At 61.1% G+C, this 57,671-nt stretch carries 48 protein-coding genes (1 of these 48 running past the window's edge); 21 read left to right on the forward strand and 27 right to left on the reverse strand.

What is annotated here, in order from left to right:
- The first annotated feature begins 227 nt into the window (after positions 1 to 227).
- The 4 genes from ACX0GZ_RS13485 to ACX0GZ_RS13500 all read left to right on the forward strand — a co-directional run bounded on the left by ACX0GZ_RS13485 (position 228) and on the right by ACX0GZ_RS13500 (position 4,096).
- Positions 228 to 1,496: a tyrosine-type recombinase/integrase gene (locus ACX0GZ_RS13485; protein ID WP_458817222.1), complete on the forward strand. Its 1,269-nt coding sequence runs from the start codon at positions 228 to 230 to the stop codon at positions 1,494 to 1,496.
- A 61-nt stretch (positions 1,497 to 1,557) separates the two neighbouring features.
- Positions 1,558 to 1,896 (forward strand): type II toxin-antitoxin system RelE/ParE family toxin, encoded by a 339-nt coding sequence (locus ACX0GZ_RS13490; protein WP_458817224.1) that lies wholly within the window; start codon positions 1,558 to 1,560, stop codon positions 1,894 to 1,896.
- Positions 1,897 to 1,901: 5 nt separating this feature from the next.
- Positions 1,902 to 2,225 carry a helix-turn-helix domain-containing transcriptional regulator gene (locus ACX0GZ_RS13495; protein ID WP_458817225.1) on the forward strand — a complete coding sequence of 108 codons (324 nt, stop codon included), beginning with the start codon at positions 1,902 to 1,904 and terminating at the stop codon, positions 2,223 to 2,225.
- Between the two features lie 104 nt (positions 2,226 to 2,329).
- The gene (locus ACX0GZ_RS13500; protein ID WP_458817226.1) at positions 2,330 to 4,096 is read left to right on the forward strand and encodes a competence protein CoiA family protein; all 1,767 of its coding nucleotides are present in this window, start codon (positions 2,330 to 2,332) and stop codon (positions 4,094 to 4,096) included.
- Between the two features lie 514 nt (positions 4,097 to 4,610).
- Here the strand turns inward: ACX0GZ_RS13500 and ACX0GZ_RS13505 are convergent.
- The gene (locus ACX0GZ_RS13505; RefSeq protein ID WP_458817227.1) at positions 4,611 to 5,231 is read right to left on the reverse strand and encodes a hypothetical protein; all 621 of its coding nucleotides are present in this window, start codon (positions 5,229 to 5,231) and stop codon (positions 4,611 to 4,613) included.
- Between the two features lie 198 nt (positions 5,232 to 5,429).
- On the opposite strand from ACX0GZ_RS13505, the gene ACX0GZ_RS13510 reads away from it, so the two are divergent.
- Genes ACX0GZ_RS13510 through ACX0GZ_RS13520 form a run of 3 tightly spaced genes read left to right on the forward strand, consistent with a single transcriptional unit; the run spans position 5,430 to position 8,774 of the window.
- The gene (locus ACX0GZ_RS13510) at positions 5,430 to 6,923 is read left to right on the forward strand and encodes a recombinase family protein (RefSeq protein WP_458817301.1); all 1,494 of its coding nucleotides are present in this window, start codon (positions 5,430 to 5,432) and stop codon (positions 6,921 to 6,923) included.
- Positions 6,923 to 7,822 carry a plasmid partitioning protein RepB C-terminal domain-containing protein gene (locus ACX0GZ_RS13515; RefSeq protein WP_017183374.1) on the forward strand — a complete coding sequence of 300 codons (900 nt, stop codon included), beginning with the start codon at positions 6,923 to 6,925 and terminating at the stop codon, positions 7,820 to 7,822. The genes ACX0GZ_RS13510 and ACX0GZ_RS13515 overlap by 1 nt, the downstream gene beginning before the upstream one ends.
- Positions 7,815 to 8,774 (forward strand): plasmid partitioning protein RepB C-terminal domain-containing protein, encoded by a 960-nt coding sequence (locus tag ACX0GZ_RS13520; RefSeq protein WP_458817228.1) that lies wholly within the window; start codon positions 7,815 to 7,817, stop codon positions 8,772 to 8,774. Before ACX0GZ_RS13515 ends, ACX0GZ_RS13520 begins: the two co-directional genes overlap by 8 nt.
- 227 nt (positions 8,775 to 9,001) lie before the next feature.
- On the opposite strand, the gene ACX0GZ_RS13525 is transcribed toward ACX0GZ_RS13520, so the two are convergent.
- Entirely contained in the window at positions 9,002 to 9,322 is a 321-nt protein-coding gene (locus tag ACX0GZ_RS13525) for a DUF736 domain-containing protein (protein WP_458817229.1), read from the reverse strand.
- A 417-nt stretch (positions 9,323 to 9,739) separates the two neighbouring features.
- On the opposite strand from ACX0GZ_RS13525, the gene ACX0GZ_RS13530 reads away from it, so the two are divergent.
- From ACX0GZ_RS13530 to ACX0GZ_RS13555, 6 genes are all read left to right on the forward strand, one after another.
- A complete protein-coding gene (locus ACX0GZ_RS13530; protein ID WP_060976983.1) occupies positions 9,740 to 10,123 on the forward strand; it encodes an antitoxin Xre-like helix-turn-helix domain-containing protein in 384 nt (127 codons plus the stop codon).
- A 3-nt stretch (positions 10,124 to 10,126) separates the two neighbouring features.
- Entirely contained in the window at positions 10,127 to 10,810 is a 684-nt protein-coding gene (locus ACX0GZ_RS13535; protein ID WP_458817230.1) for an RES family NAD+ phosphorylase, read from the forward strand.
- A 411-nt stretch (positions 10,811 to 11,221) separates the two neighbouring features.
- On the forward strand, positions 11,222 to 13,066 hold the full coding sequence (locus tag ACX0GZ_RS13540) for an ATP-dependent nuclease (RefSeq protein ID WP_458817231.1): 1,845 nt from the start codon (positions 11,222 to 11,224) through the stop codon (positions 13,064 to 13,066).
- A gap of 23 nt (positions 13,067 to 13,089) precedes the next feature.
- Positions 13,090 to 14,772 (forward strand): UvrD-helicase domain-containing protein, encoded by a 1,683-nt coding sequence (locus ACX0GZ_RS13545; protein WP_458817232.1) that lies wholly within the window; start codon positions 13,090 to 13,092, stop codon positions 14,770 to 14,772.
- Between the two features lie 89 nt (positions 14,773 to 14,861).
- Complete coding sequence (locus tag ACX0GZ_RS13550) at positions 14,862 to 15,590, forward strand: peptide arginase family protein (RefSeq protein ID WP_458817233.1); 729 nt, start codon at positions 14,862 to 14,864, stop codon at positions 15,588 to 15,590.
- A gap of 22 nt (positions 15,591 to 15,612) precedes the next feature.
- Entirely contained in the window at positions 15,613 to 16,398 is a 786-nt protein-coding gene (locus ACX0GZ_RS13555) for a DUF2971 domain-containing protein (protein ID WP_458817234.1), read from the forward strand.
- A gap of 258 nt (positions 16,399 to 16,656) precedes the next feature.
- On the opposite strand, the gene ACX0GZ_RS13560 is transcribed toward ACX0GZ_RS13555, so the two are convergent.
- The 12 genes from ACX0GZ_RS13560 to ACX0GZ_RS13615 all read right to left on the reverse strand — a co-directional run bounded on the left by ACX0GZ_RS13560 (position 16,657) and on the right by ACX0GZ_RS13615 (position 31,309).
- On the reverse strand, positions 16,657 to 17,598 hold the full coding sequence (locus ACX0GZ_RS13560) for a DUF2493 domain-containing protein (RefSeq protein WP_458817235.1): 942 nt from the start codon (positions 17,596 to 17,598) through the stop codon (positions 16,657 to 16,659).
- A 313-nt stretch (positions 17,599 to 17,911) separates the two neighbouring features.
- Positions 17,912 to 18,952: a DUF7146 domain-containing protein gene (locus ACX0GZ_RS13565; protein WP_458817236.1), complete on the reverse strand. Its 1,041-nt coding sequence runs from the start codon at positions 18,950 to 18,952 to the stop codon at positions 17,912 to 17,914.
- Positions 18,953 to 18,965: 13 nt separating this feature from the next.
- Positions 18,966 to 23,303 (reverse strand): strawberry notch-like NTP hydrolase domain-containing protein, encoded by a 4,338-nt coding sequence (locus tag ACX0GZ_RS13570; protein ID WP_458817237.1) that lies wholly within the window; start codon positions 23,301 to 23,303, stop codon positions 18,966 to 18,968.
- An 86-nt stretch (positions 23,304 to 23,389) separates the two neighbouring features.
- Positions 23,390 to 24,205 carry a DUF7007 domain-containing protein gene (locus ACX0GZ_RS13575; protein ID WP_458817238.1) on the reverse strand — a complete coding sequence of 272 codons (816 nt, stop codon included), beginning with the start codon at positions 24,203 to 24,205 and terminating at the stop codon, positions 23,390 to 23,392.
- Positions 24,202 to 24,678: a hypothetical protein gene (locus ACX0GZ_RS13580; RefSeq protein ID WP_458817239.1), complete on the reverse strand. Its 477-nt coding sequence runs from the start codon at positions 24,676 to 24,678 to the stop codon at positions 24,202 to 24,204. The genes ACX0GZ_RS13575 and ACX0GZ_RS13580 overlap by 4 nt, the downstream gene beginning before the upstream one ends.
- A gap of 94 nt (positions 24,679 to 24,772) precedes the next feature.
- On the reverse strand, positions 24,773 to 26,863 hold the full coding sequence (locus ACX0GZ_RS13585) for a ParB/RepB/Spo0J family partition protein (RefSeq protein ID WP_458817240.1): 2,091 nt from the start codon (positions 26,861 to 26,863) through the stop codon (positions 24,773 to 24,775).
- 119 nt (positions 26,864 to 26,982) lie between these two features.
- Positions 26,983 to 27,972 carry an ArdC family protein gene (locus ACX0GZ_RS13590; protein WP_370171219.1) on the reverse strand — a complete coding sequence of 330 codons (990 nt, stop codon included), beginning with the start codon at positions 27,970 to 27,972 and terminating at the stop codon, positions 26,983 to 26,985.
- A gap of 175 nt (positions 27,973 to 28,147) precedes the next feature.
- On the reverse strand, positions 28,148 to 28,822 hold the full coding sequence (locus tag ACX0GZ_RS13595; RefSeq protein WP_458817241.1) for a hypothetical protein: 675 nt from the start codon (positions 28,820 to 28,822) through the stop codon (positions 28,148 to 28,150).
- Between the two features lie 10 nt (positions 28,823 to 28,832).
- Positions 28,833 to 29,531, reverse strand: coding sequence for a hypothetical protein (locus ACX0GZ_RS13600; protein WP_458817242.1), 699 nt, complete (start codon positions 29,529 to 29,531; stop codon positions 28,833 to 28,835).
- Between the two features lie 3 nt (positions 29,532 to 29,534).
- Complete coding sequence (locus ACX0GZ_RS13605; protein WP_458817244.1) at positions 29,535 to 30,083, reverse strand: nucleotidyltransferase domain-containing protein; 549 nt, start codon at positions 30,081 to 30,083, stop codon at positions 29,535 to 29,537.
- Complete coding sequence (locus ACX0GZ_RS13610; protein WP_458817245.1) at positions 30,083 to 31,054, reverse strand: CBASS cGAMP-activated phospholipase; 972 nt, start codon at positions 31,052 to 31,054, stop codon at positions 30,083 to 30,085. Before ACX0GZ_RS13610 ends, ACX0GZ_RS13605 begins: the two co-directional genes overlap by 1 nt.
- Positions 31,055 to 31,072: 18 nt before the next feature.
- A complete protein-coding gene (locus ACX0GZ_RS13615; protein WP_066690824.1) occupies positions 31,073 to 31,309 on the reverse strand; it encodes a DUF2188 domain-containing protein in 237 nt (78 codons plus the stop codon).
- A gap of 99 nt (positions 31,310 to 31,408) precedes the next feature.
- On the opposite strand from ACX0GZ_RS13615, the gene ACX0GZ_RS13620 reads away from it, so the two are divergent.
- The 7 genes from ACX0GZ_RS13620 to ACX0GZ_RS13650 all read left to right on the forward strand — a co-directional run bounded on the left by ACX0GZ_RS13620 (position 31,409) and on the right by ACX0GZ_RS13650 (position 45,800).
- On the forward strand, positions 31,409 to 32,272 hold the full coding sequence (locus tag ACX0GZ_RS13620; RefSeq protein WP_458817247.1) for a WYL domain-containing protein: 864 nt from the start codon (positions 31,409 to 31,411) through the stop codon (positions 32,270 to 32,272).
- A gap of 26 nt (positions 32,273 to 32,298) precedes the next feature.
- Positions 32,299 to 35,802 carry a helicase-related protein gene (locus tag ACX0GZ_RS13625; RefSeq protein ID WP_458817248.1) on the forward strand — a complete coding sequence of 1,168 codons (3,504 nt, stop codon included), beginning with the start codon at positions 32,299 to 32,301 and terminating at the stop codon, positions 35,800 to 35,802.
- 20 nt (positions 35,803 to 35,822) lie between these two features.
- Complete coding sequence (locus tag ACX0GZ_RS13630) at positions 35,823 to 37,469, forward strand: hypothetical protein (RefSeq protein WP_458817249.1); 1,647 nt, start codon at positions 35,823 to 35,825, stop codon at positions 37,467 to 37,469.
- Between the two features lie 131 nt (positions 37,470 to 37,600).
- The gene (locus ACX0GZ_RS13635) at positions 37,601 to 38,545 is read left to right on the forward strand and encodes a hypothetical protein (protein ID WP_458817251.1); all 945 of its coding nucleotides are present in this window, start codon (positions 37,601 to 37,603) and stop codon (positions 38,543 to 38,545) included.
- Between the two features lie 44 nt (positions 38,546 to 38,589).
- Complete coding sequence (locus ACX0GZ_RS13640; protein ID WP_458817253.1) at positions 38,590 to 41,400, forward strand: DUF1156 domain-containing protein; 2,811 nt, start codon at positions 38,590 to 38,592, stop codon at positions 41,398 to 41,400.
- An 11-nt stretch (positions 41,401 to 41,411) separates the two neighbouring features.
- Positions 41,412 to 44,705: a DUF499 domain-containing protein gene (locus tag ACX0GZ_RS13645; protein WP_458817255.1), complete on the forward strand. Its 3,294-nt coding sequence runs from the start codon at positions 41,412 to 41,414 to the stop codon at positions 44,703 to 44,705.
- 198 nt (positions 44,706 to 44,903) lie between these two features.
- Positions 44,904 to 45,800, forward strand: coding sequence for a LysR family transcriptional regulator (locus ACX0GZ_RS13650; protein WP_130002144.1), 897 nt, complete (start codon positions 44,904 to 44,906; stop codon positions 45,798 to 45,800).
- Here the strand turns inward: ACX0GZ_RS13650 and ACX0GZ_RS13655 are convergent.
- The 12 genes from ACX0GZ_RS13655 to ACX0GZ_RS13710 all read right to left on the reverse strand — a co-directional run bounded on the left by ACX0GZ_RS13655 (position 45,788) and on the right by ACX0GZ_RS13710 (position 56,242).
- On the reverse strand, positions 45,788 to 46,015 hold the full coding sequence (locus tag ACX0GZ_RS13655) for a DUF2274 domain-containing protein (RefSeq protein WP_458817258.1): 228 nt from the start codon (positions 46,013 to 46,015) through the stop codon (positions 45,788 to 45,790). The genes ACX0GZ_RS13650 and ACX0GZ_RS13655 overlap by 13 nt on opposite strands.
- Positions 46,012 to 47,208, reverse strand: coding sequence for a TraB/TrbI/VirB10 family type IV secretion system protein (locus ACX0GZ_RS13660; RefSeq protein WP_458817303.1), 1,197 nt, complete (start codon positions 47,206 to 47,208; stop codon positions 46,012 to 46,014). Before ACX0GZ_RS13660 ends, ACX0GZ_RS13655 begins: the two co-directional genes overlap by 4 nt.
- An 83-nt stretch (positions 47,209 to 47,291) precedes the next feature.
- Positions 47,292 to 48,203, reverse strand: coding sequence for a P-type conjugative transfer protein TrbG (gene trbG, locus ACX0GZ_RS13665; protein WP_458817260.1), 912 nt, complete (start codon positions 48,201 to 48,203; stop codon positions 47,292 to 47,294).
- Positions 48,200 to 48,883 (reverse strand): conjugal transfer protein TrbF, encoded by a 684-nt coding sequence (trbF, locus tag ACX0GZ_RS13670; RefSeq protein ID WP_066690921.1) that lies wholly within the window; start codon positions 48,881 to 48,883, stop codon positions 48,200 to 48,202. The genes trbG and trbF overlap by 4 nt, the downstream gene beginning before the upstream one ends.
- 22 nt (positions 48,884 to 48,905) lie before the next feature.
- Positions 48,906 to 50,180, reverse strand: coding sequence for a P-type conjugative transfer protein TrbL (gene trbL, locus ACX0GZ_RS13675; protein ID WP_458817262.1), 1,275 nt, complete (start codon positions 50,178 to 50,180; stop codon positions 48,906 to 48,908).
- The gene (gene trbK-alt / locus ACX0GZ_RS13680) at positions 50,177 to 50,431 is read right to left on the reverse strand and encodes a putative entry exclusion protein TrbK-alt (protein WP_084401591.1); all 255 of its coding nucleotides are present in this window, start codon (positions 50,429 to 50,431) and stop codon (positions 50,177 to 50,179) included. The genes trbL and trbK-alt overlap by 4 nt, the downstream gene beginning before the upstream one ends.
- Position 50,432: 1 nt before the next feature.
- The gene (gene trbJ, locus ACX0GZ_RS13685) at positions 50,433 to 51,152 is read right to left on the reverse strand and encodes a P-type conjugative transfer protein TrbJ (protein ID WP_458817264.1); all 720 of its coding nucleotides are present in this window, start codon (positions 51,150 to 51,152) and stop codon (positions 50,433 to 50,435) included.
- Positions 51,149 to 53,605 carry a conjugal transfer protein TrbE gene (gene trbE, locus ACX0GZ_RS13690; protein ID WP_458817266.1) on the reverse strand — a complete coding sequence of 819 codons (2,457 nt, stop codon included), beginning with the start codon at positions 53,603 to 53,605 and terminating at the stop codon, positions 51,149 to 51,151. Before trbE ends, trbJ begins: the two co-directional genes overlap by 4 nt.
- Entirely contained in the window at positions 53,602 to 53,871 is a 270-nt protein-coding gene (locus tag ACX0GZ_RS13695; protein ID WP_086740054.1) for a VirB3 family type IV secretion system protein, read from the reverse strand. The genes trbE and ACX0GZ_RS13695 overlap by 4 nt, the downstream gene beginning before the upstream one ends.
- Positions 53,871 to 54,203 carry a TrbC/VirB2 family type IV secretion system protein gene (locus ACX0GZ_RS13700; protein ID WP_458817268.1) on the reverse strand — a complete coding sequence of 111 codons (333 nt, stop codon included), beginning with the start codon at positions 54,201 to 54,203 and terminating at the stop codon, positions 53,871 to 53,873. The genes ACX0GZ_RS13695 and ACX0GZ_RS13700 overlap by 1 nt, the downstream gene beginning before the upstream one ends.
- Positions 54,200 to 55,135, reverse strand: a complete 936-nt coding sequence (trbB, locus tag ACX0GZ_RS13705; protein ID WP_458817270.1) for a P-type conjugative transfer ATPase TrbB — start codon at positions 55,133 to 55,135, stop codon at positions 54,200 to 54,202. Before trbB ends, ACX0GZ_RS13700 begins: the two co-directional genes overlap by 4 nt.
- A 240-nt stretch (positions 55,136 to 55,375) precedes the next feature.
- Complete coding sequence (locus ACX0GZ_RS13710; RefSeq protein WP_458817272.1) at positions 55,376 to 56,242, reverse strand: abortive infection family protein; 867 nt, start codon at positions 56,240 to 56,242, stop codon at positions 55,376 to 55,378.
- A gap of 114 nt (positions 56,243 to 56,356) precedes the next feature.
- Here ACX0GZ_RS13710 and ACX0GZ_RS13715 point away from each other — a divergent pair, with 114 nt between their 5' ends.
- Entirely contained in the window at positions 56,357 to 57,403 is a 1,047-nt protein-coding gene (locus ACX0GZ_RS13715) for a hypothetical protein (RefSeq protein WP_458817274.1), read from the forward strand.
- 118 nt (positions 57,404 to 57,521) lie between these two features.
- Here ACX0GZ_RS13715 and ACX0GZ_RS13720 read toward each other — a convergent pair whose 3' ends face one another.
- Positions 57,522 to 57,671 carry the 3' portion of a CopG family transcriptional regulator gene (locus tag ACX0GZ_RS13720; RefSeq protein ID WP_458817305.1) on the reverse strand. The gene runs 231 nt beyond the window's last position, so 150 of the gene's 381 nt are visible here — the last part of the coding sequence; the start codon falls outside the window, past its right edge; its stop codon occupies positions 57,522 to 57,524.

The raw sequence follows: 57,671 nt of genomic DNA on the forward strand, positions 1-57,671 counted from the left end.
CTGGAGCGGGCGAAGGGATTCGAACCCTCGACCCCAACCTTGGCAAAATATTACAGTGACTTTTCCCAAACTTTCCTGAATGCGACTAAATACTATAAATCAAGTGTTTAGAAACCACCTCTTTACGCCTGCCTCCTCTCACCTTACCGTCGGAACGCCGAATTCTGGAGGCAATGTGGAGACAAAGCACCCCCAAAAATTCTTTGTCTCCAAATGGAGGGTGAAGCATGCCAACGGCGAAGCTGAACAAGCGCAATGTGGACGCATTTCCGGTGCCCAAGGACAAGCAGGCGGTCTTGTGGGATAGCGAGATTCGGGGCTTCGGATTGCGGGTGCTACCCTCCGGCCTCAAGACCTTCATCGTCCAATACCGAAATATCGAAGGCATCAAACGGCGGATCAATCTTGGGCGCTATGGCGTGATCACGACCGAACAGGCACGCGACCTTGCCAAGATGAGGTTGGGCGCGGTTGCCGGCGGTGAGGACCCCGCTCAAGCCATTCACCAAGCGCGCAGCGGCATGACGGTTGCCCAGATCTGTGACTGGTACCTGGTCGAGGCGCGTGCGGGCAATATTCTTGGCCGGAAAAACCGGCCCATCAAAGCCTCCTCGCTCAGCATGGATGAAAGCCGGATCAACACGCACATCAAGCCCCTTATTGGCAATCGCATGGCCAAGAGGCTGACGATCGCAGATGTCGAGCAAATGCAGGCAGACGTGCGCGACGGCAAAACGGCCAAGGCCCGTGGGACCGGTCGCGGCGGCAGGCCCGCTGGCGGTCCGGGCGTGGCATCACGATGCCTTGGCACGCTGCAAGCCATCCTGGGTCACGCCAAGCACAAAGGCCTTCTGGCAGAGCACCCCACTCGCGGAGCCAAAAAGCTGGCGGTCAACAAAAGGACGCGGCGGCTCAACACCGCCGAGATCATCGCACTTGGGAAGGCCATGGCGTATGGCGAGCGCAACGGCGAAAACCCGACCGCGCTTGCCGTGGTACGGACGCTCGCCCTGACAGGATACCGCCGGGAGGAAGCGCAGTCGATGAAGCGCGCTTGGGTTCATGCCGAGGGTGGCTTCGTATCTTTTCCCGACACCAAGACCGATGCGCAGGTGCGTTCGATCGGCCCAGAAGCGCTCAAGGTTGTACTCTCGCAGCCGGAAATTGTCGGCAATCCTTACGTTTTTCCGTCACTCACTGGAGCGGGTCCGTATCAGGCAGCCCCGGCCTGCTTTAAGCGGCTCTGCCTGTGGGCGGGCATTGAAGGGGCGACCCTCCACACGCTTCGTCACACCTTCGGCAGTATCGCGGCCGAGCTTGGTTTCACCGAGCTGACCATTCGCGCCATGTTGGGCCATGCGTCCCAGAACGTCACCCAAGACTACATTCATGTCGACGAGGCGCTAAAGCTGGCGGTGCGAAAGACGTCAGACGAAATTGCTCGTCTGCTCAATGAAGGGGCGGTGAGCTTGCGCCCCCCCAACCTAGCCGCGTGATAGTGCCGGCATCAACTCCCTCGACAGAAGGTAACGAATATGTTACCAATGGCGGTGCAATGTGATTGTTGAGGAGTATGTTCGCGAGGATGGTTCCTGCCCGTTCCGGGGCTGGTTCGATGATCTCGATGTCCAGGCCGCAGCCAAGGTGGCAACCGCCATCGTCCGCATGGAACTGGGCAACCTGTCGAACGTCAAATGGTTCGGTGGCGGGCTTGGCGAATACCGGATCGATTGGGGGCCAGGATACCGGCTGTATTTGACGCAGGATGGAGATCAGCTGATCATCCTTTTCGTAGGCGGGACGAAGAAGCGGCAGCAGGCGGACGTCAGGCAGGCGAGCGCACTGCTCGACGAGTACAAGGGCCGCAAGGCCAAAGCGAAGAAGACAAGGAACTAAGCAAGGTGGCACTGACACGCGATTTCAAGGAGACGGTGAAGGAACGTGCTGCGCGCGATCCCGCCTTCGCGAAGGCCATGCTCGATGAGGCCGCCACCGCTTTCCTCAACGGCGAGCCGCATGTCGCGCGCCTGATCCTGCGCGATCTGGTCAACGCGTCGGTCGGGTTCGAGGAACTCGCCAGCGAGACGAATCGCCCGAGCAAGAGCCTACACCGGATGCTGTCCGAAAAGGGCAATCCGAGCATGGACAATCTCGCCGCAATCTTCGGCGCGGTGCGTAAGCGCCTTGGCGTGGCGTTCGAGGCTCATGCCGTCGAGGCGGCATAGATCTGAAATGTCCACACCGTCCCAAAGGCTGATAATTTACGTCTGAGCTTCGTCGTCCTTGTCCGTCGACCTTTCGTGCCAGGAGCGACAGATCCGGGCTGAAGGTGCCGGCCGCACGGTGCGGTGATGGTGTCACCCGCCACGTCGACCGGGTGCCGGATCGCACATTTGGCCCCTTTCGTTGCCTGGAGTGCGATGAGGCGCTGCTCTATCGACAATCGCGCCGGGCGCGCACCCATTTTGCGCATCGACCAGATTCCAAATGCACTGGCGAAACCGCGCTGCACCTCTATGCGAAGGCGCTTCTGGCTGAGGCACGCCAGTTCACCTTCGCGCCGCTCGTGCTCAGCCAATCCGGCTTGCAGGAGGTCGTATTTGCAGGTGGCCGGTTCGCACTCGATGCGGTTACACTCGAAGTAGATCAATATGCCTTTCGACCCGACGCTACGGTAATCGTCGCGGACCAGGCCTTTGCCATTGAGTTCAAGGTCTCTCACGCGGTCAACGAGGAAAAGCAGGCCAAGGTGGCCGCAACGCCTCTGCCGATGATCGAGGTGGACCTGAATTCTATCCGATCGACGCAGCTCAATGCCGATGAACTGGACGAGGCGATCCTCCATGGCGCCCACCGTGTATGGGTTCATCACCCTGAGCGGGCAGGGCGGCAGAAGCGGCTAGATGAACGGGTCGAAGCGCAAAAGATGGAGCGCGGGCGACGCCTGCGGTATCATATTGAAAAGAGGGTTCGGCTCCCGTTCGATCGAGACGCACACAAAGAGGCTCTCCGATCAGTGGAAGAGGCGGGTTTTCTCGATTTCATTGGTGTGCCGGTCGATTGTGCGCATTGGTTCGGTGTCGGACTTCCGGTTTGGCAGGCGGCGGTGCTCGAAACCTATATCATCGCCCCTTCCATGCAGTATTCACCTGGCTCGCGCCTTAAGGTTCGGGGCGATTGGCCGGACTATCGGGCATTGGCAAATCGGCTGCCCACCGAAATGATCAGGACTGATCTGAGCCCATATAGCCCGAAAACCTTGGAAGCCGCAGGATACACGGCTGTTACCTTCGGCAATCCGGATCATGCCGTCCATTACTACCTCATACACCTCTGCGGCGAGCCCGGATTGCTGTTCTGGGACAAGGATGAAGAGGCCTTCTGCGTCGAACCGGACGTGCATGGCCGCATCCATCGCCGCCAGGAACTGCGACGGAAGCTGACACGAATACTCCAGGCAGCAAGTGCGCCAAACACGGATGACGTTGTCGAGCGGTGGCTGCATAAATTTAATGCTGGCGGTCGATCGCCAGCGGCGCTGGCGACTGATGGCGGTGAGCCTTATTCCCACCTGCTAGAGCGCGTCGACAAGCTGCTCAGGATGGCTGAGGCTCGTTACGAATCCTACCTGACGGACGACTTTTGCGGACTGCGGCTTCAGCCACTATATGACCGACGCATGGCGGAGAAGCAGGGGCGCGAGGCCGAAATTGCTCGAAAGCTGGCGGAAGCTGCTGCCGAACGCCAACAGATCATATGCGAGATGGCCGCCGATGGCCTTGGCGATGAAGCGCACGCGTGGCTCGACGGACCTGCCGGTACAGACGGTGCACGTCTTCGGGTTTGGGCGAGCGAGAGTGATCAAAACCTCGCTACTGCCCGATGGGAACTGCGGAGCGCAATCAATGCTCGCAATGCCCGATTGGCTGGCGCCAAAGCCCTTGCTGACCTGCGGAAGCAGTTGGCGGATGCGGTCTTTGCTTCCACCACTGACCGCCAATGGGCAGACCTGTTTCTGAAATCCTGGCAGGACAAGTGCGATAGTCCAGCGGCGCTGAGGGACATTCTCATCATACTCAAAAAGTCGCGTCGGTAGGCACGGATTCCGCACGGGAGCGGCATAGGCCGCGTGAGCCTAATGCGCCCCACCAGGGGACCGAGAGCAACCAGAAGGAACAGCAGCACGGCTCCCGCCGTGAAAGTGGACAAACGATTGTGCTGACGCGCGGCAAGGTCGACTTCGATCAATTCGAAGCGCACGCCAACGTGCGCCCTTGCATGTACTTCTGCATCATGTGGTTTCTGCTGGCGCGACTCAGTCTGAATTCTAGTTGGGGTAATCGGTTTGAGAGTTTTGCTGGCGGAGTTTCCAGAACCTGCAAGCAAGGCTTTGACGGCCGCCGATTCCGTCTTAGTTACAGGCTGGGAGGGATGGCCGCTTTGGCCCTAGCCCGTCGGTAAAAAAGAAAACCGGCACGTACACATCGCTGTGCAGTGGTGCCGGTCATATTGCGTCCACATATACCCATACGAACGCGTTTATCAATGAGGGACATTCGCGGCGATGCTCAGGCACTAGCTGAATCTGAGCAGCCCTCGTCATGGCGCGCTCATCGGTGAGCGAGATGATAGCGGCCATTCTTTCGGGCTCCGACAAAGCGCAAAAGACCGGAGCTGCACAGACCCGCAAGATCGCGTCGCGCGGACTTAATGCTCACCTGCCAGTGTGCCGCGATCTCGCGAGCTTTCACCGGATGTCCTTCACCGACTCGGTCGAGCACCCAGCGTTGCCGCTCATTGAGGCTTAGATTTATTGGGTCATTTCCAGGGTCACTTCCAAGGTCATTTATAGGGTCAGAATTCGGCCAATGCCTGCTCAACAGCCGCTCGCTCCCGTGCTCATGTACCCACGTTGATCCCCCGGGCGACCATTCGGGTGCCTCGGCAAGTCTGAATTGCTGACTTTCAATAATGCCCAGGACAAACGCCCGAATGACGGGAGATGTCGCAACCAAGCGCAGGAAGAATACGGTGTCTGGGCCGTGTTGCCCGGCCATCCAATGCTTTGCGGACCGCTCGCTGGCATGGGTCAGCCGCATTAATTGCTTCACGGCACGATGCGTGTCTCCATGTTCCTTCCTCAGCAAGTTGGCGATGGTCTCGGCAAAGGCTTGACGACTGGCGAGCGCGCCCTCCCATGCTGGCAACTTCCTGCCCTTTTTCGGCAACATCTTCCGGTCCTTTCCCACATATACTGTTGAGAGTGCGGGAATGCCGGAGAGGTCCGTAGTTCGCGCTGCAGCGGTTGGCCGCCCTGGCCACTGCAGTTCGGGTTTCGAAAGGGGCGAGCATTGCCGGGATGGGATAAAGACGAGGCACCGGACGATGCAGAACAGAGGCCAACCGTGCGCGCTGCGGAATATGTTCGGATGTCCACGGACCACCAGAAATACTCGACCGAAAATCAGGCCGATGCGATCCGACACTACGCCGCGTCTCGCGGCATTGAGATTGTCAGGACGTATGCTGACGACGGCAAAAGCGGTCTATCGATCGACGGTCGCGCTTCTCTGCAGCGCCTGATTGCTGACGTCGAATCCGGCGTTGCCGACTTCCAGATGATCCTCGTCTATGATGTCAGCCGGTGGGGTCGTTTCCAGGACGCAGACGAGAGCGCCTATTACGAGTACATCTGCCGCCGCTCCGGCATTCAGATCGCCTATTGTGCCGAGCAGTTCGAGAATGACGGGTCGCCCATGAGCACCATGTTCAAGGGCTTCAAGCGCGCCATGGCTGGCGAATACAGCCGGGAGCTTTCGGTAAAGGTCTTCGCCGGCCAGGGGCGGCTCATCGAAAAGGGTTATCGACAAGGCGGTCCCGCTGGCTTCGGCCTGCGTCGGACACTGATCGATGAGCACGGCAACGTCAAAGCGGTCCTCTGCCGCGGCGAACAAAAGAGCCTCCAGACCGATCGGGTCATCCTGACACCGGGCCCGCCCGAAGAGATTGACGTGGTTCGCGAGGTCTATCGGAGCTTCGTTCATGAAGGACGCTCCGAACGCGAGATCGCCGAGGACCTTAATGCTCGAGGTGTTCTATCCGACCTCGAACGCCCCTGGACACGCGGGACCGTCCATCAGCTGCTGATCAACGAGAAATACGTCGGCGACAATGTCTGGAATCGGCGGTCGTTCAAACTGAAGAAGAAGCGGGTCCGCAATGCTCCCGACATGTGGATCCGGTCGGAGGGAGCATTCGAGGGGATCGTTGAACGCGACCTGTTCGAGGCAGCTCATTCGATCATCACGGCACGCTCGTTCCGCCTGACGGACGAGGAAATGCTCCAAGCGCTGCGAGGCCTCTACGCCAGCAAGGGGCTGCTGTCGGGCATCATTATCGACGAATGCGAGGGATTGCCGTCAAGCAGCGCCTATAGTTCCCGGTTCGGCAGCTTGCTGCGCGCATACAGTCTGGTCGGCTTCTCGCCTGAGCGGGACTATCGCTATATCGCAATCAACAAGGTCCTGCGCCGCCTCCATCCGGATATCGTTCGCGAAATCTTGGCTGGCCTCCACGCGCAGGGGAGCGAAGCGTTTCAGGATCTTGCCAGTGACAGCATCCGGGTGAACGGCGAGTTCAGCCTGGCGATCGTTCTGGTGCGCTGCACACCAACGCCGACCGGCTTGCTGCGCTGGAAGATACGTTTCGACACCAGCCAACTTGCCGACATCACCGTGGTCGTGCGCATGGACATGCACAACCGCGCGCCATTCGATTACTACCTGTTTCCGAGGATCGACGTCACTAGCGAACGGCTGCGTCTCTCCGAGGACAACGACCTGCACCTCGATGCCTATCGCTTCGATACGCTCGATTTCTTTTACGACATTTCGGCGCCCGTCGCCATTCCGGAGGCTGCGTAATGCCTGTCGTACGCCCACAGCAAATCGAGATGATTCCGGTTGCCAAGATCACGGTTCTCAACCCGCGCTCGCGAAACAAGCGTCAGCACCGCGAGATCGTGAACAACATTGAGTCGATCGGATTGAAGCGACCGATCACGGTGAGTCGACATCATGGTCCCGGTGGCCCTCGCTATGATCTCGTCTGCGGGGAAGGCCGGCTCGAAGCATTCCTGATGCTAGGGCAGACCGAAATCCCCGCGGTCGTCATCGAGGCGAGCGAGAGCGATTGCCTGGTGATGAGTCTGGTCGAGAATATCGCTCGCCGCACCCCGCGCCCGATAGATGTGATGCGCGAGATCGGTGCGCTGCGCGAGCGCGGCTACAATGAGACGGAAATCGGCCAGAAAATCGGGGTCAGCAGTTCCTGGGTCAGCATGATCGTCTCACTACTGGAGCGCGGCGAGGAGCGGCTCGTTGCCGCAGTGGAAACTGGCCTCATCCCGATCAGCCTGGCGATGGAAATCTCGCGGGCAGAGTCCGAGGAAGCGCAGAACCTGCTGCTTGACGCCTATGAGACGGGCAAGCTGCGCGGAAAAAAGCTGGCGTCTGTAAGAAGGCTGCTCGAGCTGCGAATGCGCGGGCAGAACAAGTCGATGCCGTCAGGCAAGCTGGGCAGACGATCCGCCAATCGGAAGTTAACCGCGAGCGACCTCATGCAGGTTTATCAGCGGGAGGCCGAGAAGCAGCGTCTGCTCGTTAAGAAGTCCGATTTCACGCAAACCCGGCTGCTGTTCATCGTCGAGGCCATCAAGGATCTGCTCGGCGACGAAGGGTTTCTGACCTTGCTTCGTGCGGAGGGGCTGGAGACGATGCCGCGCGCCCTGGCCATGAGAATTGCGGGCGAAACCGATGACTGATTGGACCGAAACAGAGACATCAGGTCTGGAACCAGGCTCGGAGCACCGCGTCCGGCTTGGCTTTGAACGCGAAACCGTCACCGTCGCACTCGATCAGCTCGTCCCTCTGAAAATACTCCAGCAAGGCGTGCGGGAGAGCAAGAAGTTCGCCCAGATCGTCAGTTCGATCAAGGCGATCGGGATCGTCGAGGCGCCTGCTGTCGCGCCCGACCCCAAGCATCCGGGGAAGTTTTTCCTGCTTGATGGCCATCTGCGGATTGAAGCTCTGCGCCAGCTCGCGATTCCGACAGTCGAGTGCCTCGTCGCAAATGACGATGAAACCTACACCTACAACAAACGCGTCAATCGCCTGCCACCCGTGCAGGAGCACCGGATGATCGTGCGCGCGATTGAACGCGGTGTCACCGAAGTGGTCATCGCTGATGCGCTCGGTCTCGAAGTGCAGTCGATACGCGCACGCTTCCGTCTCCTCGACAGCATCTGCGCTGAGGCCGCTGATGCGCTGAAGGACACCAATTGCTCAATGAAGGTATTCGATCTCCTGCGGCGCATGACCGCGTTCCGCCAGATTGAGGCCGCTGATCTGATGATCGGTCAGAACAACTTCTCCGTGATGTTTGCTCGTGCACTACTAGCGGCGACCCCGGATGAGCAGCTTGTTCCCGTCAGCAAGAAGGCGGGCAAGGCCGACGCTGCGGGACCAACCAGCCAGCAGATCACTCGCATGGAGCGAGAACTTGCCGCTTTGCAGACGCAGGTCAAATCGGTCGAGGAAAGCTATGGGATCGACAACCTCCACCTGACCTTTGCGCGAGGCTATCTCGGCAAACTCCTTGCCAATGCGCGTATAGTGCGTTGGCTCTCGCTGCACCGTCCAGAATATCTGACCGAGTTCCAGCGCATTGCGGAAATCGACAGTCTCGGCGGCATACCTGCGCCCAGCGCTGAGTAATGTGATGGGGACCCGGACCCGATAAGCGCGGGGACCATGGGAGACGCCGCACTGAGGGGCGGATCGAGCATGGAGGTGGGAATGGCGGCGAACCCGCAGGAAGCCCACCAGGTCGGCCGTCATAGGGACCGACCGATTTATGAGAGTGACGGGCGCGCCAGGACATGCGCGCCCGTCACGGGATGGAGAACACCGGCCCCGCCCGAGGGCGGGGCCGGTGCGGTGGTTCAAGCTGGCGGATTCCAGATGATGACCTTCTTGGAGGGATCATCGCCCGGCGCGTTGGCGATATTGCCGTAAATCGTGCCGAACTCGGGTGCGGAGAGCGAAACCGAAACATATTCGGCGCCGGTGTTCTGCGAAAAGCGCTTCCAGCCTGCGCCCAGCTCGAAGCCGTTCTTGCGGCTGACGATGCGATAATCGGGCTCGGATTCCTTCACCTTGCGGTTGTTGGGAATGATCGCGATCGGCGCGGAGACCGTCAGCGTCGCCAGCGTGCCCTCGAAGCTGTCGTCGGCCTTCACGGTCAGGTTAGCGATGGTAGCCATGAAAATTCTCCTTTGATTGTCGGGGACCATCCCCGATGGCGCCCACCAGAGGGTCCGGCTGCTGGCGTCACCGAGCGCAGCGCGCGAGGGCGAACCCCGCACGGGGTTGACGGCATGAGGCTGACGAGACCCGCAGACAGGCGACAAGGAAGGGGGTGGTTCACGCACGATCAGGAGCAGAGTCGGCACCAAGCTCCCAGCGGAGGCCAGCGACTTCGGCACGCGCTTCAGTGGCCCCATGGACCAAACTCATTCCCTTCACTCCAAGGCGCGAGCCTGCTCATCGCGGTCAGCCATCGGATCGACCGAGATGCACGCCAGACGAAACCTTCCAAGAGCGACACCATGTTCAAATTCTGACGCTTCATTGACTTTCGGGAGATTTATAATCATATTATCCCTGTGAAAGGACGAGCCATGAACGTCAGCGAAGCCAAGGCGACCGACCGCAAGGATCTGACCGGTCCGGCACTCAGGACCTTTTTCCGCATTGCTGAAGCCTGGGGCCTCAAGGAGCAGGAACAGATGCGTCTGCTCGGGCTGGACAGTCGTTCGACCTATCAATCCTGGAAGCGGGGCGCGATTGCCGCTCTCCCGAAGGATGCGCTCGAGCGGATTTCCTATGTCATGGGGATCTACAAAGGGCTTCACATCCTTTTGCCCAAAACGGCCGACGAATGGGTCCGCAAGCCCAACAAGGCGCGGGTCTTTGGCGGCGCTTCGGCGCTTGATCGCATGATGTCGGGCAATGTCGCAGACCTCTATGTCGTACGGCAGTATGTCGATGGACAGCGCGGCTGATCCGTGGACATTCCTGTAACTCAGGTGCGGTGGCAGCCGTGCTACCGGATCATCCCGAGCCGTTTTCCCCCGATCGCGCTGTTTGAAGCGGTGGCCGATCCGGCCGATCTGGAGGCTGTTTTCCAGATCGAAGCGATGACCAACGACCGGCTTCGCGAGGAAGCCGGCGACCTCGCACTGGTGCCGCCTGAAGACCGCATATCCGGGCCGGGCACGTCGCCGATCATGGCGGCCTTTACCCATCTGAACCTTGAAGGCGACAGGTTCACCGACGGGACCTACGGCGTGTTCTATGCCGGGCTCACACTTGCCACCGCGATTGCGGAAACGCGGCATCACAGGGCCAAATTCCTCGCAGCGACAGATGAACCCGCGCAGGAACTCGACATGCGCGTCTATGCCGTCGACCTTGATGCGCCATTGCATGATATTCGCGGCGCCCGTGAGGCCCTGCCCGCACTCTACCATCCCGATAGTTATGCTGTGTCTCAGGAGACCGCACGCCGCCTTCGGGACGAAGGCGCAAACGGTATCGTCTATGAAAGTGTCCGTGATGCAGGCGGCGAATGCGCAGCCGTATTTCGCCCCCGGCTTCTGTCCAATTGCCGTCAGGAACGCCATCTCACCTATGTCTGGGACGGCAGCACCGTCAGCACCGTCTATGAAAAGCGTATGTTGGACGGTTGATATTTCGAGGGGACCGAAGCGACCGCTCTCGCGCGCTCGGTCTGGGCCGGCAGCTCACGAATTGCGATAACTGGAAGCGGTCATTCGAGCGCAAATCCATCGACGGATGTCGACCCAGCTTACGACGTTCCGACGCACGACCTGCTGCGTCAGATTAGGATAAGACCAGCCGTTCCAACCAGTTTAACCCGTCAACGGCTGCCGCTAACATAGCTGACCTTCGAAGGTCCAAATCGGCTCTTTAAAATCTGCCGCACGCCCAGGTCTCGAAGCAGGGAGAGCGCCCTGACGCAAATTGGTCGTGCCTTCTTAGGCTAACAGTTTAGACGATCGGGCCTGGTCAATGCCGTTCTTTTTCTTGCTCGGGAGACGTCGAGTTCTGCTAAATCACCATGCGGCAACGAACAGGGAATGGCGGAAATGAAAGTTAGGCGACTGACGATCTCGAACTTTCGAGGAGTCGCCCACGGCACGATCCATCTTACGGGGCACACGCTTCTTGTCGGTGGCAACAACATCGGCAAATCGACAGTATGCGAAGCCTTAGATCTCGTGCTCGGGCCCGAGCGGCTATACCGGCGACCTGTCGTCGACGAGCACGACTTCCATTGTGGCCAGTATCTCGATGCGGAGAAGAACCCGATCGAGATTCGCATCGAGGCAGTCCTCACCGACTTGGCGCCTGAGGCCGAGCTGAAGTTCCATCGGCATTTGCGCCGTTGGGACACCATTACAGGCGATTTTGCCGATCAGGGCGAAACGGGCCCGCAGGATGGGGACGGCTCGCAAAAGGGCTGGGCGCTGCCGGTCGTCTTCATCGGCCGCTACGACAAGGCCGAGGACGATTTCATCGGCAACACGTTCTTCGACCATCCCGTCGAGCCGCTCGAGGACGACGAGGCGGCGGAACTGGCGCTGGGCGCCGGGCGGCGATTGTTCGGCCGCGATCATAAGAGGCTCTGCGGCTTTGTTTTCCTCCGCACGCTTCGCACCGGATCGCGCGCGCTCAGTCTTCAACGCGGATCGCTGCTCGACACGGTCCTCCGCCTCGGCGGAACCGGCCTTGCCGATATGTGGCAGGATACGCTTGATCGGCTGCACGGGTTGACGCCGCCAATCGGCGAGGTGCCGCAGCTCAAGAAGATTCGCGCCGATATTCGGGACCGAATGGCGCGATTCGTCACCTTAGCCGCGGGAGACGACGCGACCGCGTTCTTCGCCTCCGATCTCACGCGGGAGAATCTACGAGAGGTGGTTCGGCTGTTCATCGCCGCCGAGCCGATCGGGCATGGCGTGCCGTTTCCGCGGCTCGGCACAGGCTCGATCAATCTGCTCGTCTTCGCGCTTCTTACGGTCATCGCCGAGCTGAAAGAGAAGCAATCGGTCATCTTCGCGATGGAGGAGCCGGAGATCGCGTTGCCGCCGCATACCCAGCGGAGGGTTGGGAAATTCGTCCTCTCTGAAATGGGCCAAGCGATCGTGACATCGCATTCGCCCTACATCATCGAGCAGTTCGAGCCGCAGGACATCGTCATTCTGTCCCGAGGCGCCGGAGGCAATCTCGAAGGGGCTCCGATCGATCTCGGCGACTTCAAGACCAAAAGCTTTAAGACGGAACGCCGCCAGTTCGCCGAGGCAATCCTCGGTCGCGGGGTTCTCGTCGTCGAGGGCGCATCTGAGGCGGCATTGTTTCCCGAGGCGTCGGGCGTGCTTGAAAAGTCTCTGGGCGCCGACGCTTACATGCATCTCGACTTCGCCGGCATCAGCTTATTCAATGCCGATAGCGAGACTTCGGTCCCTAAATATGGCCCGGTGTTCAAAGCGCTGAACAAGCCTGCTTTCGCGTTCGTCGACACACCCAACAAGGTGCCTGACGCGGCAGCGGAGGCTAAGCTGGCGGACTATGTCGCACTCTGGCAATCGCCGACAAAGGGGATCGAGACCCTGCTCGTGTCGGAGACTGTGCCCGCCGTGCACCGTCGTTTCCTCGATGCCGCGATGGCGCGCGATGACTATCCCGGGCATTGCGGCCCATATGACCCGGCGCTCGACGACGCGGCCGCGACCAAGCTTGCGACCGCGGTGCTCAAAGCCCGCAAGGGCGACGCTTATGGCTACACCGCATTGTTCATTCGGCAGTGTCAGACCGCGGACGAGCTGCCCAAGACCATCAAGACCGTGCTGTTGGCCATTGATGCGGCGATGAGGCCGCCTGATCCGGATCTTGGCGACAAAGACGCCGGAGACCTCCTCTGAAGCTCGAGCTCGACCAGAAGCGGATGGATATCCTCGCGGCAGCCGGTCACCTTCTGGTGACGGGCGGGCCGGGCTCGGGAAAGACGACCATCGCTCTGCTCAAGGCCCAGAAGCGCATTCCGAATTTGAAGCCGGGGCAGGAAATCCTGTTCCTCAGCTTCTCGCGCGCCGCTGTTCGGCAGGTGCTCACCCGGTGCAAGGCCATATTGAGCTCCGACGAGCGTCGCCTGATCGAGGTGCAGACCTACCATTCGTTCTGCCTAGAGGCGCTCCGCACGCATGGCCGCCTGCTGAACGGATTGCAGGCGCGGATCACCTATCCCGACCAGGAACGCATCGAGCGCGCTGAGTTCGATGGCGACTGGCCGGCGGAGCTCGAGCGCCGCGCCTCGGAAGAAGGAGTCTTCGCGTTCGACCAGTTCGCCGGCGCGGTGGCGACGGTCGTTGAGACGTGCGCGGCGGTCCGGGACCTTCTCGGCCGCAAATACCCGATGATCATTCTCGACGAGTTTCAAGACACCGACGACGACCAGTGGCGCATCGTGGCAGCGCTTGCCAATACGACGACGATCTTTTGCCTGGCGGACCCAGATCAGAGCATCTTCCAGTATGACCCCAAGGTGGATCCCCTGCGCCTAAAGAAGGCGTCCGACTTTCTGAAGCCGACTGTCGTCGATCTCGCCGGCGACAATCACCGCAGCCCCAACGGCGGCATCCTGAAGTTCGCCGACGCGGTCCTGAGCAATGCCCCGCTGCCCTCGTCCTGCATGGAGGTGAAGCAGGTGGGATATCCGCCGGGCCAGTTCGAGCCCACGGTCCATGCGGCGGTGATTTGGATGTACGGCCAGCTCGCCAAGGCCAAGGTGGAGAATCCGACGATCGCGGTGCTTACGCGGAGCAACCAGGTGGTAGCGGAGATCTCGTCGCTGCTCGGCAAGGAGCACAGCTACAAGACGCAAAAGCTCAAGCCCGTCCCACATGAGGTCGTATGGGATGCCGAGCTGTCCGCGGCCGCGGCCGTCGTGCTCGCAGCTATGCTCGAATGGCCGCGGCTTAGCGTGGCGGAGGCGCAGGCTCAGACGCTTCGTCTTGTAGCGGCATATTACCGGTTGAAGGCAGCGACCGACGGCACCCAGGCGGCAAAGGACCTTGCGCGAAAATACGCGGAGGCCCTGAACGCCGTTCAGACCGCGGGGAAGATCAAGACAAAGGCGGCGCGCGAGATCGCGGACGCCGTCGCGAGCGGGATCGAGCTGGTCGGCGACCCTGTCGTCGATTGGCGTGCCGCGCTGCGGACCATGACGAAGATCGCAGCGCTCACGGAGATTCAGCGACAGGTGCGCCTCGTTCGCCTGTTCCGCGCGACCGATGCGCTTGGCCAGGGACTGGCAGACTCCTGGGTCGCGAACGGCGCCTATGCGGGAGCGACGATCCTCGTCAAGAAGGTGCTCGATCAGGAGCGGCTCATCTCGACCGAGCAGGACCCGCAAGGCGTGCTCGTCATGAACATCCACAAATCGAAGGGAAAGGAGTTCGACGGGGTAGTGCTGGTCGAGGGCGCATTCAAATCTTTCTTTTTCGACGTGCGCCAGGAGAAGCCTCCTTTTCCGCAAGCGCGAAGGCTGCTGCGTGTGGCGATCACGCGCGCGAGATCGCGGGTTGCCATCGTTCGCCCAACGAAATGTGTTCCTTTGGTAGGCGGCTGATCCCAGCGTGCCTCCAGATATTGACGGACCTGATCGCTGCTCTATGCGGGTGCCAGCAGCAATTCGCGACCCCATCAGAGTAGGTTGCCATGACCATGCGATGGATTGTCCCGTTCAAGGGGCGCAACAACACCGGCGTCTACAATCAGAATTTTGTCTGGAACGACGGCCATCTCTACGTGATGGACAATCACCGCGCCGCCGCCTGGTGCTGGGCGCAGCATGTCGATCCCGCGACAAGCCATGCGCTCGTGCACATCGATCGCCACAACGACACGCTGCAATCCCAACTCGGCTCCTGGCTGAAAGCTCTACCGAATGGCATCCCCGCGACCATAGAAGCGTACCTCGCGGCGACCTATCCTATGGATTTCGGCGGCGACGGGATGCTCTTCCGCTGGGACAATTATCAGTCCATCTATTTCGCGCTCTACGCCCGCGCCGTGAAACACGCCTATTTCGCGACGCATGGTGAGGGCGACAAACCCAACCATGCCCATGTCACCCAACTTGATCCGGTGGAACTTCTTGCCTTCCTGACCGGCGCGCTGAATCAAGTCCGGCTTCCCGTTGTCCTCAACATCGACCTCGATTATTTCTTCGGCCCGACCCACGACGATGTCGCCGAGCGCATCCTCGACGATGACTATTTCGACCAGGTGGCGACCGAGATAGCCGCCCTCGACCGGGCCGGGACCTTCCGTGTCATCACTATCGCGCTCACCGCGACCGACGACCTGACCGCCGGCTGGGCGCCCGCCGAAGCGCTCGCGACGCGCCTCTGCAATGCGCTCGGCCGCAATTTCACCCTTCCTTGATCCTCGATCTTCCGGACCGCCCATGTTCTACAAATTCGTCGGGGGCGACGAACCCGCGCTGCTCGAAATCTTCGACAAGGCCGTCGAGAATGGCTCGCTGAAATTCACCTCCGCGCTCGGCTTCAATGACCCCTTCGAGTTCAAATTTAACTCGATCGCACCTACCCGCGAGGCATTCGACGCTTGGCATAAGACTTACGATCCCGGCCGTAGCGCCGATGAACTCGAGTATGGCTGGGCATCCTTCTTCGGTAAGAGCGCTGACTGGAATACGAATTTCGTGCCGAGGCAGAATTTGCTGCACCACCTCTATGTGCTCTGCCTCGCGCGCCGCTGGGATAGCCATTTGATGTGGGCTCATTACGCTCGCAATCATCAGGGTTACGCGCTCATTTATCGACCCGAAATCGTGGCGGCCGTCGAGGCGCTCGCCGATCACACTGCGACCGGCGACATCGATTATGGGACGCAGCTGCCAAGCCTTCGCTGGTTCCAGGTCACGCGCGAAGAGATGCTCGAGCCGGTGCTCTTAACCAAGTCGGAAGAATGGGCTTATGAGCGCGAATTTCGCCTGATCCTATCGGGGCCGCCGAGTAAGCCTGCCCTCTACGAGACGGTCGATCCCGATCTCGTCGCCGGGGTCGTCTTGGGCACGCGCGCTCCGAAGACGGTGATCGACGCAGCGCTGGCGGTGCAGCGAAGCCGCCCAAATTTCATCGTCCGCAAGGTCACGTCGACATCCTGCTCCTATGCGCTTGACGCTTATGATGTCGACGCGAACAGCTGGAGATACGGGCACATGCTCTAGCGCAAGGGCGGCAACCCTAACCGCAGCTATCACTAGACGTCACTATCTGTGCATCGATCGGAAGCCGAGTGAGCCTCCACCAGGCTTAAGCGTCTGTGATCAAAAGCGGATCAATCTGCAGGCCGCTTCGAGCAGGAGCCGTCGTTCGATGCAACAAGCCTGAACGACCACTTTGCCCCAAAATACTCAATTCTCAGTCTATGTCTTGCGCTGAGCGCATGATTGCGTTGCGCATACTGTTGGAGAAGCACACTCCCTTCACATCGGATTCCGTTCGCGAAAATCCCAGAGCGGAATGCCCATTTTGCGAGCCTTGTCGGCAAGATTGTCCTGAATGCCTGTGCCGGGGAAAATCACAAGGCCGACCGGCAAGGCTTCGAGCAGAAGATCGTTGCGCTTGAAGGGCGCGGCCTTCTTGTGCCTGTTCCAGTCCGGGCGGAAGGTAACTTGCGGTACGCGCCGGGCATCGGCCCAGCAGGCGGCTGCGCGTTCTGCGCCGGTGGGCGTCGCGCCGTGCAAGAGCACCATGTCGGTGTAGCGGGCATGAACCCGGTCAAGTGCAGCCCAGATCGCTGCATGATCATTGCAATCAGCGCCACCTGTAAAGCCGATCCGCGTGCCTTCAGGCAGCATGACCCTCGCTTTTTCGCGGATGCGCTTGTCGAGAAAATCCCGGCTATCAATGACAGCGGAGGTAAGCGCCTTGTGGTTGACCCGCGAACCCGAGCGCGGTGTCCAGGCCTTGCGCATATGGATGCGGAACTGATCGGCTGCGGTATCGCGAAAGAACTCCATCGTGTCGCGGCGCTCGATCATCGATACGCCTTCACAGATTGCACGCTCCAGCTCGACCGAGCGAACCTCACTGCCATCCTGCTCGCGCTGCAATCGTTTTTGCGCCTGCTCGTTGTCATCGAGATCGCGTTCGATCCGTTCGGCCGAGCGATGGAAGACGTTGACCAGCTGCCAAAGCAAGTCCTCAAGATCGGGTTCGATCCGGGTGTCGATCAGCGCCGCCACCATACCGTCGAACATGTCGGCGACCGCGCCGCCTGCGAGCCGGGCTTCGGGCAGCGGCCGTGCGTCGGGCTCGTCGTCGAAGGGGCGATGGCCATAGAGCTGCATTTCCTGGAGGAGATAGGCGGTGGGGCCGGGTTCGGACTGGCCCTCGTCATCGAAATGATCGGAAGCGTTTTGCATGATTGTCTCCGCATCGTGCGCCGCGCCACTCGCGGCTTCGTGGCGACGCCGGGCGGCAGGGGAGACAGGGATGCACCCGCGCTCTCGCGGGCCGGAGCGACAGCGGAGGATGGAAGGAGGCGGCTATTTTGCTTCGCGATGCAAAGGGGCACAGCTCCGGCGGAAAATAGGTGCCGCTCGCCCATTGCAGCGCCTGGCGCCCATGCCGCAGTCGCCCATTCACGAAGCCGTTGCGCGGCAACCCACCGATTACGGAGATCTTCCTGGCGCTCCGGCCATGTCGACGGGCGAGCGATGGCCTCACCATCCGCCACTATGGCCGCAGAAATGTAGCAGCATCCTCATCAACAAGTTGTCCCCGTAGAGCTATCGTCAGCTGCTCAGAACCGTCGGCGCGCAGGTCGGTGTTGAAGTCATCACGGCAGGGTTTCAGCGCGACGATCTCGATCCCGGTCCCGGCAACCCGTTGATGGAGCGTGGCCACCGCGGTCTCGCCGGCCGTGTCGTTATCGAGCCCCACATAGAGACGACGCAGCACAGGAGGGAAGTGCACTGCAGCCAGATGGGCAGCGGACAAGCAGGCAATCATCGGTAAATCCGGCAAGACCTGGCGGAGCGACAATGTGGTTTCGATGCCTTCGGCTGCGACCATGACCGGACCGGCCAACCCGAAGCGGACGCCATTGCCCAGAAGACCGCCCATAGCGCGGCGTGGATTGGTGACCTGCGCCTTGGTGCATGTCGCAGGCTCGAGCCAGGTTCGGTGAACGCCGGTGATTGCACCGTGAAGATCAGTGACAGCAGCGATCATAGCAGGCCACGCACGTGGTGTGTCGGGAGAGTCTCGGCGGGACGGACGGTAGTAGCACGAGGGATGGTAGCGAAGAGCCTGGCCATATCCGGCTGACACGAGCGCTCGGCCTTCCAGATACCGCGAGACGACAGTTCGCTCTATGGGCTTTGAGGCGGCCCAGAGTCGCCGTGCTGCCTCGGTGGTTCCAGGACGTGCCTTCGCCGTTCGTGCATTCTGCACATGGGCATCCACTTGCGGCAGACTCAAGAAGTGACGCGCTTCCTCCAGCGTTTCGCGCATCGAATGGTGGCCGGATGCGACCGCGATGATATCGAGCAGGTCGCCATGCTCTCCGGTATGGGCATCGGTCCATTTTCCCGCAGCCCCGCGCCCGTCCGCCGATGTGCTGAGACGAACATAAAGACTTTGGCCGGGCGTGTTTCGCGCATCACCAACCAGCCAATAGCGTCCTTGCTTGCGTCCGGCGGCGAGGTAGCGGCGGCATACGGCCTCTGCACATTCGCCAAGGCGACGGGCAATGTCACGGGCGGGACTGTCCATGCACCGGGCTCCTTCAAGCGGCCTTGCGTGGAATGACGCGCACAACCGGGAATCGGTCGAGCAGCTTTTCCAACACATCACCGCCGACAGCCCCTGTCGGCACGTAGAGCCTGAGTTTCCACGAGACGATCTCGGAGATCAAGCCCATAGACTTGAGCCGTTCGACACCAAGATCGTTGAAGCCGGTCAGCTCGATGCGCCATTCGTGCATTGCGCGAACGCGGCGCAGGGTCTGACCCTCCGCAATCTCGATCGATGCCTCATCCGCAATCAGCATCGACCAGGCCATGTCCGGCGTGATGTGCGGCGCGGCGCCGGGAACAATGCTTGCTGCCCAAGCCGGCGAAACGCGGCGTCCGATGACACGTTCACCGGCATCGGTCTGCAAACGATAGACCCGTGTCGATTCGTTCGGCAATCGTCTCCAGATCGGCAGGAGCAGCCCTGTCACCATGTGCAAGGTCGAGATTTCAAATTCGGGCAGCTCGGCCAGTTCGCCGGTCCATGCGGCACAAAAGCTGGCTCGGTCCGTCTTTTCCCAGTGGCTCGTAGCAAACAGGTCCGCGAAGAGGGTGGAAGCTTCCATCGGCCGCACGAGGCGGACGCGGGCTAGTATGGCGCCTTCATCATCGACGATGCTGCGGGCACGCAGTTTGACGGCGGCCCGGCCGGATCGAGCGTTGATCACCAGATTGGCGTGCTCCTCGCTCGCCAGTTCCAAGGCGCGCTCAAGCGATACGGGCGTGAGCTTTTCCTTGCGCGCGATGGTGAGCAGGTGGGTCAGCGCACCGGTCCCCGAATGCGCATAAATGGTGCGCCGCTCCGTGATCGTGAAACTCTCAGCTTTGAGTGTCTCAAGGCCACTCTCGAACGTCCCGCTGGCGATCGCGCCTTCGATCCGGGCGGTAAGAAGGCCCTCGAATGCCTCAAACAGGATATTCTGAAGGTCGATTGTCAGCGCCAGCATCCGGTTGAGGAATGTCGTGATGCCGGGCAATTCGTCCTTGATGCCGCCATCGCTGTCGAGCAGCGAAAGCCCCGTCGCTGTCTCGAAGGCGGCGAGCGAACATCCTTCGATCCGGCCGCGCACCAGCAGCATGTAGAGCTGGCGCAAGGCATCGCGGGCGTAGAAGGATTCGAGATTATCCTCCGGCCGAAACATGTTCTGCCCGCCGGTCTGGCGTTGGCCACGGGTAATAGCGCCGAGGCTGTCGAGACGCCGGGCAATGGTCGAGATGAACCGTTTCTGCGCCTTCACGTCGGTCGAAACCGGCCGAAACAGCGGTGGCTGCTTCTGATTGGTGCGATTGGTCCTGCCGAAGCCCTGGATAGCGGCATCTGCCTTCCACCCGGCCTCCAGCAGATAGTGAACGCGGCGTCGCTGGTTCTTCGCACCGAGGTCGGCATGATAGGAGCGACCGGTGCCGCCTGCTTCAGAGAAGATCAGAATGCGTTTGGCGTCGTCCATGAAGGCGTGGGTTTCGGCGATATTCGCTGATGCCGGGCGGTTCTCGACTGCGAAGCGGACCAAGCCGTCAATGCCAGTGCGCGGCACGATCCGGCGCGACCGCCCGGTGACTTCAGCTACGGCGTCGCTCCCGAAGTGCTGAACGATCTGGTCGAGCGCGCCCGGTACGGGCGGCAGCGCGGCAAGGCGCTCGATCATCTGGTCACGGCAGCGGCAGGCATCCCGATTGAGCACTGGATTGCCGTCGGGATCGAAAACGGGCCGGGAGGCAAGATTGCCTTCGCTGTCTGTGTAAGGCTCGTAGAGCTGAACCGGGAAGCTGTGATCGAGGTACGACAGAACATATTCGCGCGGTGTGATGTCGAGCCGGACATCGTCCCACTGGTCAGTCGGAATTTCGGCAAGGCGCCGCTCCTGCAGCGCTTCGCCGGTCGAGACGATCTGAACGACTGCGGCATGGCCTGCTTCAAGATCGCTCTCGATCGACGCAATAGTGCTCGGGGTCTGCATGGCGGTGATGAGATGGTTGAAGAAGCGTTGTTTCACGCTTTCAAACGCCGATCGCGCTGCGGATTTGGCCTGGGCATTGAGTGTGCCATGCGCCGAGCTGGTGACGCCCGACGCCTCAAGTGCGGCATCGAGATGGGTATGAATGATCTGGAACGCCGCGGCGTATGCATCGTAGATGCGGACCTGTTCGGCGCTCAGGCGATGCTCAAGCAGGTCGTATTCGACGCCGTCAAAAGAGAGCGAGCGGGCGGCGTAAAGGCCCAGGGCCTTCAAGTCACGGGCCAGCACTTCCATGGCTGCAACGCCGCCCTCTTCAATGGCCGATACAAAATCCGCGCGCGATGCGAACGGAAAGTCTTCGCCGCCCCACAGGCCCAGCCGCTGCGCGTAGGCGAGGTTTTGCACAGTCGTGGCACCGGTCGCAGACACATAGAGAATGCGCGCGTTGGGAAGCGCATGCTGGAGACGAAGTCCGGCACGTCCCTGCTGAGAAGCCGCGACATCGCCGCGCTCACCTTTGCCGCCCGCCGCATTGGCCATTGCATGGGCCTCATCGAACACGATGACGCCGTCGAAGTCCTGCCCGAGCCACTCAACGATCTGGCTGACCCTGCTGGCCTTGCCCGCCCGCTCCTGCGAGCGCAGGGTCGCATAGGTCGTGAACAAGATGCCCTCGGCGAGCCGGATCGGTGTCCCCTGCCGGTAGCGGGACAAGGGCGTCACCAGCAAACGTTCTTGCCCGAGTGCGGACCAGTCGCGCTGTGCATCTTCGAGCAAGCGGTCCGAGACCGAGATCCACACCGCGCGCCGACGCCCCTTGCACCAATTGTCGAGGATGATGCCTGCGACCTGACGCCCTTTACCCGCACCGGTCCCGTCGCCAAGAAACCACCCTCTGCGGAAACAGACCGCGCCCTCAGCGTCATCGGCGGCGGCGGACACGACGTCCCAGGTCGCATCTACCGCCCATGCACCTGACAAATGTCCAGCATGGGCTTCCCCAGCGTAGATGATCGCTTCAAGCTGCGCGTCCGAAAGGGTGCCGTTCGCCACCAGCGTCGCCGGGATATGGGGCCTATAGCTGGGCTTGGGCGGTGCGACCGATGCCATCGACGCTGACTGGACGAGCGGCGTCGGATGAGGCTGTGCGCCGGGAATGAGCAAGGATTGCAGACCATAGGCTTCGTAGATGGTATCGCCGAGCTGTTCTGAAGCGGGAGCCCAATCCACGGTCTGATAGGCGAGTTCCTCTGCCTCGACCGTAATGGCGGTCCCCGATGGTGCAACCGCATGTCTGGGCCGGGAGGTCGGCATTGATGGCGAACCTGTAAGCTTTGCAGGCGGCATGGGCGCAATCGGAGCCCGTGGGGGCACAAGGCGTTCAACCCATTGCAGCAGGGTGGCTGAATCGGGTGCAATGCCAGCACTGGGCACAAATTGGGCAGGATCGTCCGCCGGCACCTTGTCGATCACGGTGAGCCGGGTCTCGATTGTCGTTCCGTGCTTGCGATAGATGCGGCCGTCGATGGCGGCGGTGAAAACAATTCGGCCGCTGCGCTGCAAGGCTTCGAACGCAGCGCGCCAAATCCCATTCTCCGGGCAGCATGTCGCTGAAGTAATCGCGACCAGTCGCCCGCCCGGTTCAAGCCGTGCCAGCGCTGATGCGATGTGCCGGAGCGCGGCATCCTTCATCGCGCGATCGACGTGCGCAATGGCCGAAAAAGGCGGGTTCATCAGAACAACTGTCGGGCGATGCCCCACGGGTAGCCTGTCGTCGATCGATGCCGCATCATGCTTACTGACGGGCGCATCCATGATTTTGCTTAGCAGTTCAGCGCGGGTCTCACCCAGTTCGTTGAGAACAAGGTTTGCCCGCATACGTTCGGCATGCACGGCCAGCATTCCGGTGCCGGCAGACGGTTCGAGCACCACGTCAGCGGGTTCGATCATCGCAGCGGTCGCAGCAACATAGGCCAGACCAAGCGGCGTCGAGAATTGCTGAAGGGCTTGCCCGGCCTCCGAACGGCGGGTGTGCGTCGGCAAGCGTGCCGCGATCCGCTCCAGAGCGGCAAGCATGCGCTGGGGTTCAGGATTGCGGCGGGCCAGCGCTCTGCCATAGCGACGAAGAAGCAGGATCTGGGCGGCTTCGCAGGCGTCATACGCCATCTTCCAGTCCCATGCCCCCTCGGCGTCACTACCGGCAAAGGCGCCGGTCATGATATCGCGCAGTTGGGAGCTGCTGAGGGGGCCACCGGTTTCCAGCAAAGGTAGCAGTGCGTTTGCTGCGGCGAACAGCGCATCAGCGCGGCCACTGGTCAGGCGCATGGAAGTGGGCGACGCGGCGCCGGCCGCATCGGGTAGAATATTGGACATGATGAGGACTCCGGGAGAAATGAAATCGGGAAATCCGCGCTCAGGGCTGTTGCGACGCTATGGCGCCGCCATGGGCAACGGGCAGATTAACGAGGCGAGAGCTCGATCTCGGCGTGCCTGTCCGGGTCGATGACGAAACCGTGGCGACCACGGTGTGCATAGTCTTCACCGGGAACGAGGAATGCTCGTTTGGGCGAGGCGTCGCGCCGACCTCCCGGCGACGCGATTACCTCGACATAACCGGGGGGCGATGCTGTTGTCCTGGCGGAGATGACGACCCAGTCTTGGGTATGCCTGCGGAAAAAGTCGTCGCGCTCACGAGAAAAGGACTCACCTGGCGCCAGTGCCCGTCCGTGGATCGCTTCCCAGGCATCGGGGCACCAGTCGCGCAATATCCGGTCAGCTGAGGCCTGCTCACGGTAAGTGAAGAGGTCAGGATAGCCGGCTGCAACCCTCGCCCAGTCTCCATCTTCCTCATACCATCCGCCAGCAATGCGCAGCGGTTCTGGCATGGCCTTGTTGCGCATACGATCGAGCTTGAACCCGCCATGCCCCGCAGTTGAGTGGAAGACGATTCCGGGGGCATAGACCGTGGCGGTCTGCGATTTGCCCCAAGGCGTCGAAATGGGATGGACCGTCTCGATCCGCCCGAGTGCCTCGCGCTGGCGCAAATGTAGCGCGATGTCTCCGACATAGGCCCGGAAGGCTTGGTGGTCGATGACCGAGCATTCAGCACCGTAAACATCTGCGCGGCGCCACTCGTGTAAGGGGCGACTGAGACGCCAAGCCGATGCGACCGAAAAGCCGGCGTCTATCGGGATGGCGATATAGGCGAGATCGCCCACGCGCGCGGCCATATCGCCATCGCGCGTGGTACCAAATTCGACCCTGATGGCGCTCATGCCGCCCTCCTCGTCGTTGGCGGGAGGATGACGGGGTCCGGATCGCTGACAATCTCCGTCCGCATGTTCGAGTAACGATTGACTTGCATCCAGCTCTCGGCGGCAGCCATGTTGCTGGCGAGATGACGCAGCTCATCGCGGCCATCGACACTGGTCAGGATGCGCACGGAACCCGCTCGCGGGGTCTCGACAATCTCAAAATGCAGACTGCTATCGAGGCCATAGGCCCGCCGCACGGTCAGGACGATCGTGCCCTGACTGCCATAATCGCCCAGGTGGAGCATGAAGTGTGGCGGCGAGTTGAAACTTGCGCTGACGTAACCCGGATAGCGCTCGACCAGGCGACCCACGCCGTTTTCATGCTCCCATGCCCTCAGCTTGCGCCTGAAACGGGCCGGAGGACGGGGTTTGCCATTGGAGTAGCGGATCAGGCTGCCGAGCGGAGCGCTGGTGTAGATATGCTGGGCTGACACGGGATATTCCTTAAGAAATGCGAAAGCCCGACGCAGTGGCCGGGCTTTGCGGGAAAAGGGAAAGAGCAAGGCGGCTCTTGCCGCCTTGCCGGTTTCATTCGGCAGCGATCGCGTAAGCGCCGTCCTCGTTTTCGAGGAAGGCAGGCAGAGCATCGCTGTCCATGTCGCCGGGCTCTGCTTCGCAGGCTGGCGGCGTGCGGAGCGGCTCGGGCAGCCATTGGGCGTCCTCGAGCAGACGTTCGGCCTCGCGCGCCATGTCTGCCTTTTTGAGGTGATCGATCATGCCTGCGAACTGCTCGCCGCGCGCTTCGGTGACGTCGGCGAGAATCCGCGGCTTGGTGACGCTCCGGAAGTAGCCGTCGACGGTCGGTCGCCAGCCTGCGGCTACAGGATCAAGACCAACGGCCCGCGCGAGGACGTGGCTATGGGCAAGACGGCGCTCGATGCTGTGCTTCGATACACGGCCATTGTCGTACTTGGGCACAATCTCGCTCTGGGCATTCACGCTGCGCGAAGCACAATGAGCGAACAAGGCCGCCTGCTCGTCGCCGTTGAGGGCGAGCAACGCATCCCACAGATCAGCGTCTGACTCGGGAAGCCGCTCCTCCCAGTAACGGGCGCGCTCGGCGAGGCTGCGGGCAGGCGCGCTGTCACGCAGGCCGGCGGGCGGATTGGCGAAGCTCACGTCCTGTACAGTAAGCTGGAGGCAGCTTTCCCGGCTCGCGAAATAGCAGGTCTGCAGAACCAGTGCATGCAGCACCGCGGCGAACGCGGTTGCCCGATTCTGCGCCAGCGCATCCTGCAAGGCGAGTGTGCGCCAGGCGGTCAGATCGGCAACGAGACGATCCGGCAGCGGCTTGAGCCCCTCGTCGGCTTCCTCGTCATCCTCGCCCCCAGTGCGGCCATCGTCATCCGTGCCGACAGGTCTGGCGCTGCCCGTGTCGCCGTCAACCGATACCAGCTCGTGCTCAGTGCCATCCGGCACCGGATCTGCTGCCGGCTCGTCTTCGGGACGGACATAGCCGCGTTCGACACATAGGGAGCCGTCGCGCTCGATCGAAACAAAGACGCCAGCGATTGCCACATCGGCGGGTTCGAAAACCAGCGGTCGATCCGCGAGTTTGCCGATCTCAGCGTTGATGGCGTCGAGCCGGTCATAGACGTCCTGCGGCACATCATGCTCGTCCGCCCATTGCGCTTCGATCTCGTCCGATTCCCCTTGCAGCGCGACAAAGCGGGCTTGCTCAGCCTCGGTCATGGCGACTTCGGTCCCGCTGATTTCGCGATGGCCGTTGGTGACCGCCCAGGGCATGTCGACGGCCGTCGCCACCCACTTCCAGCCTTCGGCGGCGACGTCTTCCCCCGCCCGGCGCAGCTTGTCCGCAACGAGCGTGTCGAGCAATCCGGGGTCGGTCAGCCACCCTCCATCGTCGTCCTCGAACAGGTCGCGCATGACCCCGCCACCGGCAGCGACATAGGCATCGATAGTGACGAAGCGGACACGCTTGTCGGCAACCCGCACGCTGTTTTCGGTGAGGCGCTGCCGAATATATGCCCCCGACTTGTTGTAGCTATGGGCCAGCATCTCCCACACCTGCTCCTGGCGGGCATGGTCGTCCGACACGGTGAACGCCATCAACTGTTCGAGGGTCATGCCGTCATCGGCATAGATTTCGCACAGACGCGGCGAGACCGATGCCAGTTTGAGGCGCTGGCGCACCACGGCGGGCGTCACGCCGAAGTGGGCGGCGATGTCCTCGACCGCGCTGCCTTTATCGACCATGGCCTGCATGGCGCGAAACTGGTCGAGGGGATGGAGCTGCTCGCGCACCGCATTCTCCGCATAGCTGTCCTCCTCGGCAGATATGTCGGTAGTGGCCGCCTTGACGATGCAGGGTACGAGAGCGGTGCTTGCCAACCGCCTTTGCTTCACCAGCAGTTCGAGCGCACGGTAACGCCGGCCGCCGGCCGGAACCTCGAACATGCCGGTTTCGGCACCATTCCCGTCCAGAACAGGCCGGACATTGAGGCTTTGCAGAAGAGTGCGCCGGGCGATGTCTTCGGCAAGCTCGGGAATGGATACCCCCGCCTTGATCCGGCGGACGTTGGACTGGGACAGGACAAGCTTGTCGAACGGGATGTCGCGCGACGGGCTGAGGGTGATTTTCGCAGGCTGTTTGCCCATGTGGTTTCTCCATGACAGGCCGCCGCGAGACTCTCTCCCGGCTCCCGGGCCCATCACGAATTTCCCGGCCCTCCTCTTCCTCTGGCCCGCCGCAGGCGGGGCCGTGCGCAGCCGCGGGGTCACGCCACCGCCCTCGAGGTGGGAGCACCTCCCGCATCAGGCTCGTCTGGCTCCCCGGGATCGTTGGCGGCTTTGCCGCTCGCAGCCGACGGGCCATGCTCGAGCAAGTAGTTGGCCGCCTTTGATGCGGCGCTGGCAGCACGGAGAATGGCGCGATTGTCCTCCCGGATGATCTCGAGCCACGACCCGATATAATCAGCGTGACGGACGGTCGGGGTGATCCCCAACGCGGCGCAGACAAAGGCACCGGTCATCTCCGCGACCAACTCTTCGCGCCCATAGTCCTTCGATCCGAATGCACCTGTCTGGTCACGATCAAGGCGGCTGCGATGCCCGGTCCAGTGCCCCAGCTCGTGAAAGGCTGTGCGATGCCAATTGACGGGGTCGTGAAAATCGTCCGGCCGGGGCACGGCCACGAAATCGTGTGCCGGGCTGTAATAGGCCGATGCGCCACCGATCCGGAAATCGGCACCCGTTGCGCGGATTAGAGCATCCGCCTGCGGCAGGATCAGACCTGCAGGTATGGGCGGTGGCGGGGCGCAGACATGTTCGGGCAGTCCTTCGCATTGATCGACCGAAAACACCGTGAAGGTACGCAGGAACGGGATACCCCCGACCGGATCGCGCCCCTCGGTGGCGGCTCGGCGTTGCTCTTCCCCGGGCACGAACCGGCGCGTGTAGATGATGGGTACGCCGTGCTCGCCGCGCCGTACCGTACCGCCGAGCATCGATGCTTGCCGGAAAGTGAGAAAGGCGTGGCCCGAATATCCGTTGGAGACGATCGCATCCCACAAAGTCAGGATATTGATACCGCTGTAGGCCCGCTGGCTGACGGCATTGTGCGGCATGCCGACGCCCGTCTGGGCGCTGGTCCACGGCTGGACCCAAGGCACTCGACCAGCTTCGAGGTCGGCAATGATCCGGTCGGTGATCTGCTGGTATAGGTTGGCGCGTCCGGTGGGCGAGCGCGGTTTGGTTCGAGATGCCATTGCATGAAGCTCCGCGACGGACCGCGACAAGCCTCTCTCGCCGCTCTTCATCCGTCACGGACTGGTGGAGGCACTCTCACTCTGGCGGGGCGTTGCGGGGCAGCCGCCCCGCTCGAAGGGGTCCGGCAAGACCGGAACGGGCATGGCGGCAGGGGAAGGCCTTCCCCAACGCTAGCTAGAAGCCTGCCTTGAACAACTCGCCTTTGCGAGGCTGCAATCGTACCAGCATGGCGCGTGCAAGATGCGGCGGAATGCGGTGATGCATCGACCACAGGTCGGCAGTGTGGCAGTCGCGCAGGCGCCTGGTACTGCCGCAGGGACAGGGCCAATGCCCTCTCGGCCGCGGCAGTCTCAATATCCGCAGGTAATAGAGAATGTCCTTGCGCCGGTTCGCAATGCCGAGCGCATCGGCATAGGCCTCCTCCATGCCCTCCATCCCATGCGCTCGTTCACCGAATGGCCAGTTGCCGGTCTTTTCGAACCAGAACTGACCCAGAAAATACTCGCGCAGGGGCCCGCCGAGATAGGCCGCAATGCCGGTGTCGGCTGCTGTCGCCAACCAGTTTTCCCAGACCGTCACGCAGCAATCGCCATCACCGTTGATGTGGTGATCGGGGTCGCGCTTGATGCGCCCACCGGTCTCGAACACGCGCGGTTCGATGCGCGGATAGGCATGGGTCAGCTCGATTCTGACAGCGTAGCGCGCCAGTGGACCTGCCGGATCACAAACGGCACTGCCGGCTGTGACCACGAACGCCCCTTCAACGACGATCTTGCCGTCTATCTCCGTTGCCCGGAGACCGGGCTGTTCAAACGCGATCGCGGCTTGAACCTCGAGCAAAGTGAGCAAAGTGGCCGCCTCAGCGCACCCAGGGGCGGGACTGGGATCCGCTGCTCTGAATGGCGTCAACTGCGTGGCGGGCACGCTCGAGTTCGGCATCATGGCCGCCCCCCAGAAGCAGGGCAGGAGCCCCGATGGCACCATCGTCCGGCATAACGCTGTTGAGCGCGCGCTTTACCAGGGCGGGACCAAGCCGCCGCTCCAGTTCGTCCGGAATGGTATCGTAGGGGCTGGCGCGCAGATACTGCGCGAAATCCTGCCGGGCCTGTGCGAGCCAGCGGAAGAAGTTGTCGCGCTTGCGCGGCTCTTCCGGCCATTTGTCGGCGAAGTTCTCGGCCGGATTGACGGGGTTGGAGACCCAGGCAATGCCGTCACGCTCCTCGATGTAACGATCCATGTTCATCAAGATGGACTGCAGCGCTGCCGACAGCGAGGCTTCCTCGTTATAGGCATGGGCAGCAAGCGTCGTGATGATGATCGAGATCGGCTTGTGTTCGCCGTCTTCGGCAAACATGCAGTCGCGGTGGCGCTTGAGAAGCTGGATGGCCTGCTGAAGCGGCGTGCGCACCTTGTAGTCGGGAATCTCGTCGACGCTGGCGGAGATGCGCTCGCGTTCTGCGAACGACCGCTTGGCCTCGGTCAGCCGCACCCGCATCCGGCTCCGGAACCAGGCGGCGTAGCCGTAAGGATTGCTCTGCAGCCAGTCGTCCGAGATCACCGCCTAGTCGCTGCGCTGGTTGTCGGTAATCGCGATCGCGTGGCCACTGAGATCGCCGTCAGCGGCGAGGATGCCAAAGCCCTTGGCCCGCAATTGCGCCTGATAGCGCTGCGCATCGGGCAAGGCCGGCAAGACATCCATGTGAAACTGCGCGCCTTCGGCATAATTTAGCGTCCAGCAACGACGACGCTCTTCCGGGTGCGCCATGTTCCGAGCACGCGCATACAAGGCAACCTCATGCCCCACAGCGTCCTTAAGCTGCTTCTGCGTGAGCGCGGCTTTCGATCCGTTGACTCGGCAGACAAGATCGACGTCATACTCATCGGCATCAGTCAGCGGGCGCGTGACGGTCCCCAAAAGAAACGAGCCGTGCGGCGAAATGGCAGGATCGAGATCGGCCAGCGTGGATTCCGGGCGGTCGAGCCAGCCGCCCAGCGCTTCATAGCGCTGCCTGGCTTCTTCGAACTTGCCGGGCGGGATATCCAGTGCAGCTGCGATGGCTTCAAGAATATCATCGTGCGACCTGGCCAGCCGCTTGTCGTAAACAGTCATCAGGGCACCTTATGGCAGGGGGTGAACTCCTCGGCGGGCGTGCCGAAGAAATGGGGATGCAGGATTGGTTTCTGGGCGCGGGCTTCGGCAAAGGCGCGGTCCTTGAGGCTGCTGATCCGGCGGGTGTCGTCGAGCGAGTAGAAACCGGCAGGCACCGGCTGGCTGACCCGGAAGACGGCGCGGCGCTCATGTTCGTGACCGGTCAGGATCTGGGCGATGCCGAGCGAGCCGTGCGATTGGCCCGCCATGAAGATGCTGGACAGCTGCGGCGCGATCCTCGCCGCGCCATAAGCGGCACGCAGGGTTTTGATATCGTCGAGACAGCCAACGCTGAGGAGGTTGATCTGATTAGCTGGCCAGCCAAGCGTGCCGATGGCCTCGACGACTGCCAGTCCGGCAGGATTGTTGGCCCAGAGGCCACCATCGACCAGTCCGACGTCGTTGGCGGTCACATGCTGGGCAAAATAGGTCGGTGCTGCCGCCGTCGCCATGGCTGCATCGATTGCCAGTTCGCGGTAATCGGTCCGCAAGCGAGGGTGATGCGCGGTCTTGAAGACATAGACGCCCTGGGTCTGGGGGTGCCATGCCGGGATCAGCAGCCGGGTCTGCGCTTCACCTAGAAGCCGGTCTCCAAGCACACTTTGCAAGGCATGGCGCAACGGCTCGGCGCTGTACTTAGGCCCCCAGAAGGCCCAGCGACCTTTCCGCAGATGGCGCTCCAGCCAACCAAGCACACCTTTCCGGCTCTGCGCGAAGATCGCCGGTCCTTCTTCCTCATAGAGGCGCAGAATGTCGGCTGCGCGCAGGCCGAGAGCGAGACCGATGGCGATGATCCCGCCCGTCGATGTTCCCGCGATCAAGTCGAAGTAGCGCCCGATCGGCTGTTCGAGATCCTGCTCAAGATTGGCGAGGAAGGCCGCCGGGAAAGTTCCCCGGATGCCGCCCCCATCGATGGTCAGGATGCGCTTCACCGCCGACTGCTCCTGCGCTCAGTGCTTCTTGTCGCGCGGCGGCATCGGGTCGTTGCCCGGCGCGACCGTATCCGAATCGCGCCAGCGGCCGTCACGCCCCTGGATACGGACTTCGCCGCCCCCCAGGTTGCGCACCGTCTGCTTGGCGGCCTGCTCTGCGGAACGCTGGGTCGAATGCACGCTGCTGGCGCGCTGCGCGCCCGCCGCCTTCACGGCCCATCCGTTCGGGTGCTTCGTCACATATCGGTCTGCCATAACCTCACTCCTTGACTCGACTCACATTAACAGCATATAAACTATTCTCATCGAACGTCAAGGTTCGCATAGTTTCTATACTGATGGAGAGTCGCCAAGGTGCGCTGGGGTGTCGAGCAACGACTGGAGTTTATCGAGTTCCGCCTGTTCTGGGAGGGCACGATCAACCGCGCCGATATCATCGAATGCTTCGGTGTCTCGACGCCGCAAGCATCGAAGGATCTGTCGCTTTATCAGGCGCGTGCGCCAGGCAACATGCTCTACGACGCAAGCGCCAAGCGCTACGTGGCGGCAGACGCATTCGTGCTGCGGTTTCTCGATCCTGACCCGTACAAGTATCTCTCGCAGCTCAGGGCCGTTGCCGAGGGGATGTTGCCGGCAAGCGAGTCATGGATCGCAGCGATGCCGAGCGCTGACGTCGCGCTCACGCCCAAGCGCGAAATCGACATTGCTATCCTGCGACGGGTTCTCGAAGCGGTACGGGAGAACCAGTCGATCAACGTATTCTACCAGTCCATGAACAGCGCCCGGCCCGACCCGATCTGGCGGCGGATGACACCGCACGCGTTCGGGTACGATGGTTTTCGCTGGCACGTGCGAGGGTTTTGTCACGTCGAGAACAAGTTCAAGGACTTCCTGCTTCCCCGGATCCTGGAGGTTGGCGGGAAAGGTGAGCCGGGCCAATCTGGCGAACATGACTGGCTCTGGAACAACTATTTCGATGTGATTGTCGGTCCACACCCGGAGCTGACCGAAAGTCAGAAGCGAGTTGTCGCCAAGGACTACGGCCTCGAAGTCGACACAACGGTGCTTTCCGTGCGCTATGCGATGCTATTTTATGTATTGAAAAGGCTCGGTTTGCTTGATGATGCCGCAAAGCGCAGTGCGCGAAGCCAGCATATCGTCAATGTGAACCGCAAGGAAACGCTGGTCGCGCTCGAACGCGCCGAGTTCCAGCTTTAGGACGTGGACAGGGGACGGTAGTGCCGATGGGGGCGAAGCTCGAAGAGATCAAGAACGGTGCATCGGTGCGCGGCATTGCCTCGAACCAGCCCGTTCATGTCATTTCGGTCGACTGGATCGGCGATCAGGCGATCAATGTCGTGTACCGTGATCATAACGGAACCGTTGCCGAGTCTGTCCTCTACCGGGATGACGAACATCGCCTGGAGGTAGAGCAGAATGGCCGTCCCTGGTCGTTCGATGCCGACGGTGCGCTTTTGCGTCTGGTGACCGAGGCGAACCGGATCAAGCTGGCGCATTATTTCGACCCCTATCTTGCCATCCACACCAGCATGGTCGACCCGCTGCCGCACCAGATTTCGGCAGTCTATGGCGAGATGCTGCCGCGTCAGCCGCTGCGCTTCCTGCTCGCCGACGATCCCGGGGCTGGCAAGACGATCATGGCCGGGCTGCTGATCAAGGAGTTGATCGCGCGCAGCGATCTTGAGCGCTGCCTGATCGTTGCGCCTGGCAGTCTGGTCGAGCAGTGGCAGGACGAACTCGGTCAGAAGTTTAACCTCGAGTTCGACATTTTGACCCGGGACATGATCGAGACCTCGCGGTCGGGCAATCCGTTCACGGACCGCGATCGGCTTATCGTCCGGCTCGATGTCCTCGCCCGCAACGAGGATTTGCAGGAAAAGTTGATGAGCGCCCGCGAGTGGGACCTCATCATCTGCGACGAAGCCCACCGCATGTCGGCAACCTACTTCGGCGGCGATGTCAAATACACCCGACGCTATCAGGTTGGGCAGAAGCTGGGTCAGGTCTGCCGTCACCTGCTGCTGATGTCTGCGACGCCGCATAACGGCAAGGAGGAGGATTTTCAGCTGTTCATGGCACTGCTCGATGGTGACCGGTTCGAGGGCCGGTTCCGCGACGGTGTGCATTATGCCGACACGGCCGACATGATGCGGCGACTGACCAAGGAAGAGCTGCTGCGCTTTGATGGTCGCCCGCTGTTCCCGGAGCGCCGGGCCTACACGGTCAAGTATGAACTCTCCGAGGGCGAGGCTGCACTATATACGGCGGTCACCGACTATGTGCGCACGGAGATGAACCGGGTCCAGCGCTTCGCCGAAGGCGATGGCAAGAAGCGCAACAATGTCGGCTTCGCGCTCCAGATCCTGCAACGACGGCTCGCATCATCCCCGGCTGCGATCTACCAGTCCCTGAAGCGTCGCCGCGAGCGCCTCGAGACGGAACTGGGCGAAGCGCGCCTGGCCAACGCTGGTCGCCGGGCAGACATCGCCGTGCCCAAGGTCAATCCCGACATGCTCGGCAATATCGACGAATATGGTCAGGATGAGATCGACGAACTCGAAGACCTGATCTCGACTGGCGCTACGACCGCGGAGACGGTCGAACAGCTGGCCCTCGAAGTCGAGACGCTCAAAGGTCTGGAATCGATGGCTCTGGGCGTCCTGCGCTCGGGCGTCGACACCAAATGGAGTCAGCTCAACCGGATTCTCGATGACGATCTGATGGTCGATGCGGCTGGCAATCGGCGCAAGCTGATCATTTTCACCGAGCCCAAGGACACGCTCAATTACCTGCTCGACAAGGTTCGGGCACGGATTGGCAATGCCGAGGCCGTCGACGTGATCCATGGCGGGGTCTCGCGTGAGGAACGCCGCAAGGTGGTCGAGCGGTTCATGCAGGACAAGGACATGCTGGTCCTGATCGCCAACGATGCGGCGGGTGAAGGCGTCAACCTCCAGCGCGGCCATCTCATGGTCAATTACGACCTGCCTTGGAACCCCAACAAGATCGAGCAGCGGTTCGGGCGCATCCATCGTATCGGCCAGACCGAGGTCTGTCACCTCTGGAATCTGGTTGCAGCTGACACCCGCGAAGGCGAGGTCTATGCGCGCCTCCTTGAAAAGCTGGAGGCGGCACGAGAAGCGCTGGGCGGACGCGTCTATGACGTGCTGGGCGAACTGTTCGAGGGCACCGCGCTCAAGGATCTGCTGTTCCAGGCGATCCAGTATGGTGAGCAGGAAGAGGTCAAGGCGCGGCTGTTCCAGCAGGTCGATGGCGCCGTCGATCAGACCCATCTGCTTGAGCTGCTGCGCCGGCGCGCGCTGACGAACGACACGATGCCGGAAGCGCGGGTCGAAGAGCTGCGCCTGGAAATGGAACGCGCCGAGGCGCTGCGGTTGCAGCCGCACCATATCCAGAGCTTCTTCGTCGAGGCGTTCCAGCATCTGGGCGGCCGCATCAAGCGGCGCGAAGAGGGGCGCTGGGAAATCACCCACGTCCCGGTCCGTATCCGCGAGCGGGATCGCCAGATCGGCACCGGCGCACCGATCCAGAAGCAGTATGAGCGGATCTGTTTCGAGAAGGACAAGATCAATCAGCAGCCCGTGGCGGCGTTCGTATGTCCCGGCCACCCGCTGCTTGAAGCGGTCATCAGTCTGGTCCGCGAGCAATATGAGCAGATCATGCGCCAGGGCGCGATACTGGTGGACGACACCGACGCAGGAGAAGCCTTGTCCGCTGTTTTCCTCCTCGAACACAGCGTGCAGGATGGCAGGCTGACCAGCCTCGGCAAACCGCATACCCTGTCGCAGAAGCTGCAATTTGCCGCGATCGACAAGGCTGGCAACGCCACCAATGCAGGGATTGCACCGCACCTGAACTTGCGCCCGGCCACGCCTGACGAAATCGCTGCGGTGCGCAGCCACCTGGATGAAGGCTGGCTAACGACTGATCTGGAGAAGACGGCGATCCGCTTCGCAACGGTCGAACTGGCGCAGCATCATGTTGCTGAGGTGAAGGCGCGGCGTCTGCCAGAGATCGACAAGGTCGAGCAGGAGGTCCGCGCCCGGCTCAAGAAGGAAATCAATTACTGGGATTCACGGGCCTTCGAGCTCAAGGAGGAGGAGAAGGCCGGCAAGAAGACCCGGCTCAACTGGCAGAACGCGCAGCGCCGCGCCGAAGATCTGGCTGAGCGCCAGAAGCGGCGGATGGACCAGCTCGAGAAAGAACGGTTCATTTCATCGCAGCCACCGCGGGTTCGTGGCGGCATGGTGGTGATCCCGCGCGGGCTGCTCGACGCCCAGAACGCAGCGCCCATCGGCAACCATTTCTCGGAAGATCCCGCAGCGCGCCGGGCGATCGAGCTGGCCGCGATGGAGGCGGTGATGGCAGCGGAGCGGGCTCTCGGTAACACGCCGACCGACGTTTCGATGCAGAAGATCGGCTATGACATTGCCTCGCACGATGCAACCACGGGTCATCTGCGCTTCATCGAGGTCAAGGGCCGGATCGATGGCGCGGATAGCGTGATGATCACCCGGCAGGAAATCATAACATCACTGCACGAGCCAGAGAAGTTCATCCTGGCGGTGGTGCCGGTTAGCAACGGCTATGCCCATGAGCCGCGCTACATTCGCGGCCCGCTCGTCGAGCGTGAGCCATCGTTCCTCGAAACCGCCATCCAATTCCACCTTCCGCGCCTGCTGGAGCGCGCTGAGAAGCCTGGATGAGACTGACAAGGGAAATGGTTATGAGTGAATCCTTGCTGCGCTTCGGTGCCAATCGAGGGCTTCGTCCGGCGATTCAGCCTGTCAGTCAGTGTGCATTACTGATTGACGCCGAAGGTAGCGGATCAGCCTTCAACGGGTTGATGCAATCCGTCCTCGGCTGGATGGAGCGGCGCTCGGGGCGTCCTCTCCCAAATCATGCACATGAGGGGAAGTCCTTTGTTATCGATGACATAGGCTCGCAGCGGACTGAAGCCATCTCCATCGACGCGCCACGCTATTGGGCTGCTCGGATCGACGACGCCGATAAAAGTGTGCCCCAGCGGACTTGGACGACGGAAATTGCGCTAGCGCCGCAAGCTGACGGACGGGTTCTCTTCGGAACTCGCCTTCAGTGTGTATCGCGCGGTCCATACCAGGAGTTTGACGCGTCAGTGCCAAGCTTCGTCCGAGAGGTAGTCGCAGCTGGCCACGCATGGCTCGATGGCATCAACATTTCTGCCGAACCGATGCTCATTGATACCGAGAATGAGGCGGATGAACTCTGCAAGCTGCTATGGAACAAGGGGCGTCGAAGTGATGTCATCGTGTTCTCGCTGCCCGAGGACTCGAATGACTGGTCTGAGACGATCATTCCAGCGCGGGATGTAGCTCGCCGTCTTGCGGGCGCTGCTCATGTGGCGATCGTTTCGCAAGCAGCGAGTTACCGTTTAACGGATCAGGTCGGCAAAGCATTGTCGGTTTATCGACAGGCGGTGCGGACCTATCGACCGGGGTTCGATCCCTCGACCGATGAGGCAGCGGCCCATCCCTTGGGCCTTCCCAGTAGAATTGCAAACTGGACGGGCGGTCCGCAAGCCTACCGATCCTTCCTCATCAATCAGACGCTGAGCCGTACGGTCAGTGGCAGGGATAGCCAGCGACAACTGCCGCCGTTCCTTGAGGTAAAGAGAGTGGCGGGCGAGCTCCGTCGCCAGACTGCACGCGTTGAGGGCGAGTCAGACCGCGACTTGCTGGCCCTTGCTGAACAGGAAATTCGTGACCTGACCGCAGCGCTTGAGCAGATCAAGGAAGAGCAGGACAGCTATATCGCTCTTGCGGACCAAGAGCGCGAGGAAGCCGAGCAACAGGCTGAGCAGCAACGGCAAAGCAATGTGTTTTTGCGACACAGGATCGCGTTGCTCGAAAACCGTCTGGCCCAATCCTCGCAGCCTCAGATCGACCTGCCGGACAACCTTGACGACTTTGAGGGCTGGTGTCGGGAACATCTGTCTGGTTCCGTTGAATTGCACAGCCGGGCTTTTCAGGGGATCAAGAAATCCCAGTTCGAAGATGTCCAACTCATTTATCGATCTCTGCTGTTGCTGCGGGATTTTTACGTTCCGATGCGCCGCAACGGTGGGGATGAGGCCAAGGCTGCATACGATGCCGAATGCGCGCGCTTGGGGCTAGATGAGCAACCGTCCTTTGCTGGGGCAGGCTGGGGAGAGCACGGCGACACCTACCTCGTCCGGTGGGGGAAAAGCCGCCTTCTGCTCGACCGTCACCTGAAGAAAGGGAACAGCAGAGAAGAGCGCTTCTGTTTCAGGCTCTATTTCACCTGGATGGATGAGGATCAGCATGTGCTCGTCGGCTGGCTACCATCGCACCTTGATACTCGCGCTACCTGATTAAGAGAGAACCCGATGCACGACCAAAAATACACGAAGGAGCTGATCTCGGTCGCCATTCTTCTGGGGCCGATTAACGAGGCGTCAGTGCACGAGAAAATGCTCAAGCTTTGCGACAACGGGATCGTGGCATGAGGATCACCAAGGCATTGATCGTCGCTGATCCGTGGATCGAGTATTTGCTCAACGGCACGAAGGACTGGGAGATGCGTTCGTCCGCTGCATCCCATCGGGGCTGGTTCGGGTTGATCCGCAAGGGCAGCGGCGCCGTGCATGGGGTGGCCCGACTGGTGGATGTTGGTGCGCCGCTGACGCCGGAGCAGATGATCGCGAACTTTGAGCACCATCGTATTCCGGAGTCCATGATCCGGTCGGGCGAGGTGGCGAAGTGGAACACACCCTGGAAGCTTGCTGACGTGCAGCGTCTGGCTCGCCCTGTGCCCTACCGGCATAGGAGCGGCGCAGTGACGTGGGTAGAGCTCGACGAGGCGGCCATCGCCAGCCTCACGAAACAGCTCCCTGCAACCGGCCAGCAAGCAGATTTGCTCCATACATCCTCGCCCGCCCGCAATGAGCCGACCGATCAGGTGAAGGTCGATATCCGGCAGCGCGGGAGCAAGCTCTACATCGATGTCCAGTGGGATGATGGCGAGCCTGAACCTGCTCCCAAAATCAAACCGGTGGCCACCACGCCTATGCCACAGGCCGCCGCGAGGCCGTCAGCGCCTGCGGCAGGTTCATCGCCCGCAACGGCGCCATCCAGTGGCAGAACCATTGGCGAGGTCGTGCTCACCGAGGGAAACATCGCCAACAACCATATCTACCTGCGGTCATTCTTTGACCGGTTCCCGGCAGATGCTGTCGGCGGTTCGAACAAGGCGGCCCTCGCCAGCCGCGAACTGACAGTGGATTGGGGTGGCGGCGAACCAGTCCAGACAGACCTTGATGGATCGAAGAAATTCTTCCGCTCCCGCGGTTGGATTGGGGCCTTTTTCAAACAGAACCGAGCAAAGGCTGGTGACCGCGTCATCATCGATGAAACTGGTCCCTACCGCTATCGTGTGCGCCTCGGGTAACCCCGCATGCTGAACTTGAATTACCGATTGATTGGAGACTTCGATTGACCACCCCCTACAAAAAGAAACTGATCGAAGTCGCAATTCCGCTTGAAGCCATCAACGAAGCTTCGGCGCGGGAGAAGTCGATCCGGCACGGGCACCCGTCCACGCTGCATCTTTGGTGGGCGCGGCGGCCGCTTGCGGCTTGTCGCGCGGTGCTGTTCGCACAGCTGGTGGATGACCCGTCGAGCCACCCTGACAAGTTTCCCACCCACGAGGATCAGGAGGCTGAGCGCAAGCGGCTGTTCGCGATCATCGAGAAGTTGGTGAAGTGGGAAAATTCCACCAATGAAGAAGTCCTGGAAGAGGCCCGAGCCGAAATCCGCAAGAGCTGCGGCGGCGAGCTTCCGCCGGTATATGACCCGTTCTCGGGTGGTGGGTCGATCCCGCTCGAGGCGCAGCGGCTAGGCCTGCCTGCCTATGGCTCCGACCTGAATCCGGTCGCGGTGATGATCGGCAAGGCGATGATCGAGATCCCGCCCAAGTTCAAGGACATGCCGCCGATCCATCCCGGTGCGAAGGACCGGCAGTTCTATCGTAACGCTGAAGGGCTGGCGGAAGACGTCAAATACTATGGCGAGTGGATGCGCGAGAAAGCGTGGGAGCGCATTGGGCATCTCTACCCCCAAGTTGATCTGCCCAAGGAGCACGGTGGTGGGAAAGGGACAGTAATCGCTTGGATTTGGGCCCGAACAGTAGCGAGTCCGGATCCAGCTTTTGGTGGCGCGCACGTGCCACTTGTGAGTTCATTTCTTCTTTCGGCATACAGCGGTCGCGAAGCAATTGCAGTACCGATTATTGATAAGATCGAAAAAAGCATCGACTTCTCGATAAAACAGGGTCCTTTTACTGAAAAGGAACTGGAGACCGCACGTCTCGGCACCAAAGCAGGTAAGGCTCAAGATTTCATTTGTCTTCTTTCGAAAACCCCGATTACCCGAGCATACATACGAGAGCAGGGGAAAGCTGGCCTGCTTGGCCAGAGCCTTGTTGCTATCGTTGCTGAGGGCAAAGGCGGGCGAGCATTCTGCCCGCCGCAGCAACAAGCTCTTCTTACAAATATCCAAGCCGTTGATGCTCTGCAGTTTGCCAGAGACACCTTCCTATCAGGTGAAACCCCTACAAGAGCAGAAATCACTGGTGGCGTTTGCTCGGCTTATGGTTTGACAACGTGGGGGCACTTGTTCAGCGATCGCCAGCTAAATTCTCTGCTCACATTCTCCAGCCTATTTAGTGACTTGAGAGAAAAGATTAAGCAAGACGCGAAGGGCTCCGCTTGTGATCTGCGAAAATCGGATTTGTTGGCAAAATCATATGCAGAGGCTGTGAGCATCTACCTTTCGTTTGCGCTGGGAAGGCTCGCTGACAGGGGTAGTACGATCTGCTCGTGGGACTCTAGCAGGACCATTTTGCGCAACACCTTCGCGCGTCAAGGGATCCCAATGACGTGGGATTATGCGGAGGGAAATCCGTTCTCAGAATCAACGGGAAATTGGTCTTCTTGCGTAGAATGGATATGGAAGGTTATCGAAAACTTCGTTCCCGCATCCATTGGACAAGAATCTCAACAAGATGCACAAAACGCGTCTGCCGGAATAGATGTAGTTATTAGTACAGACCCACCATATTATGACAACATTGCATATTCAACATTATCAGACTTCTTCTATTGCTGGCTAAGGCCAGCATTGCGCGATGTCGCGCCTGATATATTCGGAGTTCTTTCCACCCCCAAGGCGGAGGAGCTTGTTGCAATTGCGTCGCGACATGGCGGGAGGGAAGGGGCTGAAGACTTCTTTATCACTGGAATGACAAGCGCTTTAAGAAAAATGGCGTCTCAGAGTATTGAAGGGATTCCTGCTACTATTTACTATGCATTCAAGCAGAGTGAAATTAAGGACGAAGGTGTAAGCTCCACTGGCTGGGCAACATTCCTGCAGGCAGTAATAGAGGCTGGATACGCAGTCGTTGGCACTTGGCCGATCCGTACTGAAATGGCGAACCGGATGATTGCGTCCGGCACCAACGCTCTCGCGAATTCGGTCGTCCTTGTCTGCCGCAAAAAGGAAGCCTCGGCCGAGGTCGTCACCCGAGCCGAGTTCATTCGTGCATTGAAGCGCGAACTTCCGCCGGCGATTGCCGAGCTGCAGGCTGCGAACATTGCACCCGCTGACATGCCACAATCGGCCATCGGTCCGGGTATGGGCGTATTCTCGCGTTACCAGGCCGTGTTGGAGTCGGATGACAGTCCGATGGCCGTGAAGACTGCACTACAGCTCATCAACCGCGAGTTGGACGAGTATCTCGGCGGCATTCAAGGCGAGTTCGACCCCGACACCCGCTTTGCCATTTCATGGTTCGAGCAGAACGGCAATGGTAAGGGCGACTATGGTGTTGCCGATAACCTCGCCCGGGCGCGCGGCATTTCCGTCGAAAGCGTCAAGCATGCCGGGATCGTCGAAAGCGCGGCCGGCAAGGTTCGCATCCTTACGCGCGATGAACTCGACGAGGACTGGGATCCGGAGGAGGACCGTCACCTGACGGTGTGGGAGTGCCTCCAGCACCTCGTCCGATTGCACGAGAAGGACGGTATCTCGCACGACACCGCCGTGCTTCTCAAGAAGCTGAATGCCCAGGCCGAGGCGATCAAGGATCTGGCCTATTGCCTCTACGACATCTGCGCCAACAAGCGGAAGGATGCCAAGGAAGCGACGGCCTATAACGGCCTTATCGCCGATTGGACCGAGCTTACCCGGCAGGCAGCCGCTGTCCATGACACGCGCCGCGACGGCCAGATGCGCTTCGACGTCTAAAGGGAACGACCATGGCAAAAAGCACCCGCCAGTATGTGTTCGAAGGCATGGAACTGTTGCCTTCTGCGTTGATCCCGTTCGTGGAAAAGCGCCTCGAAAACTCGATCAAGGGCCATTGGCAGCTGGAAGTGGTCCAGCGCGTTCAAGGGCTGCGCCCCAATTCGAAGGGCGACGTGGGCTGGGACCAGCAAGGTCTTCTCAAGACGATGATGGCCTTCTGGAAGGACGCCTTCGCCACGGTGCTGGGGCATCCCGAGCGTTCGTACGTGTCGGAATTGCTCGATGTCCGAAACAAGCTCTCGCACAACGAGACCTTCACCTACGACGATGCCGACCGCGCCCTCGACTCCATGCGCCGCCTCATGGAATCGATCAGCGCAGGCGATGCGGCTGAGCAGCTCAGTCGGATGCGTGACACAATTCTGCGCACCAAGTTCACCGAGCTTCAGCGCAACGAGGAGCGGCGAAAGACCCAGCGGCTGGAGATTTCGGTCGAAACGGTCGCCGGTCTCAAACCGTGGCGTGAAGTCGTCGAGCCGCACCAGGATGTGGCGACCGGCGAGTTCCAGCAGGCGGAGTTCGCCGCAGATCTCGCCAAGGTCCATTCGGGCAGCGCTCCCGCAGAGTATCGCGATCCGAAGCAGTTCTTCAGCCGCACCTACCTGACAGAGGGATTGAGCACTCTTCTGGTCGGCGCAGCCAAGCGCTTGTCCGGAACCGGCGGCGACCCGGTGGTTGAACTGCAAACCAACTTCGGCGGCGGCAAGACCCACTCGATGCTGGCGCTCTACCACATGGCTGGCACGACACCGGTGCAGGACCTGTCTGGCCTCGACCAGCTGCTTGAGACCAACGGTCTGACGGTGCCCAGTGGCATCAACCGGGCTGTCCTCGTTGGCACGTCGCGTGGCCCGCAGGACGTGCTCAATGCTGATGGCGGCCGGAAGATCAGGACCACCTGGGGCGATCTTGCCTGGCAGCTGGGAGGTGCCGACGCCTTCGACATGGTCGCGGAGAATGACGCGACCGGGATCGCACCCGGCTCGAACCTTCTTGAAGCGATCTTCAAGAAGTGCGCCCCATGCCTCATCCTGATCGACGAATGGGTCGCCTACTTGCGCCAGATCTACAAGGTCGAGGGGCTGCCATCCGGGTCCTTCGATGCAAATCTGTCGTTCGTCCAGGCGCTGACCGAGGCGGTGAAGGCCAGCCCCGGCACGCTGCTGGTGGCGTCCTTGCCGGCGTCGCAGATTGAGGTCGGCGGCGAAGGCGGCCAGGAGGCCTTGGCTCGTCTCAAACAGACGTTCAGCCGCGTCGAATCCTCATGGCGACCGGCCAGCCAGGAGGAGAGCTACGAGATCGTACGTCGGCGCCTGTTCAAGGAAATCCCCGGCGACCGCTTCCACCATCGTGACAACACGTTGAAGCAGTTTGCGAAGCTCTACCGCGAGAACGCCAATGATTTTCCGCAGGGCTGCGCCGATGAAGATTATCGGCGCAAGCTGGAGAAGGCATACCCGATCCACCCCGAACTGTTCGATCAGCTCTATACCTGCTGGGGATCGCTTGAAAAATTCCAGCGTACCCGCGGTGTGCTCCGATTGATGGCCCAGGCCATTCACGAATTGTGGATGAGCGGCGATCCATCGGTCATGATCATGCCGGGCAGTGTCGCCATCAATTCGCCGCGCGTGGAACCCGAACTGCTGCATTATCTTGATGTCAGCTGGCAATCGATCATTGCTGGCGACGTCGATGGCACCGCTTCGACCCCATACAAGATCGACCAATCTGCGCCTAACCTCAACCGCTACTCGGCAACCCGCCGTGTCGCCCGCGCCATCTTCATGGGCACGGCACCTACTCACCAGCAACAGAACACGGGTCTCGACGACAAGCAGATCAACCTCGGCGTCGTTCAGCCGGGCGAGCGGCCAGCCATTTTTGGCGACGCATTGCGGCGCCTGACCAATCAGGCCAAGTTCATGCACTCGGACCTCGGGCGCTACTGGTATTCGATGGCGGCCAGTCTGAATCGCATTGCGACGGACCGAGCGGCTCAGATCGAAGCAGCATTGGTCGATGTGACGATCGACGCAGAGCTGACCAAGTACGTCAATGCGCTGCCCGATCGAGGACATTTCGACGCCGTGCAGGTTGCACCGGCAGGGTCGGCCGAGGTGCCGGATGAGGCCGGTGGAGTCCGGGCGGTGGTCTTGGGTGTAGCGCATCCGCATAATGGCCGGGAAGGCTCGGAAGCGTTGGTTGAAGCCAAGGAAATCCTGATGCAGCGCGGCAGCACGCCGCGCGTGTACCGGAATATGCTGGTATTCATCGCAGCCGATGCAAAGCAGCTCGACAACCTCAAGGACGCTGTTCGCGCATCACTCGCCTGGAATGAAATCGTCCGAGATACGGACCGCCTCAACCTCACACAGAGCGATAGCGCTCTGGCCAAGGCAAAGCTCGCCGAAGCCAACGAAACGGTGAAGACGCGGCTCAAGGAAGCGTGGTGTTACCTTCACTATCCGGCGCAGGAAAGTGCGCAGGCAGACCTTGAATGGGTCTCCGGAAAGATCCCCGCCCAAGACGGATTGCTTGCTCGCGCCAGCAAGAAGCTGATCGGCGAAGAAGGGCTGTTGACCGAACTCGGCCCGACGCGGCTTGATAGGGACCTGCAGAAATACATCTGGAACGACCGGCCCCACCTGCAACTGCGGGATCTGCGCGAATACCTCAACCGCTACATCTACCTGCCCCGTCTCAAGAATCAGGACGTGCTGATCAGGTCTGTGCAGTCCGCAGTGAGTGGGATGCTGCCTGGGCCATTTGCTTATGCGGAGCGTTGGGAAGAATCGACAGGCAGGTATCTTGGTCTGGCGATTGATCACGCCAGCAATGCGATGATCGTCATCGACGGCGATAGCGTCATCATCAGGCCTGAAGTTGCTGAAGCGCACCGACCGGCACCTTCGCAACCCACCGAACCCCAACCGGGAACACCGGAGACCGGCAACCCCGCCGAACCGGGGAGTCAGACGCCGGGTCAGGAACCGACCCCGCCTGTCGAGCGCAATCCGACCCGGTTCAGTGGCACGGTCATGATCTCACCAGATCGCCCCGCCCGTGACATGCACCAGATCGTCGAAGCCATAGTCGAGCAATTAACGACGCTCCAAGGCAGCAAGGTGACTCTGCGGCTCGAGATTGAAGCAGAAGTGCCCGCCGGCCTCGATCGGGCCAAGGTTCGCACACTCATCGAAAATGCCAATACCCTTGGCTTCGCGGAAAAATCTGTCGAGTGACGCAAGCTCGAATTTCTTACAGTGTGGCCCAGATACTTCTCCAAATTGGAGAGATATCTGGGCAGCTCTCTGAACTGTAAAATCTGTGCTTAAGTCCTCGTTTCAATGCACTACATTGCTAATGGCGAATTTTTTCATTGAACTCGAATGCTGAACTTGGCTCAATTGGCATAAGGGACCGAGTTTGGGGGCGGATGCATGACGATCGAGGTTCGGCAGCTGCGCTACGCAGTGCTGACGGCAGACATGAGCAGTTTGTCCCGGGCTGCGGCGGCGCTCAACATGCGACAGGCGACGCTCAGCCAACGGGTAACGCAGCTTGAGGATCAGCTGGGGATCAAGCTCTTCACTCGGTCTACGCGCGGCGCTGAGCCGACCGAAATGGGCAAGGTATTCATCGAATCCGCCCGGCGTATCATCACCGATATCGACAATCTGCAAACCACGGCGCGGGCGGTCAGTTACGGCGAACAAGGTCGGCTCGCGGTTGGCTACAGTTCGTCCCTGATGGCCGGAAACCTCAAGCACACCTTCTCGGATTACCTGGTGCGGTTTCCCGACGTTCAATTCGATGGCGTCGAAGCGGGTCCCGAGCGCCTGCTCCATCGCTTGCAAGCCCGGACGATCGATGTCGCGGTGGCTCCGACAGGTATGGAAGAGGCCGGGATACGGTCGCGACGGGTCTGGTCGGATCGTCTGATGGTGACTCTGCTCGACGGTCATCGCTTGTTGCAGAACGAACGCATCTATTGGTCTGACCTGCGGCGCGAAGTGTTTGTCGTCCCCGGCAGTGGGGTTGGCCCTATCATTTCAAACCTGCTGGCCGCGCGCCTGACCGAGCAAGGCTACCGCCCCAATATCATTGTCCAGGATACAAGCCTGGAAAGCGTCCTCAGCATCGTGTCGGTCGGGCGTTTCATCACGATCGCGACCGAAGCTTCACAGGGCGTGACATGGCCCGGGCTCAATTTCCGGGAAATACATGATCAAGGTGGAACGGCCCGCCTGGAGTTTTCGGTCTACTGGCGCGAGGACAATGAAAATCCCGCGCTGCAACGCTTCTTCACGCTCATCAACGAGCGCTACCCCGCCTGAGAATTTCGACGCCCTTTGGAGAAGCCCCGGTCGGTGGCAATGAACCGCTCCAGCATGGGCGGGACAAGCCTTTCGACCGTGGGCGCCCCCTTGGGATCTCCCCCGTTCACCGCAAGGGCATAGGCGGTAAGATCCCGATGTAGCCGCGCTGGCAGCTCGAGTGTCAGGCGTACAGGCTTTTCGTCGGCAAGATCGGTCAGTTTGAGCCGGGTCATCGCGCTTCTCCTGTCTGAAAGGGCTCAAGGATCAGGTCACGCGTGACAATGATCCGGAGAGCAAACCCCGGACGCACGGTAAGGGTGGGTGGAACATTGAGCTGCCGCTGCACCACCTGCCGCCCCGTCTGGTTGACGGTATCCTGTGTGCCATAGCGCAGTGCCCGGACAAGATCGCTCTCATCACTGGCGACCAGTTCCGTGCCCGCGCCGAGCAGCGTTGAGATCAGGGCAGCCTTAAGCATGTTGCCCCAGTGGAAGTTGGTGCGATCCTGAAGGCCGGCCATACCTGCGACATCTGCACCGGGAAGCCGGTCGAGCAGGATCGAGTGCCCACCCGGGAGGATGAGCCTGTCCCAGGCCAGCAGTACGCGGTTTTGCCCGGACGCGACGTCGCTGTCGTACTCGCCGATCAGACGCGCCCCTTGCGGAATCAGCAGGATGCGTCCGGTGGGACTGTCGTAGACATTCTGCGTGACCTGCGCCGTGATCTGGCCAGGAAGATCCGAGCGAATTCCCGTGATCAACGCGGCGGGAATGATGCTTCCTGCCTGCACGACATTGGGAGACCCAAGCCGCATAATGCGCTCGGGGCTCTCTGTCCCACGATCCGCCCTTCGCTCCAGAAATGAACGGCGACTGGTCGACGGTGAGGCAGGAGCGGCCTGAGCCGCCTCACCGGCGGAATTGGCAATCGCAGGTATTGCGTTAGGCGCCGCATCGGCTCGATTCTCGTTCGCCCGTGTGCCCCCTGCCAGAAACAGCTGACTCGTGCGCGCGCTGTCGCGCTCCTGCGCGGCCCGTTCCCGCGCTTGCTCCGCAGCTATCTGCCTTGGATCGGACGTTGGTGTGTCATTGGCTGGCGGTCCGATTGGGGGAATCGGGACATTTTGACCACCCTGTTGTGCAGCGACGATTGGCCTTCCCAGATCACCTGGTAGCGGAGGCCCTAGTTTGGGGACATCGCTATAGTTGGCTGGCGCGCCGGTCACCTGTTCAGCGCGGTTCCGGCTGTTCGTATCGAAGAGGTTTTCTGGCGGTACAGGCGACTTGGGCTGAAGGGCATAGATGAGCGAACCGCCAATGGCGACGCTGGCAGCCACGCCGAGCGTGGCAAGAGCCTTTCGCGATAGCCGCATTACGCGTGGCGGCTCTCCGCCAAGGCGAAAGCCGTCGGGGCTGGTCGGCGCCATTGGGGCTTCTGCTTCCGGCTTTTCATGCAAATCCTTGAGCAGCTCGTCGGCAGATGGCTGATGATGAACCTGGGAGGATGTGATCATGCCCGTCCCCTGCTGCGGGGAATTTCGCGTACGATGCGAACCTGACGTGCGTTGCGGCCGGCACCGAGCCGCAGCTCGGCTTTATCGAATAGCCGGTCTACGACCATGTAGCGCCCTCGCACCCGATAGTTGACGAGTTCCGCCGAACCGTCTGCGCCGATTACGAAGAGGGGTGGCATATCACCGTTGGCGATGCTCGCGGGGAACTCGATGAAGACCTGGCGTCCGTCATCAAAGACCCGCAATGGTCGCCATTGCGGCCGGTCACCAGACATGCGGTAGTCAAAGCTAAGCGCTGAAAAGTCGATTCCTGCCGCAACCGGGGCGCTGCGTTCGGCTTCGGCCTCAGCGCTGCGCAGAGCAATGAAGGCATCCTGCGGATAGGTCCAGGAGACGGCTGCCATATAGGTGGACGTCGTGGCGCTCAGTTCGAGGTGATAGGTACGACGATTGGTGTTGATGACCAGATTGGTGCTGATATCGGCCCGCGTTGGCTTCACCAAAATGTGGACGCGGCGCGTAAGGCCGGTGCCGCTCACTGTATCTCCGATGATCCAGCGGACTGTATCGCCCGATGCTACCGGCCCCGGCCCCACAAGCTCCTCGCCTTCTTGAAGCATGATATTCGTGACATGCCCCGGTGAGGTGTAGATCTGGAACAGCGCGCCTTCAGCATAGGCATATTGCTGGATCGCATTGAAATAGCTTGTCCGCTCCGGCTGCACGCGCGCCGCAGCGTTTGCGCGACCGATACGTGTTCGCGGGTCTGCAGGTTCGGCAGTGGGCGGCGGCGTCTGCGCAAAAGCCCGAACGGGTGCCCCGCTGGCAATGACAGGGACAGGGATGTTTCCGAGAGCGGTTACCGACAACAGAAGCGACAGGTGCAGCGCGCGTGAATGGGGGATCATTGGCTAAGCTCCTTTGACCAGTTGATGGCGTTGACAAACAGGCCGAGCGGATTCTTGCGCAGCGCGTCAGGTGTTCGTGGCGGCTGCACGACCGTGGTTAGAATGGCGGACCAACGTGTGGTTTCGATCAGCGCCCCGTCTTGATAGCGCCTCTCGGTCCATGCGACGCGGAAGCTGTCGTTCGAGGCACGGATGACGCTTGAGACATCCACTGCGACCTGCACCTTGCCGACTTGGGCGAAAGGATCGTTGCCACGCGCATAGTCGTTGAGCGCCTGTGCGCCGCGGTCAGTGGTGAAGTCGTAGGCTCTGAGCCAGTCCTGCCGCAACACAATGGGATCGGCCGGAATGGAGCGCACCTGCTCGATGAAACGGGCGAGGTGAAAAGCCATTTGAGGATCAGTTGGACGAAAATCGGCGTCTGCCGGAGCAATGGCCTGAGCCTGTCCCAACTTGTCGACTTCGACCACCCATGGGGTGATTGTGCCGCGTGCGGATTGCCAGACCAGACTTCCCGCAAGTCCACCCGAAAGCGCAAGGCAGCCAAAGAATGCCAGGCGCCAGTTTTTCGCCTGGACGCGTGCGGAGCCAATACGATCGTCCCACACCTGCGCTGCGCGCTGATAGGGAGTGACGGGTTCGGGACTTGCCCCGTAGCGGATGGATGGACGTCGAAACATGGTGATGTCCTCGTGGATGATTTCAGCTCTTGTCGGTGATGTCGGGGCCTGAGCCGCTGCCATGGCTGTCGCCGCCCTTCAGCGTGTGCGTGGCAATGGAGGCGCCTTGGCCCATGGTCTGCCGGCGCCGCATTGCTGTTGCCCAAGCCGGTGGACCGTCAGGCGTCGCTGTTCCGTCTTTGGGGGCGTCAGCCTTCGCCGAGGCATAGTTGGCCTTGAGGCTATTGGCTGCGCGCTTGAGCGGCGAGGTTGCAGCGTCGGCGGCCGATTTCGCGACGTTGGCAAAACCCGATGCCGCTGCGGCCCCGCCAGTCTTGCCGGCGGCGCCTGCTGCGTAGGCGCGCGAGGCACCACCCGCGGCGCGAGCGCCTCCAGTGGCAGCTCCTGCCATGGCCGATCCGGCGGCACCCGCAGCAAGCTTGGCGCCCGCGATACCACCAGCCAATGTAGCACCTGCAGCAATCGCCGTTCCTGCCACCGCGCCTGCGCCGAGCTGCGGGCCACCGGCAACGATGCCGTTAGCGATGCTGGGACCAAAAATGCCGAGGCCGAGCAGTGTCAATGCAGCCAGAGCAATGGCCATGACCTGCTGGATGTCAGGTTCGGCGCCAAGCCCGGCGTTGATGAACTGCGAAAAAAGAGTGGTGCCGATGCCGGTGATGACGGCCAGCACGAGGACCTTGATCCCCGACGAAATGATATGCCCAAGAACGCGCTCTGCCATGAAGGCGGTGCGTCCAAAGAAGGCAAACGGTAGCAGGACGAAGCCTGCAAGCGTGACCAGCTTGAACTCGATGATCGTGACGAAGACCTGGATTGCCAGCACGAAGAAGGCGATTACGACGATCACCCAGGCAATCAGCAGGATGAGGATCTGCACGAAGTTTGTGAAGAGCCCTACCGGTCCGACGAGGTCTGCGGTCGCATCGATCAGAGGCTGTCCGGCATCAAGCCCGGTGGCGGCGACGACACCGGGGCGCATGAAATCGCCAATCGCCATGCCGCTGCCGCTGGCCTGGAGGCCGAGACCGGCAAAGCTCTGGAGCATGATCCCGGCGAGGTTCGAGAAGTTGCCGATGATGAATGCGAAAGTGCCGATATAGAGCGTCTTCTTGATCAGACGCTGCAGGACATCCTCGTCCGTGCCCCAAGCCCAGAACAAGGCCGCCAGGGTGACGTCGATCACGATCAGGGTCGATGACAGGAACCCCACCTCGCCGCCCAGCAGGCCAAAGCCACTGTCGATATATTGGATGAAGACCGCCAGGAACTGGTCGATCACGCCGGTGTCATTCATCGGTGACCATCCCTTCCATGGAAAAATCGCTGGCGTTCGGCATCCCAGACGGCGTCGCACCCAGATTCCGGCATGGTGATTGTCCGACAGCGCCTGAGTTCGGCGGCATGAGGGTCGGGAGACGTTGCCTCGTCAGCGACAAGGATGGTCGTCGTTGGCACCACTGGCGACCGCGTTGCCGAAGCAATCGCGATCGCCATGAGGAGCCCGCCAAGTGCTGCGGCCGCCGCCAACTTGACCGACCGGCTCATGTCAGTTGCGGGTCCGGAAGCGGCGGAAGCGCTCGCGTCCGTCAGCCTCAGTCGCTGCACTGCGGGCAGCTTCCAGTGCCTGTGCGCGGCCCTGCGCCGCGATGACCGCTGTCAGATCGGCAAGCTGCTGGGTCTGCAACGCGAGCAGCTGATTTCCCGCCTGTGCTGCCTGAAGAGCGCCTGTTGCCGACTGGCTGGCACCAACAAGCGTCGTGATGGTGCTGCGGGTCGCGCCGAGATTGCCAACGATCCCGGCCTGAACCTTCATGGCATCTTCAAACGCGCCGACGCTGTCCTGCCAGCGGGCATCGGCATTGGCGACCATCTGAGCCTGCCCCGCTGACAGGGCTGCGCCCTTGTAGCGACCGTTGAACACCTGCTGGACGTCGTTTACATCGTAGGCGATCCGCTGCGCCTGGTTGAGCAACTGCCGTGTCTGATCGACCTGTTGCTGGAGCGTCTGGATCGTCGACACCGGCAAGCTGGCGAGATTGCGCGCTTCGTTGATCAAGCTGGTCGCCTGATTCTGGATCTGCTGGATCTGGTTGTTGATCTGCTGCAGCGTCCGGGCGGCGGTCAGCACGTTTTGCGCGTAGTTGCTGGGATCATAGACAATCCCGCCGAGCTGGGCCTGCGCTGGCGCGGCGATCATGGTGCCTGCCACCAGCGAGGTGGCGATTGCCGTCGCCATGAGGGTGCGGCGGAGGACGGGAATTTTCATGGGAGGATTTCCTTTCCGTTGAGTGCGGGCGGCGGGGGAGGAAGCAGTTCGGCCGCCCATGCGAGGCTGCGATGCCGGAGCCAGGCCGCGGCAAAACCGTCGCGGCCATGGGCAGCGACAAGTTCGGCAATGCGGAGCTGGTCGGATTTGGAGGATGCCGCGCTGAAGGCGAGTGCGACCTCGCCAAGGCCAAGTTCGAACAGGCGATTGCCGCGCCGTGACTGGCAGTAATAATCGCGCTTCGGCGTGGCCCGGCTCAGGATCTCGATTTGCCGGTCATTCAGTCCAAAGCGCTCATACACCTTGGCAATCTGGGGTTCGGCGGCCCGCTCGTTAGGCAGAAATATCCGCGTCGGGCAGCTCTCGATGATGGCCGGCGCGATAGCCGAGGTCTCGATGTCGGCAAGGCTTTGCGTGGCGAAGATGACGCTGGCATTCTTCTTGCGCAGCGTCTTCAGCCATTCGCGCAGTTGTGCGGCAAAGGCCGGGCTATCGAGCACCAGCCAGCCCTCATCGATGATGATCATGGTTGGCGAGCCGTCGAGCCGACCTTCGATCCGGTGAAACAGATAGGCGAGAACAGCCGCAGCCGACGACGCGCCGATTAGACCCTCGGTCTCGAATGCCTGGACCGGGGCCTCACCAAGACGTTCCTGCTCGGCATCAAGCAGCCTGCCCCAGGGGCCTCCGACGAGGTAGGGCGACAGCGCCTGTTTCAGCTCCTGCGATTGCAGCAGTACGGCTAGTCCGGTCAGGGTGCGTTCGGGCGGCGGGGCGGACGCAAGTGACGTCAGCGCCGACCAGAGATGCTCCTTTGCCGCCGGGTCAACATGCACGCCTTCGCCCGCGAACATCGCTGCCAGCCATTCCGCGGCCCAGGCGCGCTCACCCGGATTGTCGATGCGGGCGAGCGGTTGAAGCGCGACGGCCGTGTTGTCATCCTCATCTGCGCTGAGGGCACCGCCCAGGTCCTGCCAATCGCCGCCCATTCCAAGTGCTGCGGCCCGGATGGAACCGCCGAAGTCGAAGACGAAGATTTGCGAGCCGGGGTAGCGCCGGAATTGCAGCGCCATCAGCGCAAGCAGCACCGATTTCCCGGCCCCTGTCGGGCCAACAATCAGGCTGTGGCCGACATCGCCGACATGAAGGGAAAGGCGGAACGGGGTCGAGCCTTCGGTCTTGCCGTAAAGCAAGGGGGCGTCACCGAAATGCTCGTCCCGTTCCGCTCCCGCCCATACCGCTGACAGGGGGATCAGGTGGGCGAGATTGAGCGTGGAAATGGGGGGCTGGCGGACATTGGCGTAGACATGGCCGGGGAGCGATCCCAGCCACGCCTCGATCGCGTTCATGCCCTCGATCGTGCAGGTAAAATCGCGGCCCTGGATGACCTTCTCGACCAGGCGAAGCTTCTCGGCAGCAAGCGCCGGATCGCGGTCCCAAACGGTGACCGTTGCCGTAACGTAGGCAATGCCGGCATGGTCGGCGCCGAGTTCCTGAAGCGCCATGTCAGCGTCGGCAGCTTTGTTCGAAGCGTCCGAATCCATGAGTACCGATTGCTCGTTGGTCATCACCTCCTTGAGAATGGCGGCGACCGATTTGCGCTTGGCGAACCATTGGCGGCGGATTTTTGCCAGCAGCTTGGTTGCATCGGTCTTGTCGAGCATGATCGCACGGGTCGACCACCGGTATGGAAATGCCTGCCGGTTGAGTTCGTCGAGCAGTCCGGGAAATGTTGCGGTCGGGAAGCCGGTAATGGTGAGCGTGCGCAGATGGGCTTGCCCCAGCTTTGGTTCGAGACCGCCGGTCAGCGGCTCGTCGGTCAGCAAGGCGTCGAGATAGACGGGCGTTTCGGGAACGCGGACATGCTGGATTTTGGTGGAAACAGTGCTGTGAAGATAGGTCAGCGTCGCGCGATCATCGAGCCAGCCGGCATCGGGCATGAAGCCCTCGACAAGGTGCAGTACGCGGTTCGTCCGATCGACGAAGGACTTAACCAGCTCGTTTGGGTCGACACCCGTCGCCGCCTTGCCCTCGTAGAGCCAGCTTTCGGCACGGGCCGCATCCTCCGGTGGCGGCATCCACAGCAGGGTGAGGTAGTAGCCGCTCTCGAAGTGCGCTCCCTCTTCGCGAAACTGCTCACGACGTTCCATGTCGACCAGTGCCGAAACGGGATCGGGGAAATTGCTGTGCGGGTAAGCCTGTGCGGGGATACGCTGCGCTTCGACGAACACGGCCCATCCCGAGCCCAGTCGCCTTAGGGCATTATTGAGGCGTGATGTCACGGCTACCAGCTCAGCGGGCGTGGCGCTGTCGAGATCCGGACCGCGAAAGCGCGCCGTGCGCTGAAACGATCCATCCTTGTTGAGCACCACGCCCGGCCCCACCAGTGCGACCCAGGGGAGGAAGTCGGCCAGACTGGCGGATTTGGCGCGGTATTCGCGGAGCGACATCATGGCCGCACCCACGTCGGATATTTGAGGTGACGGCGCGCGACATCGACGAACTGGGGATCACGCCGGGCCGCCCAGACAGCGAGTGCGTGTCCGATTGCCCATATCGCGAGGCCCGCGATCCACAGACGTAAGCCGAGGCCAATCGCGCCCGCCAACGTACCATTGACGATTGCCAGAGCACGAGGGGCACCGCCGAGCAGAATCGGCTCTGCCAGCGCGCGGTGGACCGGCGCGTAGAAACCCAAGATATCGTCAGCCGGTGGCATCAGATGAGCGCCCCGCCGCCAAAGCTGAAGAAGCTGAGGAAGAAGCTCGATGCGGCAAAGGCGATCGAGAGGCCGAAAACGATCTGGATCAGCCGGCGAAAGCCGCCGGACGTATCGCCGAACGCCAGGCTGAGGCCGGTGACGATGATGATGATCACCGCGACAATCTTGGCGACCGGCCCTTCGATGCTTTCAAGGATCGATTGCAGTGGTGCTTCCCACGGCATCGACGATCCACCAGCAAGGGCCGGGGTGGAAGTGGTCACCGCAACAAATGCTGCGGCAGCGGCGAGCGAAGCACGAGTGGTGCCACGCCGGAGGGCACGGGTCATAGGAGGTCTCCTTGAGTTTGGGTGGCGGGGATCAGTCGATAATCGCCGGTGACAGGGTCGAGCCCGTCGACGCGGGCCAGTTCAGCGAGACGTCGTCCCGTGCCCTCGCGCACCAGCACGGCAACGAGGTTGATAGTCTCGGCAATCAGCGCGCGCGGAACGGTGACGACCGCTTCCTGGATTAATTGCTCCATCCGCCGAAGTGCGCCCATGGCGCTTCCGGCATGGATCGTTCCGATCCCGCCTGGGTGACCAGTGCCCCAGGCTTTGAGCAGATCGAGCGCCTCGGCGCCGCGCACTTCGCCAATCGGGATCCGGTCAGGGCGAAGCCGAAGACTGGAGCGCACGAGGTCGGAGAGGGAGGCCACCCCGTCCTTGGTTCGCATCGCGACAAGATTGGGCGCGCAGCATTGCAGCTCGCGGGTGTCTTCGATCAGCACGACCCGATCGGTGGTCTTGGCGACCTCTGCGAGCAGCGCGTTGGTCAGCGTCGTCTTGCCGGTGCCAGTGCCTCCGGCGACCAGGATGTTCAGCCGGTCTGACACGCCGGACCGAAGCAGGTCTGCTTCGGGTCCGGACATGATCCCGGCATTGACATAATCTTCCAGCAGAAACACCGCCACAGCAGGCTTGCGAATGGCAAATGTGGGAGCAGCCACCACCGGTGGCAGCAGTCCTTCGAACCTTTCCCCGCTTTCCGGCAGCTCCGCAGACACACGGGGCGCATCGCCGTGAACTTCGGCACCGACATGATGGGCCACGAGCCGGATGATGCGCTCACCATCGGCTGCGGTGAGCTGTACCCCGGTATCGGACAGGCCCAAGCCCAACCGATCGACCCAGAGCCGCCCATCAGGATTGAGCATGATCTCGATAACCTGCGGGTCGGCAAGCCAGGTCGCGATCGACGCACCCATCGCGGTGCGCAGCATGCGTGCGCCGCGTGAACGTGCCTCGATTTTGACTGGCTCAACGCCCATCGGATTCCCCGCCTTGGGAGCAGGACAAGATAGTCCTGCTCGACGGGGACGATTAAGAGAGGCAGAAAAGGCGAAGATTCAACAATGATTTAGCGTCGTAGTAGTGGGGCGCAGAAAAACAGGGATGGGCGTAGTTTGCGCGTTTTCAAACCTGTTGAAGATGGCTTTCGAGTACGCAGCAGAGACGTTGGGTTAATTGCTTTCGTTGTCTTTGGAGGTTTCCAAGTGAGTCTGGAGAGCAAAGGTCACAAGCGCGCTTGCGGCTCCGACTGCAAGTCTCGCGTGCCGTGAACTGACACCGCGTGCTTTACCATCTCGACCATGGCCAGTGCCATAGAGACTGCGCACTTCAGCCAATCCTTGAACGACCGTCGCCAAATTGCTGAGCAAGACCCTGATTGTCTTTGCGCCCTTGGCCGCATCTGGCACGTCATCTGGTAGAAGCTTAAGCGATGCGAAAGCCTTTTTACCAAGCTGGGGAAGGTCTTCCTTGTCATACGCGATGTTGCGCTCGCGCAGAATCGTCTTGAAACAGCTTTCGACCAGCTCCTTGGCAGTGCCGATTGCCAGTGCCGGATCGGCGTCAATTGAGGCTTCGATGCGCTTGATCTGGTCGGTGATGTGGGCAGCATCGAACTGCTCGGCGATCGCCTTGGCGTCAGCGAGCCGTGCGGCGGCGGTCACAGGCACGATGGTGCCTGCTCGATATTCGTAGCCGTCGCGCGCAAGTTGCTGCTGAAACTTGTCGAGCTGCTGGCGCGGATAGGTGTCGTCGGTGCTGCTCCACGGATAGGTCTGGCCGATCTGGCGTTCGAGGTTGCCCATGAACACGGCAAGGACGGTGAGGAACTTACGAATGTCGGCGGGAGCCGTGAAATCGAGGCCGTTGTAATAGGATTGGACAAGCTGGCGTCGCTGGCCCTGTGACAGGCCTGTTTGTTCGGGCGGCGGGCCGAGGGGCACCCCGGCGGCTTCAAATTCATCTTCGATTTCGCGCAAGACCGAATTTGCCGATAGGTACTCCATGAGCAGATTGCGAAGGCGGCGGCTGATTTCCATGTATTGATTGTGGCGAAATACCCCTGTTTTGCAACGCTGTAATCGCCGTGGCAGGCCGCAGTAGAACGGTTGGTCAAAATCGGGCAGAGTAATCGGCGATAGGGGCATGACTGCATGGAATCCGAGAAAAAATCTTTCCCTGAATTTATAATTCCCAAAATGTCGATTGGCGAAGTCGCGCCGCACGGCGAGCTGTTCCAGCGTGGTCTGAGCTTTGGCGCATTGCGTGATCTTGACGAAGCGGATCAGGACGGTGATCTGCCAGCAGACGAACTGGCAAGCCAAGTCATCCTGGCCGTGGTGCGTACCGGCCAAGATGAGCCACTGACGCCGGAAGAGGTCAGCGCATTGGACGCGGATGCGCGACGCATGATCGTGCAGGCCATCATCGAGAAAAATCGGGATGAGTTTGTCGAGGATCGCAACGAGAAGGGGAAGGGTTTTGATCTTGCCCTGATGAGCGTGCCGATTCAGCAGGGCGAGGGAGAGAGCGACGAAGAGTTTTTAGCGCGCGGCATTCGCGCGGAGCTGGCGGCGAACAAGGCGCGGCTCAAAAGCATGATTGGAGGCCTGAGCGAGCACATGCAATCGGTTCTTGGCCCTGGCCTTTCCGCCAACATGGGCGCGTCCCGATCATTGTCACATGTGCTCGGCTCTATTCGGGCAGAGCCTGCACCGATCAGGATGCCGGAGATTCCGCGCAATCCGATTTACGACACCAATGAGATATTGGGCGAGGTTGCCGGTCAAATCGAGCAGATGCGTGATCTGGCGGCGGCGACGGCAGAGATGCAGAGAACTTTAAATGATACGGCTACCGCAGCAGTGGCTGATTTCAGCTACAGTGCCGAGCAATCCTTTAATGCCGCAAAGCAAGGCCTCAAGATCGCCAGGAACACCCTATACGCAACAATTCTCGCAGTGTTTGTCTCTGTCGTGGCTGTGGGGATTTCACTCTGGTCAATGAATAGCCAGGATGCGGGCGCAGAGGCGCGCGAAGCGGCTCTGCGCGCACAGACCCAGCGGCTGATAGCGACGGAGACCGAACTGGTGCGCACGATTGGCGATCTGCGCGAAGAGGTTGAAGATATGCGCGCGGATGCCGCTGCGCGGGACGCGGCAGCGGCAAAGGCAACGCCCCGCCAACGCGAGCCGAACTAATCGACCTTCAAGGTAGCGGAACCGACATGCTGACCAATTCAGAAAATTCCGAGGTCGTGGGACTGCGCCAATGACGGGGTGCAGACGTCAATGACGGTCGGCCAGACGGTTGGTCTGTTCACATTTCAACTTCATCCCGCAGCTTCGGCCCAGCCTCCATACGCCGCGCTAAGGACTCTACAAAGGCCTGATACCGCTTTTTCCCGGTTGCCTGTGCCGCCCGCATTGCCTCGTCGGGCAACGGAGCATTGCTGGTCAGCCAGAACCG

Source organism: Sphingomonas aestuarii (assembly GCF_054457155.1).

Excerpts from the sequence above, each read along its gene's own strand:
- ACX0GZ_RS13485 (WP_458817222.1), top strand. The coding sequence starts at position 228 with ATGCCAACGGCGAAGCTGAACAAGCGCAATGTGGACGCATTTCCGGTG.
- ACX0GZ_RS13505 (WP_458817227.1), bottom strand. The coding sequence starts at position 5,231 with ATGTTGCCGAAAAAGGGCAGGAAGTTGCCAGCATGGGAGGGCGCGCTC.
- ACX0GZ_RS13510 (WP_458817301.1), top strand. The coding sequence starts at position 5,430 with ATGTCCACGGACCACCAGAAATACTCGACCGAAAATCAGGCCGATGCG.
- ACX0GZ_RS13515 (WP_017183374.1), top strand. The coding sequence starts at position 6,923 with ATGCCTGTCGTACGCCCACAGCAAATCGAGATGATTCCGGTTGCCAAG.
- ACX0GZ_RS13520 (WP_458817228.1), top strand. The coding sequence starts at position 7,815 with ATGACTGATTGGACCGAAACAGAGACATCAGGTCTGGAACCAGGCTCG.
- ACX0GZ_RS13525 (WP_458817229.1), bottom strand. The coding sequence starts at position 9,322 with ATGGCTACCATCGCTAACCTGACCGTGAAGGCCGACGACAGCTTCGAG.
- ACX0GZ_RS13530 (WP_060976983.1), top strand. The coding sequence starts at position 9,740 with ATGAACGTCAGCGAAGCCAAGGCGACCGACCGCAAGGATCTGACCGGT.
- ACX0GZ_RS13540 (WP_458817231.1), top strand. The coding sequence starts at position 11,222 with ATGGCGGAAATGAAAGTTAGGCGACTGACGATCTCGAACTTTCGAGGA.
- ACX0GZ_RS13545 (WP_458817232.1), top strand. The coding sequence starts at position 13,090 with ATGGATATCCTCGCGGCAGCCGGTCACCTTCTGGTGACGGGCGGGCCG.
- ACX0GZ_RS13550 (WP_458817233.1), top strand. The coding sequence starts at position 14,862 with ATGACCATGCGATGGATTGTCCCGTTCAAGGGGCGCAACAACACCGGC.
- ACX0GZ_RS13555 (WP_458817234.1), top strand. The coding sequence starts at position 15,613 with ATGTTCTACAAATTCGTCGGGGGCGACGAACCCGCGCTGCTCGAAATC.
- ACX0GZ_RS13560 (WP_458817235.1), bottom strand. The coding sequence starts at position 17,598 with ATGCAAAACGCTTCCGATCATTTCGATGACGAGGGCCAGTCCGAACCC.
- ACX0GZ_RS13565 (WP_458817236.1), bottom strand. The coding sequence starts at position 18,952 with ATGGACAGTCCCGCCCGTGACATTGCCCGTCGCCTTGGCGAATGTGCA.
- ACX0GZ_RS13570 (WP_458817237.1), bottom strand. The coding sequence starts at position 23,303 with ATGTCCAATATTCTACCCGATGCGGCCGGCGCCGCGTCGCCCACTTCC.
- ACX0GZ_RS13575 (WP_458817238.1), bottom strand. The coding sequence starts at position 24,205 with ATGAGCGCCATCAGGGTCGAATTTGGTACCACGCGCGATGGCGATATG.
- ACX0GZ_RS13585 (WP_458817240.1), bottom strand. The coding sequence starts at position 26,863 with ATGGGCAAACAGCCTGCGAAAATCACCCTCAGCCCGTCGCGCGACATC.
- ACX0GZ_RS13590 (WP_370171219.1), bottom strand. The coding sequence starts at position 27,972 with ATGGCATCTCGAACCAAACCGCGCTCGCCCACCGGACGCGCCAACCTA.
- ACX0GZ_RS13605 (WP_458817244.1), bottom strand. The coding sequence starts at position 30,083 with ATGACTGTTTACGACAAGCGGCTGGCCAGGTCGCACGATGATATTCTT.
- ACX0GZ_RS13615 (WP_066690824.1), bottom strand. The coding sequence starts at position 31,309 with ATGGCAGACCGATATGTGACGAAGCACCCGAACGGATGGGCCGTGAAG.
- ACX0GZ_RS13625 (WP_458817248.1), top strand. The coding sequence starts at position 32,299 with ATGGGGGCGAAGCTCGAAGAGATCAAGAACGGTGCATCGGTGCGCGGC.
- ACX0GZ_RS13630 (WP_458817249.1), top strand. The coding sequence starts at position 35,823 with ATGAGTGAATCCTTGCTGCGCTTCGGTGCCAATCGAGGGCTTCGTCCG.
- ACX0GZ_RS13635 (WP_458817251.1), top strand. The coding sequence starts at position 37,601 with ATGAGGATCACCAAGGCATTGATCGTCGCTGATCCGTGGATCGAGTAT.
- ACX0GZ_RS13645 (WP_458817255.1), top strand. The coding sequence starts at position 41,412 with ATGGCAAAAAGCACCCGCCAGTATGTGTTCGAAGGCATGGAACTGTTG.
- ACX0GZ_RS13650 (WP_130002144.1), top strand. The coding sequence starts at position 44,904 with ATGACGATCGAGGTTCGGCAGCTGCGCTACGCAGTGCTGACGGCAGAC.
- ACX0GZ_RS13655 (WP_458817258.1), bottom strand. The coding sequence starts at position 46,015 with ATGACCCGGCTCAAACTGACCGATCTTGCCGACGAAAAGCCTGTACGC.
- ACX0GZ_RS13660 (WP_458817303.1), bottom strand. The coding sequence starts at position 47,208 with ATGGCGCCGACCAGCCCCGACGGCTTTCGCCTTGGCGGAGAGCCGCCA.
- trbG (WP_458817260.1), bottom strand. The coding sequence starts at position 48,203 with ATGATCCCCCATTCACGCGCGCTGCACCTGTCGCTTCTGTTGTCGGTA.
- trbF (WP_066690921.1), bottom strand. The coding sequence starts at position 48,883 with ATGTTTCGACGTCCATCCATCCGCTACGGGGCAAGTCCCGAACCCGTC.
- trbL (WP_458817262.1), bottom strand. The coding sequence starts at position 50,180 with ATGAATGACACCGGCGTGATCGACCAGTTCCTGGCGGTCTTCATCCAA.
- trbK-alt (WP_084401591.1), bottom strand. The coding sequence starts at position 50,431 with ATGAGCCGGTCGGTCAAGTTGGCGGCGGCCGCAGCACTTGGCGGGCTC.
- trbJ (WP_458817264.1), bottom strand. The coding sequence starts at position 51,152 with ATGAAAATTCCCGTCCTCCGCCGCACCCTCATGGCGACGGCAATCGCC.
- trbE (WP_458817266.1), bottom strand. The coding sequence starts at position 53,605 with ATGATGTCGCTCCGCGAATACCGCGCCAAATCCGCCAGTCTGGCCGAC.
- ACX0GZ_RS13695 (WP_086740054.1), bottom strand. The coding sequence starts at position 53,871 with ATGCCACCGGCTGACGATATCTTGGGTTTCTACGCGCCGGTCCACCGC.
- ACX0GZ_RS13700 (WP_458817268.1), bottom strand. The coding sequence starts at position 54,203 with ATGACCCGTGCCCTCCGGCGTGGCACCACTCGTGCTTCGCTCGCCGCT.
- trbB (WP_458817270.1), bottom strand. The coding sequence starts at position 55,135 with ATGCTGCGCACCGCGATGGGTGCGTCGATCGCGACCTGGCTTGCCGAC.
- ACX0GZ_RS13710 (WP_458817272.1), bottom strand. The coding sequence starts at position 56,242 with ATGGAAATCAGCCGCCGCCTTCGCAATCTGCTCATGGAGTACCTATCG.
- ACX0GZ_RS13715 (WP_458817274.1), top strand. The coding sequence starts at position 56,357 with ATGGAATCCGAGAAAAAATCTTTCCCTGAATTTATAATTCCCAAAATG.